Here is a 55456-nt window from a genome sequence, read left to right on the forward strand (position 1 = left end):
GAAGGCCAGCGGCGGCCTGGCCGAGCGCGCGGACCGTCTGGTCTCGGTGCTCGTGATCGCGTTCTTCTCCGACGTGTTCAACCTGCCGATCCTGCTCAAGATCGTCCTGTGGGCGCTCGCGATCGCCAGCACGATCACGGTGTTCCAGCGGACGATGTCGGTCCGCAAGCAGGTCCTGTCGGACCCGGCCGGCGCAGGGCTCGACACCCCGCCGACACCACCACCGGCCGAGCCCGACGCGCAGAGCTGACAGAACTGACGGAGAGGGAGCAGACCGATGGGCGGCCTCCGCCAACAGGCTGTCGATCTGGCCTTCGCACTCGCCTGGGCTCTGGTCCGACGCCTGCCCGAATCGACCGTGACGTGGCTGTTCCGGAAGGTCGCGGACCGCGTCGTCCGGAAGAACGGCCGGGGCGTACGGCGGTTGCGCGGCAACCTGGCCGTGGTTCGCCCGGACGCCGGCGAGGCTGAGCTCGATGCGCTGACCAAGGCCGGGATGCGCTCGTACCTGCGCTACTGGCAGGAGGCGTTCCGGCTGCCGGTGTGGACCGACGAGGAGATCGTCGGGCGGGTCCGGACCGTCAACGAGAAGCTACTGCGGGACGCGTACGCCGCCGGCAACGGGGTGATCTGCGCCCTGCCACACCTGGCGAACTACGACCATGCGGGCGCCTGGGCCGGCCGGACCGGGATGCCGGTCTCGACTGTGGCCGAGCGGTTGCAGCCGGAGTCGCTGTTCGACCGGTTCATCGCGTATCGCAAGAAGTTGGGTATGGAGGTCCTCCCGTTGACGGGCGGCGACCAGGACGTGACCGGCGTACTCGCGGAACGCCTGCGCGCGGGCGGATTCGTCTGCCTGGTCGCGGAACGGGATCTGTCCGAGCGCGGTGTCCCGGTGACGTTCTTCGGCCGTCCGTCCCGGATGCCGGCCGGTCCAGCGGCGCTGAGCCTGCGGACCGGGTCGCCGCTCATCCCGGCGACCCTGCACTACGACGGGACCGACCTGGTCATCACCTTCCACGACACGATCGAGCCCGACGGAGGCACGGCCGCGATGACCCAACGCTGCGCGGACGCCTTCGCCCAGGGGATCGCCGCTCACCCGCAGGACTGGCACATGTTGCAGAGGATTTTCCTCGACGAGTGAGAATCGTTGCGTGAGGATCGGTGTGGTGTGCCCGTACTCGCTGGGCACCCCCGGCGGGGTGCAGAACCACGTCCGGGACCTGGCTGACGCGCTGCTGCAGGTAGGGCACGAGGTGTCCGTGCTGGCGCCGGTGGACGACCCGGCGGACGATTCAGGCGCGATTCCGCCGTACGTCGTCTCGTCCGGCCGGGCGGTCGGGGTCCCGTACAACGGGTCGGTCGCGCGGGTCACCTTCGGGCCGCGGACCGCTGCCCGAGTGAAGAGCTGGCTGGCCGACGGTGACTTCGATGTCGTGCATGTCCACGAGCCGACCACCCCGAGTGCGTCGATCATCGCGCTGTGGTCGGCCGGTGGTCCGTTTGTCGCGACGTTCCACACGTGGCAGGTCCGGTCCCGAGCGATGAGTGCCGCATCCAGTCTGCTGCGGCCGGCCCTGGAGAAGATCGACGCGCGGATCGCGGTGTCCGAGAACGCTCGGTCGATGATGGTTCAGCATGTTGGCGGCGAGGCTGTGGTCATCCCGAACGGCCTGTACACGGACCGTTTCAAGGGCAGTCCGCGGGCCGACTGGCAAGGCGCCGACGGGACGATCAGCATCCTCGGCCGGATGGACGAGCCACGGAAGGGACTCGGCATCCTGATGCGTGCCGTCCCGACACTCGTGGCTGAGCGTCCCGGCATCAAGGTTCTCGTGGCCGGTGCCGGACAGGCCGATGAGGCTCGGCGCCTGCTGCCGGCCGACTGTCGCGACAACGTCCTGTTCCTGGGCGCTGTGGACGACGAGGCCCGCGCTGACATGTTGGCGGGCTCAGATCTCTACATCGCGCCGCACCTGGGCGGCGAGAGCTTCGGAATCGTCCTGCTCGAGGCCATGGCCGCCGGGACTCCCGTTCTGGCGAGTGATCTGCCCGCCTTCCGTCAGGTCCTGAACGGCGGCACCCTGGCCGAGCTCTTCGAGCCAGGCAACGTGCAAGAGCTCAGCACGCGCGCACTGCGGCTTCTCGACGCCCCGAAAGAGCGTGACGACCTCCGCGCTGCCGGACTGGCCGCCGTACCCCGCTACGACTGGTCAGTCCTGCTGCCTGAGCTACTGGCCGTCTACGAGCTAGTTGCCCGGCGCTAGCTTCGCGGCGGTCGCACCGATCTCGTCCAGGTCGCCTGGGGTCGGGTGCCAGGGGAGCTGCAGGGGGTCGTCCTTGTAGCGCGGGATGACGTGCAGGTGGGTGTGGAAGACGGACTGCCAGGCGTCGGCGCCGATGCAGCTGAGGAGGTTGGCGCCGTCGGCGTCGAGACGGTCGATCACCCGGCCCACCAGCGACTGGGCGAGCAGGGTCGCGGCGATGAGGTCTTCGGCGGAGGCCTCCCGCAGGTCGGTGGAGTGGGTGCGCGGGATGACCAGCAGGTGGCCTTGCGTTGCGGGGTTGATGTCCATGAACGCGATCGCCTGGTCGTTCGCCTCGACCTGGGTCGACGGAATAGTCCCGGCCACGATGCCGCAGAAGATGCAGTTCTCGCTCATCGCGCCAGGCTATCGGCAGTACGCCCGAAGCCATCGGCAGTACGCCCGAGGCCATCGGCAGTACACTGCGCGGGCCGGACCTGACCACCCGAGGAGCCCTATGCCGGACGAACTCTTGCGCCCGACAATCGGCGCCGGTGTGGACCTGTCCGTGCGTCCCTGGCGGCTGATGTCACAGGCGTACGTCGCCTTCTTCGGCGGCGTGATCGCCGGCACGGCCATCGCCTGGCTCAACGCCCGCCGCCTCGGCGTGGACGTCGCCAAGCGCCGCCTGATCCTGGTGATCGGCGTGGTCGGATTCGTGGTCGCCGCGGCAGCGTTCCTCGTGCTCGAGCGTCGTCTCGGCGCCGACGATCCGTACTCCGCCGTCCCGAACGTCGCCGCCACCGTCATCGCCGTGGTCTGCTCGATCCTCCAGCAGCGGCTGCAGCGTCCGATGGACCGCGCCTTCCAGTTGCGCGGGTCCGATTACCGTCCGCTCTGGGGACCAGGGATCGCGGCGACCCTCGGCGGCCTGGCCATCCAGGCGGCGCTCATCTACCTCGCGGATGGGGCATTGTGAGCGAACCGACCGAAGCTCGGCTTCAGCTGGCCGGCCATTGGCTGCAGATCGGCCACCCCGAGCGCACGCTCGACGAGCTCCACGGACTCACGGGCGACGCCGCGCTCGACTACCGTGCGTACCTGTTCCGTGGTGCCGCTCTGCACGCGCTCGACCGGAACGCCGAGGCGATCGACGTACTGCGTGCCGGTCTGGAGCATCACGGCCCGTTCCTTCCGCTGCTGCATGTGCTCGGGTCCTCGCTGCGCTCCGAAGGGCGTTTGCCCGAAGCCGAGGCTGCCTTTCTGCAGGGCCTCAGCCTGGACCCGAACGATCCCGACCTCCTGATCGGCTACGCGCACGTCTGCCTCGCGGCCGGGCAGGCCGAGAAGGCGAGTGCGCTGGTCGAGCGCGCGGCGTCGCAGGCACCCGAGAGCGCGGTCGTGTCCGCGGCCCGGGCGCAGGTCGCGTTCGCCCTTGGCAACGACCGCGACATGCATCGGCACAGCACCGAGGCGTTGTCGCACGACCCCGAGGACCCGCGCACTCGGGCCTTGCACGGTACGTCGTCCATGCTCACCGGCGATCCGCGAGCGAGCTATCGATCGTTCGCCTCGGCCGCGGCGTCCCAGCCCGGCGACGCCGACCTGCGCGATGCAGCCCGAGCCGCCAGGTTGATCAACCACCCGCTGCTGCTACCGCTGCGACCCTTCGCGCGCCTCAACCCGCTGGTCGTCTGGATCGGCGCCGTCGCGGTCATTTACGGCCTGCGCGCCCTCGGGCTGGGCACGTTGTCGTTCGCGTTCGCGATGATCTGGCTGGCGTTCTGCGTGTACTCCTGGGTGGTTCCACCTCTCGTCCGCCGCTGGCTCAACCGGAAATGGGGAGCATGATGAACGACCGGATCGCCGCGCTGCGGAAGGCGGTTGAGGCCAGCCCGGACGACATTCTGCTCCGGCTGCTGCTGGCCGAGACGCTGGTGACCGACGGCGACACGGAGGAGGCGCTCGACCAGTACGTCGTACTCCTTGATCAGCAGGGGCTTCCGGACGACCAGTTCGTGCCGGTCGGTGAGCTGGCTGCCAAGAACGGTCGGCTCGCACTCCTGCGGAACCTGCTCGAGGCCGCGCGTCAGCAGGGTGTGGTCGAGGGGACCGGACGGCTGCAGCAGCTGGTCGACGAGATGATCGCCAAGCGCAGCGGCGTCAAGATCAAGGTCGGTCCCGAGGCAGAGACGCCGTACGAGCTGGATGCGCCGAAGGAGGCGACCACCTTCGATCAGGTCGGTGGGATGGAGGAGATCAAGCGGGTCATCCACCGCATGGTCATTCTGCCGCTCAGCCGGCCGGAGCTGTACGAGAAGTACGGGCGCAAGTCCGGCGGCGGCGTGATGCTCTACGGGCCGCCTGGATGTGGCAAGACGCTGCTGGCGCGGGCGACGGCAGGGGAGTGCGGGCTGCCGTTCGTGAACGTCCGGATCGAGGACGTGATGGACCCGTATCTCGGTGTCTCCGAGCGCAACCTGCACGAGGCCTTCGAGCGGGCCAGGTCGAATGCGCCGTGTGTCCTGTTCCTCGACGAGCTCGACGCGCTCGCGTTCGCCCGGCACAAGCACGGCGGATCCGAGGCGCGCCGGCTGGTCGACGTACTGCTGCAGGAGCTCGACGCGATCGGCTCCGAGAACGACGGCCTGCTCGTCCTCGCCGCGACCAACGCGCCCTGGGACGTCGACGAAGCCATGCTGCGACCGGGCCGCTTCGACCGGGTGATCTTCGTGCCGCCGCCGGACGAGCCCGCGCGCGCCGACATCCTCTCGGTGATGGTGAAGGACGTGCCCGCCGACAGTCTCGACCTCAAGGCGCTCGCGAACCAGACGCCGATGTTCAGCGGCGCCGACCTGCGCGCGCTGATCGAGCGCGGCGTCGACCGAGTGATCGACGAGGCGCTGTCCACCGGAGGCGAGCCGCCGCTGGCCATGCCTCACCTCGACGAGGCACTCGCCACGGTCAAGCCGTCGACACTGGACTGGCTGCACCGAGTGCGCTCGTACATCGAGTTCGCGAACCAGAGCGAGCGGTACGACGATGTCGCCGCGTACCTCAAGTCACGCGACGTCCGGCGCCGCCTCAGCCGCGACACCAAGGGCTGACCCTAGGACCTCACTTTCGCGGCCGCGGAATCCGGCATCGCCTCGTAGCGGGAGAACTGCCGGCTGAACGACGCAGCGCCGTGCGAAAGCGACCGCAGGTCGATCGGGTAGCGGGTGATCTCCACCTGCGGCACCTCGGCCTTGACCAGCGTCCGGTCGTCGCCGACCTTGTCCGTGCCAAGCAGGCGGCCACGGCGACCGGACAGGTCGCTCATCACGGCACCGACCAGCTCGTCCGGCACGAGCACCGAGACGAGATCGACCGGCTCGAGCAGGTTGACGTGGCACGCGGCCGCGGCCTCGCGCAGCGCCAGCCCACCGGCCATCTGGAACGCCATGTCCGACGAGTCGACGCTGTGCGCCTTGCCATCGAGCAAGGTGACCCGAATGTTCACGACGGGATAGCCGGCACCGACGCCCTTCTCCATCTGAGCCCGCACGCCCTTCTCGACGCTCGGGATGAACTGCCGCGGCACTGCACCGCCGACCACCTTGTCGACGAACTCGAACTCCGACCCTTCCGGCAACGGCTCGACCTCGATATCGCAGACCGCGTACTGCCCGTGCCCGCCGGACTGCTTCACGTGCCGTCCGTGCCCCTTCGCCTTGCTGCCGAATGTCTCCCGCAGCGGCACCCGCAGTTCCACGGTGTCGACGGTCACGCCGTACCGGCTGGCCAGGGCGTCGAGTACGACGTCCGCGTGGGCCTCGCCCATGCACCACAACACGATCTGATGCGTCTCCGGGTTCTGCTCGATCCGCAACGTCGGATCCTCCGCCGCCAGCCGCTGCAGCCCGATCCCGAGTTTGTCCTCGTCGGTCTTGGCATGAGCCTGTACGGCGATCGGCAGCAGCGGCTCCGGCATGTTCCACGGCTTCAGCAGCAGCGGATCGTCCTTGCCGGACAGCGTGTCGCCCGTTTCGGCGCGGGTCAGCCGCCCGATCGCGCACAGGTCGCCCGCGATCACGCTCGTGGCCGGCCGTTGCACCTTGCCGAGCGGGAACGACAGCGTGCCGATCCGCTCGTCCTCGTCGTGGTCGGCGTGCGAGTTCTGGTCGCCGAAGAAGGACGTGAAATGGCCCGACACGTGAACCGTCGTGTCGGGCCTGATGATGCCGGAGAACACTCGCACCAGGCTGACCCTGCCGACGTACGGATCCGAGGTCGTCTTCACCACCTCGGCCAGCAACGGGCCCTCCGGGTCGCAGGTCAGCCCCTTGCGCGGGACGCCGTGCGGGTTGAAAACCTCGGGCAGCGGGTGCTCGGGCGGCGACGGGAACCCGCTGGTCGCGACCTCGAGCAGCTCGAACGTGCCGATCCCCGACCCACTGCAGACCGGGATCACCGGGAAGAACGATCCCCGGGCGACCGCGCGTTCGAGGTCGTCGATCAGCACCTTCTGGTCGATCTCTTCGCCGCCGAGGTAGCGATCCATCAGCGATTCGTCCTCGGACTCCTCGATGATCCCCTCGATCACCGTGCCCCGGAGTTCCTCGATCTCATCCTCGTACGACGAATCCGGCGCCGACGCGGACCGTTTGCCGCCGGAGTAGCCGTAGTAGGTCTGGGAGAGCAACCCGATCAGCCCGTCACCGGCGGGCAGATAGAGCGGGAGGACCTTGTCGCCGAACGACGCCTGCGCGGCGGCGAGCGCGTTCTGGTAGTTGGCGCGGGCGTGGTCGAGCTTCGTGATCACCACCGCCCGCGGCATGCCGACCTGGGCGCATTCCTTCCAGACCGACCTGGTCGGCTCGTCGACGCCCTCGCTGGCCGAGATCACGAAGAGAGCGCAATCCGCGGCGCGCAGACCCGCCCGCAGTTCGCCGACGAAATCGGCGTACCCAGGGGTGTCGATGAGGTTCAGCTTGACGCCCTCGTGCGGCAGCGAGGCGAGCGAGAGGCCCACCGAGCGTTGCTGCCGGATCTCGGCGTCGTCGTAGTCACACACAGTGGTTCCGTCCAGGACGGTGCCGGGTCTGTTCAGGACGCCGGAGGCCACCAGCAGGGCCTCGACGAGGGTGGTCTTGCCGGCTCCGGACGGGCCGACCAGCACCACGTTGCGGATGGCGTCCGGGCTGTCCGCAACGGGCGCGGCTCCGGTGCCTTGGGAAGCGTTCGTCTTGTCTGCCATGACGTTCCTCCTGGTCCACCCACGATTCACCTAACGGCCCCTCGGCACAAGGGTGATCCGGGCACAAGGGTGATCGGGTCGCGGATTCGTCCAGGCTTGCACCTGCCCGTTCGGGCCGCCTCCCACGGGCGGACCCCACCGGTCGGTAGGGTCGCGACCATGCGTAGGGCACTCGGGGTAGTCATCAGCACGGTGGTCGCGGTCCTGGTCGTGTCGGGATTCGGGGCCGGGTTCGCGACGCCGGCGTCGGCCGCGACCGGCGACGAGGTGAAGAACTTCACGATCGATTACACGGTGGCGTCCAACGGGGTGCTGCAGGTGAAGGAAACGATCGACTACACCTTCGGCGACACCGGCCGGCACGGTATCTACCGCGACCTGATCGTCCGCGAGCCCTACCGCGACGACAACGCCAAGGACCAGAAGTACGAGGTCTCGAACATCAAGGTGACCGCCGGCAAGGGCGTTTCCGATCACTTCACCACCGAGACGACGAAGACCAACGGAGATCGCGACCAGGTCCTGCGGATCAAGATCGGCTCCGAGAACGACACCATCTCCGGGTACGACGCGACGTACGTCATCACGTACGACGTTCGCGGGGCACTCCGGCACTTCGCTGACCACAGTGAGCTGTACTGGGATGCGACCGGCTCGGCGTGGGACGCCGTACTCAACAAGGTCGCGGTCAACGTCACGGTCCCACAGGGTGTGCAGCAGGTCGAATGCTTCTCCGGACCGAACGGATCGACCGAGACCTGTCCGCTGAAGACGGTGAGCGCGGGGAAAGGTCTCTTCGGCGCCGAGAACCTTCCGCGCGGGAGTCAGTTGACGATCGTTGCCGGGATCAAGGCCGGTGTGGTGACCAACGACGCGCCGATCGTGGTCGATCCGCCGAGCTGGATGGAGCGGAACGGGCTGTCCTGGCCGTTGCTGATCGGCTCGGGCGGGCTGAGCTTGATCGCGATCCTGGCCGCCTCGCTGTACGCGCGGCTCGGGAACAAGGACCAGCGGTTCGCCGGGATGCCGCCGGGCACCTTCCCGCCGGCCGGTGTCCAGGCGCAGATCGTGAAGGACGACCTGGCCGAGGGCCAGCTCCCGGTCGCGTTCTCGCCGCCGAAGATCCCGGTGGCCGAGGGCGGTTTGCTGATCGACGCGAAGGCGACGACGACCGAGACCGCCGCGACGCTGATCGACCTGGCCGTGCGCGGCGGCCTGAAGATCGAGAACGACGGCAAGGCCCAGAAGGCGGTCCTGGTGAACCCCGCGGTCGCGACCGCTCCCCACGAGCAGGAGCTGATGTCAGGCCTGTTCCCGTCACTGCAGCCGGGCAACGAGCTGCTGCTGGTGCGTGGCGCGGTCGGCGACCAGACCATGCGCCGGGCGCACGACGGGATGATCGCCGTACTGCGGCAGCAGGTGAAGCAACGTGATTGGTACGTGCGGATGCCGCGCGCGGCCGGTGGGACAGCGGGGTTCAAGCGCAGCTGGAGCGTCGGGTGCTTCGCCTTCATCGCGCTCTGGGTGGTCGCGGCTTCGACCGGGTTGGCAGGCGGTGCGAGCAGTGGTTTCGGCCGGGTGGTGGTGATCGCGATTCCGGTGCTCGCGGTGATCGTTGCCCTTGGCATCTGGACCCGGATCCGGGGTCGCGGCCAGCGGAATCCGGCCGGCCGGGCCGTGACCGATCAGCTGGTCGGCTTCCGGCAGTACCTGGCGACGGCCGAGGCGGATCAGCTGCAGTTCGAGGAGGGGGAGGACATCTTCAGCAAGTACCTCCCGTGGGCGATCGCGTTCGACCTGGCCGATCGGTGGCAGAAGGTCTGCGAGCGGCTCGTCGCCGCCGGCCGCCTGACCCCCGACCCGTACTGGTACGTCGGCCCGTCGTACTACAGCTCCGGCTGGACGGCCGGTGCCGTCGGCGCGACGGTCGCCCAGACCTTCGCGCCCCCGCCCGTGCCCGCCAGCTCCGGCGGTGGCGGCGGTAGCTCGTCCGGGTTCAGCGGCGGTGGCTTCTCCGGCGGCGGTGGCGGCGGCGGAGGCGGCGGCAGCTGGTAGCCCGCCGCCCCGACAGCCCAGCTCCTCGCGTCCGCGGTTGCGGTTGCGCTGCACCATTTCGGGGGCCGGCCCCCGAAATGGTGGCTTGCGCACCGGAATACGACGGGACCTCCCACCACTTGAGGGGTCGGCCCCTCAAATGGTTCCTGTCGGAGGGGCTAGACCTTGCCGCCTGCGGCGACGGGAGCTGTGGGGTCGGCGCCGCCGTCTCCTACTGCCTCCCGGGCCAGGTAGTCCTCGAGGTGGAAGAGGTTGTCGCCGGCGCGGTTGGCCACGTTGACGAGGGTTTTCATCGCGGCGACCTCCTCGACCTGCTCCTTGAGGAACCACTGCATGAATTGCTCGCCGATGTAGTCGCTCTCGTCGCGAGCGGTGCGGGCCAGCGTCTCGATCTGCTTGGTGACGCTGATCTCCTGCGCCAGCGCGAGCTCGAGCGGCTCCAGCGCGGACTTGAAGTCGGACTCGACCTCGCCGACCGACGGGATGTGCGGCCGGATGTCCTTGTCCAGCAGGTACTGCACCATCATCATCGCGTGGTTGCGCTCTTCCAGCGACTGCTTGTAGAAGTGTGACGCGAGCCGCGGCAGGTCCTGGTCGTCGTACCAGACAGCGACCGCCACATACTGCTGAGAGGCAGTGAATTCATTACGGATCTGCTCTTGCAGAAGTTTCTCGTACGTGCTCATTCAGCCAATCTAACGGCCGGAACAGAATCGCACACCCATGGCGAGGCTGACCTAACCCTCTCGATTTTGTCCCAGTTCGACGACCTCGGTTCCGCCACCGGGCAGGCCGATCCGGACCTTTGCCCCACGCCCCGGAACCTCGTCCACCAGGACATCGATGCCCTCGGCAAGCGCTTCCGGCCGGAGCGCGTCCCGCGTCAGCAGTACGGCGCTCACGAGGACCACCGGCTCGCCGTTGTGCGGTGCGGTCAGGTACGGCGTCGCCGAATGAACCCCGAACGCATTGGTCCCGAGCCCCCGGTGCACCCCGGCCGCGTCGTACCCGTGCAAGCCCACCACCGCGGACAACAATCCCTCCGAATTCCGCGCCGACGCGGCCACCGCCGTAGCGCTTGCCGCAGGCAACGACGCCCCCGCGACCGCGAACCCACCACTCCGCACGATCGACCCCGCCGGACCGTCAACGAGAGCACACCGAATCTCCCACCCACCATGGACAATCGACGTCGTCTCGATCCGCCAAGGCCCATCCGTCCCCAACCACGCCTGGTGCCACGAGGACGCCGTACGCCCACTCACCCCGAGCCGCCGGATCCGCCCGCGCGAACTGGACTGCCCGTCCGGACCGACCAGGGAGATCAGGTTGTCGATCCGCGGCGCCTGATCCGACAACTCGGGCCCAGCGTGATTCGCATAAGCCAGCCGGTTGTAATGCGGATCGCCCTCCGGCTCCACACCCTCGGGCTCGGCCAAAGGCGCGTGATCGGCGCCATGGTTGACCAGTTGCACGATCTGGTCGTGCCGGCTCGCGTGGACGATCCACCCCGGCGCGGGCATCGCCCGTACCTGATCTGCATCGTCCAACGGCACGGACTCCTCCGGCGACGTCCACACCGGGTGCTCGGGCGGCAACACCAGCCCGATGAACCCCTTCGACGCCCAGTACGGCGAACCGGGGCCGGAGTACTGCTGTGTGGTCGGCAGGAACGTGTCGTACCACCCCAGTGTCAGCAGACCACGCTCATCCGGCACCCCGTGCTGTACGAAGTGTCTAGCGATCCCCGAGCACAACCGCCGCGTCTGACCGGGCGACAGGGGAGTGGCGTCGAGCACCTCTCCCATCCAGTACGGCGTAGCCGCAGCCATCCGGTAGGTCAGCGAACGCCCCTGGTAGACCGGCGCGCCGTCATTCCCGACCAGATGCACCGCATCCTCGAGGAACAGCCGCAGCCGCTCCCGATAGACCTTCAACCGATCCTCGTACGCCGCACCCGGCGTCGCAGCCGCCATCCGAGCCCACAGGCCGGGGTAGAGGTGCATGGCCCAGCCGATGTAGTTGTCGAAGTTCTGCCCGTCGCCATCGGAGTACCAGCCGTCGCCGACGTACCAGTCCTCGATCCGGTCCAGCCCGCCGTCGATGTCGTCCTGGGAGTAGGGCGCCCCGACCGACGCGAGGAACTGCTCACTCACGACCTGGAAGAGCCGCCAGTTGTTGTCATGCGTCGTCGACCCGATGAACCCGCCCAGCCACTCCGCCACATGCTCCTGCGCGCGACTGTCGAGCCGCTCCCAGATCCACTCGCGCGTCTCGTGCAGCGCCACCGCGATCGCCGCCGCCTCGACCATCTGCTGTGAGCGCGGAGTCAACCGCAGCCAGGACTCCGGGTGGTCGGGATTCGCGCCGTTCGCGACGCCCCGCGCGTACCGCTCGATCAGCTGCTCACAACCCTTCCCTTGCACACCGGCGATCCGGAACGCGGCCAGCATGAACGAGCGGGCAAACCCTTCCAGCGCGTCCGACGCCGTACCCGATCGGCTCGGCCGGCCGGGCAGGGCGATCAGCGAGGCGCCGGGGGAGAAGTAAGGCACCAGCGAATCCAGGAGGTGGTCCGCCAAGGCCTCCCAGTGCGCCCGGCTCCACCCGGTCTGACGGGACAGCACACGGTCGGTGTCCGGCAGGACGAGGCGGGTCATGCGAGCTTCCCAAGTTCGTTGGGGCTGATGGCGTGTTGCAGGGGCTGGCCGGCGGCCAGGCGCTCGAGTTCACCGACGGCCAGCTCGCCGAGGCGGGCGATCTCGTTGCCGACCGCACCGGCGACGTGCGGGGTGACGAAGACGTTCGGCAGGTCGAGCAGCGGCGAGTCCGGCGGCAGCGGCTCCGGATCGGTCACATCGAGTACGGCGTCGATCCGGCCGGAGAGGCACTCACGCAGCAGCGCCTCGGAGTCGATGATCTTTCCGCGGGCCGTGTTGATCAGAACGGTCCCGTCCCGCAGCCGGCCGAGCAGCCGGGCGTCGACCAGGCCGACCGTCTCCGGGATCAGCGGTGCGTGCACGCTGAGGACGTCGCTCCGGCTGAAGAGTGCGTCGTTGTCGACGAGCTCCGCGCCGAGCTCGGCCGCCTCGGCCGCGGCCAGGTACGGGTCGCTGATCAGCACGTGCAGATCGAACGCGCGCAGCCGCTCGGCCACCATCTTGGCGATCCGCGAGGCTCCCAGCAGACCGACCGTCGTACCGTAACTGCCCGGCATCGAGTGCGGATCCGCCTTCCGGCGTTCGATCCGGTACTGCGCAGCCAGCCGGAACGCCCGCTTCCCGGCCAGCACGATCGCGGCGACCGTGTACTCGGCGACCGGCAGGGCGTTCGCGGTGGCGGCCGACGACACCTGGATCCCGCGCTCGAACGCGACCGGGTCGACGATCCCCTTGACCGACCCCGCCGCGTGCAGGATCGCCTGCAGTTTGGGTGCCGCGTCGAGGACCTCGGGCCCGATCCGCGGGCAACCCCAGCCGGTCAGCAGTACGTCGACCTCCGGCAGCGCGGCCCGGATCGCCGGGTCGGCCAGGAAGCCGTCAGGCACCCCGGCAGCACCCGGGCCGACCGGCAGGACGGTGGCGACCGCCTCCAGGCGCTGCCGGACGCGCGGGACCAGGACTCGGTCGCGGCTGTCGGCGTTCATGGCCAGCATGACGGTCAGGGCGGAATCTGGTTCGCTGCTCACCCGGCCAACCTAGCAAGCGCTTTCCGAGCTGTCGCCTCGATGGCCGAATCTTGGAAGATCCTGAAACTTCGGCGTAGCCGGAATGTGAGCCCGGATGTCCGGCGTTATCACTGCACAGGGCAGGATAGAGGTGCTGACACTGCCCTGTTGGCCATGAAGAAGAATGGTGAAGAGGAGAACGACGATGCTACGACCGGACGACCTCTACGAGATCGTCGACGAGTCGGTGGCGACCGGCCCGGCGGCGACGCCGAAGGTGCTGGTGCACTCGCTGGACGGGTTCATGGACGCCGGACAGGCCGGTCGGGTCACTGCCGACCACCTGCTCGAGGTGCTGGACAGCCGGCTGCTGGCTCGGTTCGACGTCGATCTCCTGCACGACTACCGCGCCCGTCGGCCCGAGGTGACGTTCGCCGAGGACCGCTTCGTCGACTACACGCCGCCGCAGCTCAACCTGCACCTGCTGACCGACGACGCGGGTGTCGAGTTCCTGCTGCTCGAGGGTGCCGAGCCGGACAACCACTGGAACCGGTTCGCCGCCGCGGTGCGGCAGCTGATCGAGCTCTACAACGTGACGCTCACGGTCGGCGTCCACGGCATCCCGATGGGCGTGCCGCACACCCGCCCGCTCGGCCTGACCGCTCACGCGACGCGGCCCGAGCTGGTCACCCGTTCGAACATCTGGGACGGCGAGATGCGGCTGCCCTCGAGCGCGGGCACGATGCTGCAGGTGCGCTTGGGTGAGGCCGGCAAGGATGCGATGGGCTTCGCGGTCCACGTGCCGCACTACCTGGCGGAGAACCGCTTCCCGGGTGCCGCGCTGGCGCTCGTGCACGCGATTTCCGCCGCGACCGGACTGCTGCTCCCTAGCAAGGCCCTGCTCGACGAGGCTGCCCTCACGGGCCGGCTGGTCGACGAGCAGGTCGAGGCCTCGGAAGACGCTTCCGCGGTGGTCAACGCGCTGGAGACCCAGTACGACGCTGCGGCCGGCTCGGTCAGCCGCAAGAGCCTGCTGGCCGACTCCACGCCGTCGGCCGACGAGCTGGGCGCCGAGGTCGAGCAGTTCCTCGCCGAGCTCAACCGCGAGGACGACAAGTAAGAATCGCTGAGTCGGGCCGGGGCTGATGCCCCGGCCTTTCTCATGCCGGCCTTTCTCATGCCGGCCTTTCTCATGATGGCCGGCGACCTGTCAGGATGAGGCATGCCTGAGTCGTTGGAGGATCTGGTCGAGCTGCTCGACCTGGAGATGATCGACGTCGATCTGTATCGCGGTCGCCAGCCGCAGACGTCGATGCAACGGGTGTTCGGTGGCCAGGTGCTCGGCCAGGCGTTGGCCGCCGCGAGCCTGACCGTCGATCCGGAGCGCGTGGTGCATTCGCTGCACGGATACTTCCTGCGCGCCGGCGACACCGCCGTACCGATCGTGTATCGCGCGGAGCCGACCCGGGACGGCGGCACGTTCAGCAGCAGGCGGGTGGTCGCCTCGCAGAACGGTAAGCCGATCTTCTACATGTCGGCGTCGTTCCAGCGGCCGGAGCCCGGTCTGGATCACCAGGATCCGATGCCGGACGACGTCGTACCGCCGGATGAGGCGCCACGGCTGGCGACCGTTCTCGAGCTGCAGTCGGGACGTCCGGCCGCAGACTGGGACCGGGAGTGGGCGGCCCTCGACGTACGCCTCGCCGGGGTCACCGGCCGTCAGTTCTGGATCAGGGCCGCGGGCAAGCTTCCTGACGATCCCGCCTTACATGCTTGCGTTCTGGCGTATGCGAGCGACCTGACGTTGCTAGGGGCAAGCTTGTTGCCGCACGGCATCATCATCGGTGATCGCCGCATCCAGCCGGCCTCGCTCGACCATGCGTTGTGGTTCCACCGGCCGTTCCGTGCCGACGAGTGGTTGCTCTACGACCAGGCGTCGCCGTCGGCCTCGGGCGCGCGCGGTTTCGCCACCGGACGCCTGTACGCCGAGACCGGCAGCCTCATCGCCTCCGTCGCACAGGAGGGCCTGATCCGTCCGGTCGGTCTGGACCTGGAGCAGGGGTGACCTGCTACGGTTGGTCCGTGTCCAAGCGCGCAGTAGCGACGACGACGCCGAGGTTCGTCCCGGCGCGCTGACACCTGACTGTCGACCAAGCCCCGGGGCGAGTGCCCCGGGGCTTTGTCGTGCTCCGTGGTTGCTCGCCCCAACCACTGGAGGAATCATGTACGACCACCGCAAGCTCGGCCGTGAACTCGGCCTCTTCGACTCCGACCCGCTGATCGGTGCCGGCCTGCCGTACTGGCTGCCCGCCGGCGCCGCCGTACGCCACGCCATGGAGAGCTACATCGCCGAAGTGGAACGACGAGCCGGCTACCAGCGGGTGTACTCGCCCGTCCTCGCCAAGCGCGAGCTGTACGAGATCTCCGGTCACTGGGCCAAGTACAGCGACGACATGTATCCACCGATGGACCTGGGCGGTGAGGAACTCGTGCTCCGGCCCAGCATCTGTCCACACCACGCGCTCATGTATCGCTCTCGCTCGCACAGCTATCGCGAGCTCCCGCTCCGGTTCTCCGAGCTCGGCGGGCAGTACCGGGCCGAGCTGTCCGGCGCGATCGGTGGCCTGAGCCGGGTCCGCGCGATGCAGCTGAACGACGCGCACATCTTCTGCCGCCTCGATCAGGTCGAGGCCGAGGCGGAGAGTGCCCTGGCGTTGATCAACCAGGCGTACGCCGACATGGGCATCAGCGCATCACGTTACGTCCTCGCCTTGCCGGCCGAGGATGCGTCGTTCGGCGATCCCTCCAGCAAGTACGTCGGGGACGCGGCGAGCTGGGAGCAGGCGGCCGGCCTGCTGCGTGCGGTGCTGAAGAACGCGGGCGTCGAGTATGTCGAATCCCCTGGCGATGCGGCGTTCTACGGGCCGAAGATCGATATCGAGCTGGAGGATTCGGCCGGTCGCCGGTTCAGTCTGTCGACCATCCAGGTCGACTTCCATCAGCCGGAGGCGTTCGGGCTGGAGTACATCGGTGCCGATGGCAACAAGCATCGTCCGGTGATGGTGCATCGCGCGATCGTCGGCAGTATCGAACGCGCGGTCGCTCTGCTGATCGAAGTGCACGGCGGTGCGTTCCCGGCGTGGCTCGCGCCGGTGCAACTCGTCGTACTGCCGATCTCCGACGACGAGGAGCGGGTCGCGATCGACGTGGCTCGGCGGGCAGCGGATCGCGGTCTTCGGGTCGAGGTCGCCCATGCCGACGAGGGGAGTCTCGGTGCCCGCATCCGGGAGAACCGGCTTGCGCCGTACCAGGCTGTCATCGGTGCCCGGGAGGCGGCTGCCGGGTCGCTGGCGATCCGTGATCGCGACGGGCAGCAGCATGACGCCGCGCCGATCGGAGAGGTGCTCGACCGGATTGCGGAGCTCAGTCGGCCTGGAGCTGCCCGATCAGGTGCGTGAGGTCGTGGTTGTCGTCGTACAGGGCGAAGTCCGTCGTCTTACCTTTTTGCTCGTAACCGAACTGCACGCGGGACGGCAGCAGCAGCGGTTTGCGGAAGTCGACGCGGACGGTGAAGGCGTCCGGGAGCTTCCCGGCGCGCTGGATGGAGGCGAGCGCGGCGGCCTTCGCCCACATGCCGTGCGCGATCTGGCGCGGGAACCCGAACGCCTGGGCGGTCAGTTTGAACAGGTGGATCGGGTTCCGGTCGCCGGACGCGGCGGCGTACCGGCGGCCGAGGTTGGCCCGCAGGTCCCACCAGGCGTCGGACTCCAGCTCCGGATCCGGAAGGAGGTCGACGTGTGCGGTCGACGTCCCGGCGGAGCGGCTGAGCAGCGTGGTCAAATCGGTCCACACCACCTTGCCGTCGACCTTGACCTCGCTGACCACGTCGAAGACGGTGCCTTTGGGGTGCGGGCGTTCCGGCGTACTGTGCACGCGGATCGCCGGCTCGGCGTGGATCGGGATCGGCGCCTTCTGGGTGATCGTGTTGGACAGGTGCACGATGCCCATCGGCTTGTACGGGAACGACGGGTCGGACATCAGGTCCAGGTGCAACGGAAACGCCAGAACATGCGGGTACGTCGAGGGCAGCGCCGGGCCGGCCTGGAATCCGGTGACGTCGCGGTACGCCTGCAGGTGGTCCTGGTCGATCGCGGACCGGGGAAGCTCGAGCGTGAGCCCGTCCTGGTCCGGCTCGTAATCGGCTCGCCGCAGTGTCGCGCGCACGGTCTTGGCGTAGAGCGAGCCGAGGCCGGGTGAGTCGTCGTACCGGCGCGTGGGCATGTCAGGCGCCCAGCATGCTCTGGCCGCAGACCCTCACGACATTGCCGGTGACGCCGGCCGAGGCCGGATCTGCGAACCACGCGATCGTCTCCGCGACATCGATCGGGAGACCACCCTGCTGCAGCGAGTTGATCCGGCGGCCGACCTCGCGAATCGTGAACGGGACTTTCGCGGTCATTTCGGTCTCGATGAATCCGGGCGCGACCGCGTTGATCCGGATGTTGCGGCCGGTCAGCGTCGGCGCGAGCGCCTGGACCAGGCCGATCACGCCCGCCTTCGAGGTCGCGTAGTTGGTCTGGCCGTTGTTCCCCGCGATTCCGGCGATGCTGGCGACGCCGACGATCGAGCCGCCGTCCCGCAACGCGCCGGACTCCAGGAGGTACTTCGTGATGCGCTCGGGGGCGCGGAGGTTGACGTCGAGCACGGCGTCCCACGTGTCCGTCCGCATGTTCGCCAGGCGCTTGTCGCGGGTGATGCCGGCGTTGTGGACGATGATGTCGAGCCCGCCGTGCTGCTCCTGCGCATGGGCCGCGATCCGCTGCGCCGCGTCGACCGAGGTCACGTCGAGCAGCAGCTCCGTGCCACCGAGCCGGGTGATGACCTGGTGCAGCGGCTCGGCGTTCTGGGGTACGTCGACGCCGATCACGGTCGCGCCGTCCCGGGCCAGCGTGCCGGCGATCGCCGCGCCGATCCCGCGGGCCGCGCCCGTGACCAGGGCAACCCGGCCGGCGAGTGGGCGAGTGGGGTCGTTGCTGACCAGGGGGCCGGTCCCGATCCGGGTCACCTGGCCGTCGACGTACGCGGATTTCGGGGAGAGGAAGAAGCGGAGCGTCGAGTCGAGCTGCTCGTGGGCGTCGGGGGCGACGTACACGAGGTTGACCGTGGCGCCGCGCTTGACCTCCTTGGCGAGTGAGCGGGTGAAGCCCTCGATCGCGCGCTGGGCGATCTGCTCCTCGGCCGACTGGGCGAGCTCCGGCGTACGGCCGACGACGATGACGCGGCCGGCCGGCGCGAGCTGGCGGATGACGGGGGAGAAAAAGCGCTGGAGGCTGGTCAGCTCGGCCGTCGAGGTCGCGCCGGTCGCGTCGAAGACGAGCGCCTTCGGCCGGATCTCACTCGATGCGACGCCCTCGGCCGCCGTGGTGAACGAGGCGCCGATGTCGCGCAGCAGGGCCTGGATCGCCTTCCCGGCGTCGGTGTCGCCGATCGCGCCGAACACCACTGGCCCGTCGATCACCGGTGACCCCTCGACCCAGCGCTGCAACGGCGCCGGGTCGGGCAGACCCAGGTTCTTCACCAGGGTCTGGCCGAGCGGTGTCCGGGTGAAGGTCTGGTAGCGGTCCGTCATTCTCAGCTCCTACTTCTCGAGGATCGCGACGACGCCCTGGCCGCCCGCGGCACAGATCGAGATCAGGCCACGACCGCCGCCGTTCTCGTCCAGTTGCTTGGCCAGCGCGGCGACGATCCGCCCGCCGGTCGCCGCGAACGGGTGGCCCGCAGCGAGCGAGCTGCCGTTCACGTTCAGCTTGTCGCGGTCGATCTCACCGAGCGGAGCGTCCAGGCCGAGCCGTTCCTTGCAGAAGATCGGATCCTCCCACGCCTTCAGTGTCGCGAGCACTTGGGATGCGAATGCCTCGTGGATCTCGTAGTAGTCGAAGTCCTGGAGGGTGAGCCCGGCGCGGGCCAGCATGCGGGGAACGGCGTACGCGGGCGCCATCAGGAGGCCCTCGGCGCCCTTCACGTAGTCGACCGCGGCCGTCTGCGAGTGGGTCAGGTACGCGAGCGGCCGGAGACCGTGCTCGGTAGCCCACTCGTCGGTGGAGAGCAGCACGGTCGAGGCGCCGTCGGTGAGCGGGGTCGAGTTGCCGGCCGTCATCGTCGCGGTCTCGCCGTGGCCGAACACCGGCTTGAGCTTGGCGAGCTTCTCGATGCTCGTGTCCGGCCGCAGGTTCTGGTCCTTCTCGAGGCCGAGGTACGGCGTGATCAGGTCCTGCTGGAAGCCTCGGTCGTAGCTCTTCGCGAGGTTCACGTGGGAGCGGTACGCGAGCTCGTCCTGCGCCTCCCGCGTGATGCCCCACTCGAGCGCAGTCAGGGCCGCGTGATCGCCCATCGACTTCCCCGTGCGAGGCTCGGCGTTCCGGGGGATCTCCGGTACGACGTCCTTCGGGCGAACCCTGCTCAGCACCTTGAGGCGGTCCGGGAAAGTCTTGGCCCGGTTGAGGTCGAGCAGGATGTTGCGCAGCTGGTCGTTGACCGCGATCGGTGCGTCACTCGCGGTGTCGACACCACCGGCGATCCCGACGTCGATCTGGCCGAGGGCGATCTTGTTCCCGACCAGGATCGCCGCCTCGAGGCCGGTGCCGCAGGCCTGCTGGATGTCGTACGCCGGGGTGGTGGGGGAGAGTTTGGAACCGAGGACCACCTCGCGGACCATGTTCCAGTCGCGGGCGTGCTTGAGGACGGCGCCGGCGACCACCTCGCCGACCTCCTGGCCGCCCAGCCCGGTCCGGTCGACCAGGCCGTTGAGCGCCGCCGTGAGCATGTCGGAGTTGGAGGCGTGCCGGTAGGTCTTGTCCTGCCGGGCGAACGGAATCCTGTTCCCGGCGACAACGGCCACCTTGCGGGGTTCGGTCACGATGTCTCTCCTGGTCCGGTTCTCGACTCTTTGGACGTTCGTGCGGTGGCGGAAGTTCGGGGTTTTGCTTTGGCTGCAGTGGGTTTCGTTAGGGCTTTTCTGCCGACCGCGGTGGCGAGGGTGGCGGTGATCGCGGTCTCGCGGACCGTGCGCACGTCGGCATGATGCACCACCGGATGCCCCGGCTGCCCGGTCGACACGATCAAGCCGACCCTTGCCATGTGCAACGATCCGAGGGTCTGTGTGTACAGGTGATTCGCCAGGTAGTCGACGTCCACGGTGTCGAACACGCCCGACCGCTGACCCGCTTGGAGGATGTCCGCAATCCGGTGCAGCGCCGCGGCCATCGCCGTACCGAGTTTAGTCATGACCGGCTCGGTGATCTCGCCGAACAACTCGTCGCCTGTTCTTCTCAAGAGGCTCATTGCGCAGTCGGCGAAGGCCGGATAGGTGAGGCAGAAGTCGACGAAGACTTCACTGAGTGCTTTGAGCCGGTTGAGCGGTGCCTTGCGCGGGTTGTCGACCTGTGCGAGCTTGTCGTCCAGCTCGCCCAAGTAGTCGACGAGCGTGAGCGCGAAGAGCTCTTCCTTACCGGCGAAGTGCCGATAGATCAGTGCCTTATTTATTCCGACGCGCTTGGCGATATCGTCGATCTGGGCGTCGATCGTGCCGCGCTCGTCGAACAGCTCACGCGTCGCGCGGATGATGTCCCGTTCGCGGTCGCGACGACGCTCCGCCGTGGTCCGGCGGCGTCCGATCGCGAGTAGCGCGGAGCTCATGGACCGATCTTAGCCATAGCAGTGCGCTCGGGTGCAAACGGCGGTTACACTCATCGGTAACATATGCTTTGTGCTGTCCCGTGCAGCTCTCGGAGGATGTTGATGACGATGACCGATCCCAAGTCCACGGTCTCCGCCGACGTGATGTCGCTGGCCGGAGAGCTCGGCGCCGAGCGCTCCAAGCCGGGCTGGAGCCAGTTCTCACTGGCTCTCAACGACGACCAGCGCGAGATCCAGTCCTGGGCCCACACCTTCGCCGCCGACGTCATCCGCCCCGCGGCCGCCGAGTGGGACGAGCGCGAGGAGACCCCCTGGCCGGTCATCCAGGAGGCCGCGAAGATCGGCCTCTACGGCCTCGACGCGAACGTCAACCTCTTCGTCGACCCCTCCGGCCTGCTGATGCCGCTCGTCCACGAGGAGCTCTTCTGGGGCGACGCCGGCATCGGCATGTCGCTCAAGGGCACCGGCCTGGCGTCGTCCGCGATCTTCTCGAACGGTACGCCGGAGCAGTGGAGCCAATGGATGGGCCGCTGCTACGGGACTGTGGACGACGTACGCGTGGCCGCCTTCTGCTCGTCGGAGCCTGGCGCGGGATCGGATGTGTCCGCGATCCGCACGCGCGCCGTCTATGACGCCGCGACCGACGAATGGGTCATCAACGGCCAGAAAGCCTGGGCCACGAACGGCGGCATCGCCGACATCCACGTGGTCATCGCCACGGTCGACCCGGCCCTGGGTACCAAGGGTCAGGCGGCGTTCGTCGTACCGCGAACCGAAGTGCACGGTCTCGAGCAGGGCACGAAGCTTCGCAAGCACGGTCTGCGCGCCTCCCACACCGCCGACGTCTTCTTCGACAACGTCCGCATCCCCGCCGCCAACGTCCTTGGCGGCAAGGAGAAACTCGACGAACGCCTGGCCCGAGCCCGCGAAGCCGCCGGATCATCCCAGGGCCGCAACGCTTCCATGGCCACCTTCGAAATGACCCGCCACATCGTCGGCGCCCAAGCCATCGGCATCGCGCGGGCCGCTTACGAAGTAGCCCTGGAGTACGCCAAGACCCGGGAACAATTCGGCCGCCCGATCATCGACAACCAAGGCATAGCCTTCAAACTCGCCGACATGGCGTTGGAAATCGACGCCGCCCGACTGCTGGTCTGGAGAGCCGCCAACATGTCGGCCGCGCTGATGCGCGGCGAGACACCTGACTACCGCCACGGCGAAGGCTCCATGGCCAAACTGAAGGCCGGCGAGGTCGCGGTGAAGGTAACGGAAGAAGCCATCCAGATCCTGGGCGGGAACGGCTACACCCGCGAATACCCAGTAGAACGCATGCACCGAGACGCCAAAATCTACACAATCTTCGAAGGCACCTCAGAAATCCAGCGCCTGGTAATCGCCCGAGCCATCTCCGGCATGCGCATCAGGTAAAGAGACCCCCGCACGCTCCCACCCGCCCCCGGCTACCGCCGGGGCATCCTTGCCGGCTAAGGCCGGCGACGTGCGCGCTGCCGCGCGCGTATCGACTGCCAGGTGGTCACGGGCTAGCCAGCTCGCTTGGGGCCGGCCCGCTCCCGCGGGGCTGGCCAGCTCCGACCGTCGTGGAGGTAGGCGACTGTGTGGGACTCGGAGGCCTTGAGGGCAGCCTCAAGACGGAGCCAGACATACGGACGGAGTTAGTCGCGCGCCTTGTCGGGGGTGACGAAGGTGTACCGGCGTACCTCGCCGAGATCGGGGACGAGCTGCTCGACCTGCTCGGCAGAGACTTGGCCGGCATCGAAGATGAACATCAGGGAGTCGTCCCAGGGGCCGTGCGGAGACACCCAATCCACGCACGCGAGCGTGAGGCCAGACGGCTCGAGCCGAAGGCTGAGCTCTTCGTTCAACTCGCGCAGAAGCCCATCGAGCGGTGGTTCGTTAGCCTCGATCATCCCGCCCGGCAGATCCCAGTCCGGCTTGAAGTCAGGATCAACGAGCGATCCGCCCCTCGGCATCCCGCAGGATCGCATCGGCACCAACTCGTTTACGCGCCTGCTTGGCATTCCCCTCGGCCAGCTGCTCCCGCCACGCCTGTGGATCGCCCTTGTACAGCGGTTCCTCGTCCGTCATGACTGCCTTGCGCGCTCGTCGACCGTGCCCGAACTGATCCATTCCTGAAGCCAGACCCGCTGCCGCAACGTGTCGGAAAGCATCTGCCCAAATGTCAGTGCCCTCGTGTGGGGCGCCGCCGTGGTGGTGGTCATCCTCAGATCCAGGCCAGTAAGCGGTTGATCGACATGGTTCATCCCTTGTCAGGCGAGAGGACATGAGAGGGGTGCGCCGAAGCGGTCTTCACGATGTACATCCGGGAGCTGTGAAGTGGCAGAATTGTGGGATCGTGGCACCTCAGCCGCTTGTCAGGAGCATCGTGACAACCGAGCGACCCGTGCGTCCCCTGTTGTCGGTGAAGCAGGTTGTCCCACCCGTGCGAGCCGGCGCGCTGGCACGCGAGCAGTTGATCGGCAAGCTGCAGGAAACGGATGCGCGGCTGGCGCTCATCGTGGCTCCAGTGGGATGGGGTAAGACCAGCCTGGTCAGCGCGTGGGCCGCTCGAGCCAAGGAAGAGCGGCTGGTCGCGTGGGTCTCGCTCGACGAGACAGACGACGAGCCGAACCGCTTCTGGCGCTACGTCCTTTCGGCGCTGCGCGCCTCGGGCAGCGAGCTCGGCGAAGCTGCCCTCGACGCCCTGGACGCGGTGGACCTTGCGCCGGTCGACCTGGCTCTTCCGTTGCTTCTCAACGAGCTGGCCGACTCGACCCACCGACATGTCCTCGTTCTCGACGACTACCACTCCCTGACCGACTCGCGCATCCACGAGTCGGTGGAATACCTGATCAATTATCTGCCTCCAACCTTCCAGCTGGTGCTGGCCTCGCGGCGTGACCCACCACTTCCGCTTGCCCGGATGCGTGCGCGCGGACAGTTGGAGGAGATCCGAGCGGAACAGCTGAGCTTCACGAGTCTTGAGACCGCGCAGCTGGTTTCGGCGGTCGCGGGGGTCGACCTCTCGACGGAGGCGGCCTCGGAGTTGTGGGCCCGCACCGAGGGTTGGGCCGCAGGTCTGCAGTTGGCAGCGCTGGCGTTGCGAGGCACCCCAGATCCTGAACTCGCGGCCCACACCGTGCGCGGCGACGATAGGAGTCTCCTGGACTTCTTCAGCTCCGAGGTGTTGCCCGCGCTGGCACCCGAACAGCGCGACCTCCTGCGCCGCGCGGCCCCGTTGGAGGCCTTGTCCGGCCCGCTCTGCGATGCGGCTCTGGATACCAACGGTTCGGCGGACGTGCTCGCCGACCTTGAACGAGCCGGTCTCTTCGTGTCCAGCCTCGATGAGCGACACGAGTGGTACCGCTGCCATCGGCTCCTGCGCGACGTGCTCCTTGGCGCGAGTACATGTGACGCCGACTCGTCGGAGGTGCTGGCTCGAGCGGGCGAGTGGTTCGCTGTACAAGGTCGAATAGATGACGCCGCCCGGCACCTGATCCGTGCGGGGCATGGAGGTGCTGCCGCTGACCTGCTGCTGGCGCACGCCCAGTTACGGTTCTTCGATCGCGGTCTCGCGCCGACCTACCTGCGGCTGGGCGATGACCTGCCACCCGAGGTCGTGAGCACCGAGCTGGCGATCTCCCTGGCAACCGCAGCTTTCATGGCCGGTGCCCGAGACGAGGTCGACCCCTGGCTCGATACGGCGGAGAGCCGCATCCGTGCAGACACCGTGGTCAGCGGGTGGAGCGATCCGCGCGCCGCAACGCTGGCCCGCCGAGCATCATGGGGCTTTCCCGACTCTGCGTCCGCTCGCTCCGTTGAGCAAGCATCGCGAGCGGTGGAGCTTGAGTCGCCTGACGGAGACGGACTGGTCAAGGCTCGGATGGTTTTGGGCAGTGCGATGATCCGCGACGGCCGTTTCAAGGAGGGAGTCACGATCCTGCTCGAGTCCTGGCGAGACCCTGAGCGCGTTGGCTGGCCCGCGTGGGTCCAGCTTCAGATGGCCGGGTTACTCGGAGTCAGCCTTCTCGACCTCGGGAGATCCCCGGAATTCGATGTCGTGAGGGACCAAGCCCGCCCTTTGGCCGACGAGGCGGAACGCGACTGGGGGCAGGCCGGGCCGTTGATCGGCACTCTCTTCCGGGTGTGTGAAGGCAGGCGCGCCTACCTGGGCGGTGATGTCGCGATGTCGAAGGCGATTCTGGACGAGATGGCCGCACGGGTAGGCCTGCATGCTCGCCCGACGCTGGGGGTGCTGCACCTGATCTACCTCGCGGACACCGAGCTCGCTGCCGGTGACCGAGACGGTGCGCGGGCTGCTCTGGTCCGCGCCCGCGAGTTGGTCGAGGAGGAGCAGGTGAGCCAGTTCGTCATCGACCGTCTGAGCGCGGCGGAAGCGCGAATGGGGAGGCGCGCGGTGCGGGCCGCCTCCCGCGAAGGCGCTTTGGTGCAGGAGCTGACCGACCGGGAGCACTCGATCTTGCGGGCGATGCAGGGGTCTGCCACTCAGCGTGAGATAGGGGCCGAGTTGTACTTATCCATCAACACGGTGAAGGCCTACACCAAAATCCTCTACCGCAAGCTGGGCGTGGCCACCCGTCAGGACGCCGTGGACGCCGCACGACAGCTCGGGCTGATCTGAGCGCGAGCAGGGCTAGGCACCCTTGGTGCGCGCCACCTCGTGCCGTTCGACTGTTGGCGGGCCAGGCAGATTGTCGGTGACTCCTGTGCGCAGCGGGCTGCGCTGCAAACCCGTCACCCACGTGGCGAGGCGGCGTTGCACGTAGGGCGATCGGCCCACCGAGTGTGCCGCGAGCCAACGGGCTGCGCGCGGCAGCGGGTGACGGATCAGTGCCATCCGAGTCATCCGGTCCGTGAAGCGCAGCACCTCCAGGGCCGCAGCACGCCGGTTGGCGTCGTACGTATCGAGCACCGTGTCGTCCGCTTCACCGGTGAGGACGGCGGCCAGTCGAGTGGCCAGGTCGAACGCGTCGGCGATGCCGGTGTTCATGCCTTGGCCGGCTGCAGGGCTGTGCACGTGGGCGGCGTCGCCGCCCAAGAAGACTCCTCCGGACCGGAAGGTCTCGGCGACGCGGTGGTGAACACGGAAACGGGACGACCACAGCGGATCCGAGGTTGTGGAAGCGGGCACACCGCGGGAGCGGAACAGTTCATCGACGTAGGCGCGGCTGGGTTGCTCGGGCACCTCTACACCTTCAGGGACGGTTGCGATGATCCGGTGGGTGCCCCCAGGTAAGCGTCCGAGCACGGTGACCCCAGCTGGTGACAGATGGATCGTTGCCTGGTCATCCTGATTCTCGGCGCGCGTGCTGGTGAACTCAAGAGCCACATCGGCAAGGATGAACTGCTCGGGATAGGACGACCCGTTGAAGGCGATCTCCATTGCCTCTCGGACGAGGCTGTGCGAGCCGTCTGCGCCGATCACGTACCGTGCACGCACCTCGAGGGCGCGGACCGGAGTGCCGTCATCGGACAATTCGCTGCCTCGGAGCACGTACCCGTCACCGGTCGGGGCCACTGACTCAATCACCACCGGGCGCCTCACCGACCCTCCGAGGTCCTGGAGTCGACGTAGGAGCAGGCCTTCTGTGGTGCTCTGCGGCAGACCCAGTGCGAACGGGCGCGCCGTCTCGAGTAGAGAGAAGTCGACGCTCAGGAGCGGGCGGCCACGGTCCAGCATGACCAACCGCCGCATCTGGACTCCGGCCGCGACTGCTTGGTCCACCACCCCTAGTTGCTCGAACAGCTCCAACGTGGCCGCGTGCACCAAGGCCGCCTTCGACGTGAGGGTCGGTGTCGCGGACCGGTCGAGGACGAGATGGTCGATCCCGAGCTGGGCCAGCCGGAGACCCGCGGTGAGCCCGGTAGGCCCGGCTCCAATGATGGCGACGTCGGTGCGGTACTTCATTGGATCCTGCATGACAATTCCTCCGTAGATGACTTGGGGAGTGGAACTCAGTGGATTGATGCGACCATCACGGCCATGACGCAGACCGCGACAAGGAGACCTGCGACGTACAGAACGCAGACCAGGAGTCCGGGCTCTTCTCTCAGGGTGGTGGGGAGGTGGATCAGACGCGATCCGCCGGCGACGCCGCCTCGGCGCGCGGGTGCCGATGGGCTCTCAGCGTGGGGTTTGCCGGGGCGCCCGACGTCCAATGTTCGGCCAGCGCCCCGCTGTCGGAGCTGCGGAAAACGGCTCTCATCGAGACGCATGACCTACATGCCCTCCTCTTGTTGTTCGGCCGCCGCTGCTTGTCTGGGCGCTTCTTGTTGTATGGGCGCTGCTAGGGCCGTGTGCCATGTCGGTGGGCCCGTCCCGCCGGGTCATCGGTAGCGCGATCAGCCAAGCCAGGACGGCGAGCAGTATCGGAACCACTGCAGTCCGCCCGAAGATCGCGAGCGGCACCGTGCCGAAGGCGACAAGGCCGGCGAACGTGTGCCGAGCGACGGCTCGCCGGCACGCCGCCGCGATCAGCGCTACGCCACCGGTGCCGCCGACCACCATCAACGCGCCGGGACCACTGGCGACCATCAGCAGCTCGCACGCTCCCAGCGCGCAGAGCAGCACCCGGTCCCAGCCGGCCGCCAACGCGTGCCTCGTGGCTCGCCACCGCTCGACCGCCAGCAGGCCGGCGGCGGTCAGGAGGACGGCCGGAACGTACCCGAGGCGGCCGACCGTTGTGAGACCGAGCAGCCCCGGCACGATCATCCCGAGCGAGCACGCAGCCCGGGACAACACAGACAGGCGCGGGTCCCGCTGACGCAGCGCCGCAAGGCCGGCCAACGCGGAGAGGGCCACGGTGAGCAGACCAAGGGCACCGTTCGCGAGCTTGTCCCCGGTCCACTCCGGGATGCCGTAGCCGGCGACCGCCTGGACCAGCCCGGCGAGGATGCCTAAGCCGGCTCCGGTCAGACCCAGTCTGGTGGCGAGCCGACGGCGCCTCATCGTGTCACCGACCGAGCGGATCGCCGCGGCGTCGGCCGGGCTTTGCGAACGGGACAGCCGCCCCGAAAAGTCAGGATCGGCTGCTCTCCGCTCGGGAACAGCTCGGTGAACCTCGGCGCGAACGTCGGCGGCGCTCCGGTGGTCGCCTCCCTGTCGATCCGCTCGGTGATCTGGTTCATGTGCTGCAGGCCGAGTCGCCACCGGAGCCGGCTCATGATCTCGGGTCGTCGTCATGACCAGGACACTCGCCGCCTCCTGGGTATCCCCGCACCACCCCGACCGCAAGATCACCCGGGGTGGGGGCGCCAGCGCACCCAGGGTGAAGATTCGAACCGGGTGGTGTGCGAATACCCATGACGGGACGATCTTGATCGCGTGAACAACCAACTCCCAGAACCCGAACCGAGCCGGCTCGAGGTCACCCTGTTCGGCCCGGTTGCGGCGGCTGTGCTCGTGCTGCTCGATGAGCGCTACAACCAGGTGAGCACCTCAACCGCGCGCGAAGCCGACACCGTCGTAACCATCGGCGACGTCGACCAGGCCGGTGAGCGGGCCGTGCTCACCCTGCTGTGGGACACCGGCCATCGGATCCGGTCGGTGCACCGGAGTGCGCCATGACGATCGAGGCACCAGACGGTTCTGGGACCGTGGCGAGCCGAGAGTTCACGACGCCGCGTCAATGCCCGGCTGACCTTTCGCTCACCCTCGCCGCGATCAGCATCGCCGTTCCGCTGCTGGCGCTCGTCACGCGGCCGAAGCCCTGAACACCCGGCAGCGGCCAGCTCGGGTGTCGCCTTTGCCGCAGTACGGCGGGGGCAGAGGTCGGGGACGTACTTGTCCATAGTGGCGCGGCTGACGCCGAGGGTCGGCCATCTTCCTTGTAGCTGGCCAACTCCGCCTGTCGACTTCGAGAGTCGGATGCTTGGCCAATGTCTGGTCATTCCTGCCAGACGAACACGGCTCGGTGTCGCCAGATCAGTGCTCGGGGTGGCGTATGCCGCCGTGACTCAGTTCTCCCGCATTTGGTGGAGGAGTAGTAGGGCGGCGACGGTGTTGGCGGACTTGATTTCGCCGCGACGTACCAGGTCTGGGACGACCTTGAGGGGGATCCACTCGCGGCGATCTGATTCGAAGTCGTCTTCCGGGTGACTGACGTACTCTGCGCCGTCTGCCCAGTAGATGTGGTGCAACGCGTTGGACAGTCCGTTGGCTGGTTCGACTGTGAGGAGGAGTTCGAGGGGTCCAGCGCGCCAGCCAGTCTCTTCCAGCATCTCTCGGGCCGCGGCTTCCTCGATGGTTTCGCCGTCGTCGACGACTCCTGCGGGAAGCTCCCAGCCCCAGGTCTCGGTGATGAACCGGTGGCGCCAGAGAAGCAGTGTTCCTCTCGTTGATTGCCGCGGTCAATGCCACTGGCCGCTGGCGAATCAGAAAATGATCGAGGTGTCGTCCATCGGGCAGTTCGACATCGGCGAGGTTTACGCGGAACCAACGGTTCTCATAAACGGTCTCTTCGCCGAGGTTCTTCCACTCCATCGAACGCCTTTCAGTCGAGATCTAGCAACTTAATATGCGGCCTGTGACTTTACCACGCGAAGAGATTGAGAACACAATCGAGTGGTAAAGGTCAATTCGGAGCTCGCGGACGTGTGGATGCAGGCAGGGAGACTCCTGCATTCGACGCGATGCATCATTTCGATGCTAATGGTTGACGCACGCTCTATTTCCCTGGACTTCAATTCGAGTGTCGCCGCAGATGCGAGCCGATTGACCCTATCCAGCGGGCGGTCCTCGGACTGCAACGCCTTGTGGGCCTAGGCGAAGGCAGGTCGGAGATCGCCAGGCTGATCAAGGCTTCGCCGAGCTTTGGCTTGAGGAGTCCCGGGTGGACGTACCCGGTCTCAGCCGGCTCCTCGCCGGTGCGGATCCGCCCTGCGGCCGCTTCGCCCGAGTGGTTAGTAAGCGCGCCGCCGTTCGGAGCTACCGGCGGCGTGTTGCTCTTGTCGTCGGCGGATTGCTTGGCGGACTCGGGCTGCGGCTAGGCGGGGCGGTTGGTGCGTGGTGTCGATGGTGATCGTTTGATAGCCGACGCGGATGAGGCGCTCTTGGGCTTCTTGGTAAAAGTGCGTCTCGGTTGTGCTGCTGTTGTCTTGGCGCTGTAGGCGGTTGTGCGGACCTTTAGCGGCGAGGCGCGTTGCGATCACGTCTGGGTCAGCGGTCAGGATGATTGCGAGGTGTGGGTGATCGGCGAGTGCGTTGAGGTTCCAGAGGAAGTCGATGGCTTGGCCGTCGAGGCGTTGCATCACGAGGGATGAGGGAACGTAGCGATCGCAGAGGACGAGGTGTCCGACCTCGAGATGAGGCCGGATTTCGGCCTCGAGATGGTGGTACCGGTCCGCGGCGAACAGGCACGCGAGCGCCGGGCCGGTAACCGTGTCGGTGAGGTCGTAGGCGAGCTTGCCGATCGGGCCGCGTGATGGTTCGGCGGTGAGGTGTACGGCGGTGTTGTCGGCTCGGAGGAGTTGGGCGAGGTGCGTGATGGTTGTGGTCTTGCCCACGCCGGACGGGCCGTCGATGGTGACGAAGAGTCCGGCGCGGGCCTCAGAAGAGGGTCGCGGCCGGGTAATCGGTGGCGGTGTTGGTAGTGGTCTTGGTGGCCACGATGTCGAGCAGTTCATCGAAGGTGAGCGGATCGCGGCCGGGCGGCGCTGCCAGACGGGCGAAAAGACGGGCGCAGACGATCGCGTCGTACGTGGCTCGGTGTGGAACCAAGTCGCTATGCAGGCCGTCCGCCAGCCCGAACGCCTCGACCAGGGCGCCGAGTTTGTAGGAGTCGCGTCCCAGCAACAGCTGCCGAGCTAGCTTGAGGGTGTCTAGCACGTGGATGGGCTGGAATCCGGGCAACTCTCGGTTCACGACGCCGAGATCGACGCCGGCGTTGTGAGCGACGAAGACCATGCCGTCCAGCGCGGCGCGCAGTTCGCCGTCGATTTCGTGGACAGTCGGAGCGTCGGCGACTTGGTCATCTGTGATCTTGTGAAAGCGCCGCGCCATGGCGGTGATTGGCCGAGGTGGCCGAACGAGCCAGCTTCTTGCTCGGCCGATCCCGCCGTTCGTGATGGCGACGATCGAGATCTCGACGAGGTCTGGTGGTTGCTGACCGTTGCCCTCAACGTCGACGACGGCGTAGTCGAGGGCAGTCCACGGCCTCGCTGTTTCAGCCATTGGTCGTTGCCTCCCATCCGATGTCCGCGCGGCCGTGCCGGTTGAGGTGGTGCGGGTGCCCAGCGTCGTGAACCTGGAACGCGAACGCGTGCTGCAGAAAGTACCGGGGCTGCTCTGAAGGCAGCCCGTCGACCTGAACTGCGCGGCTAGTGACGTCGAGCACCTTCAATTCTGCCGCCTCTGGCAGGTCGGCCGCCGCATCTAGGAATGCGCGCGTCGTTGGCATCTGGTGGGCGCCGGCACACAGCTTCGACTGCGCCATAGGACAGATGTCGCACAGCTCGCGGATCCCGTAATGACCGTTGTAGTCCGGCAACCCGTGGGCGTAGGACACGCCACAGGACGTCTTGCGGAACAGTGGCGGCGCGTCGTCTGGCCGGCCCGCGAAGGCTTCGACGATGCGACGATCGAGAGCCTCGGGCACGATCTTGCGTCGCGCGGTTCCCTCGTAGGGTTGAGGGATCCCGTTGGCCTTGTAGTACTCGGCAATCTGGTCGCGATAGAACAGCCCCGTGAACACGGTCGCGTCCGCGGATGCCGACAGTCTCACAGCCAGTTGAAGGTGGTCATCCGTGTCGTTGAGGCCGGGGACGAGCGGTCGCCAGTACAGGATGGTGCGACAGCGGCGCGGCTCGTCGGCCGAGCCATAGGCCGTTGCGCGGCGTAGCGAGGCCGCGGCGACCGAGCTCGGGTACGGCTCGACGCGGCGGTCCTCGATACCTGAATAGGTGAACAGGAGCGTCAGCTTGAGGTTCTTCAACGCGTTCAACCTGGCGCAGTCGGTCTCGCGGACAACCGCCCGAGTGATCACCAGCGCATGGTTGGTGAGGCCTCGGGCATCGATGTCTTCCAGTACGGCGAAGAGGTGATCGCGCACGCCTGCGAGGAATGGATCGGTCGATCTGTTGAAGATCTGGAGTGGTGTCTTGTGCGGCTTGAAGTATCGGTGGTTGACCAGTTGCTCGACCGCTTCAGCATCGGTCATGAGGGCAGCCGGTGTGTTGGCGTCCCACAGACCGTGGGTGTGACGAATGCAGTAGGCGCACCCGAGTGGACAGCCCTGGACATGGTTGAGTGACAGCCCAGACTTGCGATACTCGACAACTTCTTGAGCGCGCTCAGGTAGCACGGCAACCGTCTCGGCAGACAGCAGCGGAACAAACGTGACCATTCGGTCCTCCGTGAGTGAGGCGGGTTGGAACGACGGACCGGCGCAGATGCAGGGATCGATACGCCGGCCCGCCGGTTATGGGTCCGCTCAGCGTCTTGGCATTGCCAGCCTGAGACGTTCGATCGAAGGCAGACTGGAGAGAGTCAGTCGTCTGATCGTTGAGTTGCCGCCAGCCAGCCGTACAGGAGGATCGCCGCCGCGTACATCGTGGCCATCCAGTCGTTCATGTGTGTGAGCTCCTGTCGATCTTTGCCGTCACCGAGTCAGTACGCCGCTTGACCTCGGCCGGTTGTAGGCGAACGATTGCGGTACGTGATCGAGTCTGGTCGCGGCCCGTGTGGAGGTCGAGGGCTCTAATGCGGACAAACCACTTGTCCGCATGCCTGCGAAGGCTCGGCATTGGGACGATGGGGCTCATTTCCGAGAGCATGACGATGCATGGTCGACGACAAGCGAGTTGATTCGCTGACGGGAGGTGGGAAATGGCGCAAGCTCTGCGTTCGTTGTCGCCGCAATTGTCCGCTCGACATGCTTTCGGGGCAGCTGTCCGGGATCTGCGGACTCGACGCGGACTGTCACAGGCCGACCTCGGGGCGCTGGTGTTCGTCAGCAAGGATCAGATCGGCGAAATCGAAAAGGCCCTCCGCTGGCCAACGCCGGACCTCATCTCGGAGTTGGACGAGACGCTTGGCGCAGCTGGCCTCCTGGAGGCCTTCGCGCCGAGTTTGCAGTCGCAGCGGACCTCTCGCCGGGAGCCCGTGCTGGCTGTCGAGACCACCTTTGAGCGCGCTGCCCTCGATTGGTTGACGGCGGCCGGTAGGGACGTCCGCATTCTTGGCGACGAGCCGGACTGCCAAGTCGACGAGGAGACCGTGGCGTCGGCACAGCAACAGCTGGCGACGTTCCGGAAACTGGACCACCAACATGGCGCCGGGAGAATGCACTCCGTCGTTGCCGGCTATGTCACGACAGAACTCGACGGGCTTCTCCGGGGCATACCCACTGACGACGCCACAGCATCGACCTTGTACTTGACCGCTGCTGGATTCTGGGAGCTGGTCGGATACCAATCAATCGATCTCGGGCTCGACGAATATGCGCGCGATTGCTATTTGCGTGCCTTGGAACTGGCGTCTGCGGCAGGCGACCGCGTCTACGGCGGCTACCTACTTTCAGTGAGCGGCGCCCATCTGGCCCTGCATGGTGGTGACGTCGACACGGCGACGCGGATGGCTCGGGTGGGTCTGCACGGCACGGCGGCCCTGGCCAGTGCCGGCGTCACGTCGGCATTCGAGGCGGTACTTGCACGCGCCGCTGCGCGTTGTGGCGATGAGAAGGCCGCGACGAATGCCTTGTTGCGGGCCGAGGCTCACCTGAGCTCAAGCCGACCGGAGGAGGAGCCGGCATGGATCGCCTACTTCAGCCCTGCGTATTTGGCTGACGAGATGGCGCATTGCTTCCACGACCTCGGCCATCAGGGTTTGGCTCAAGAGCAGGCCGATGAGGCGCTGACCCAAGTAGCTCCAGGGCACATCCGAAGACTCGCCATCGACACGGCACTGATGGCCTCCTCACTAGCCAGGGCAGGCGAGCCCGAGGAGGCATGTGCCGTGGGTCGGCGGGCAGTAGACCTCGCTGCTCAAACCTCGTCCGCCCGAAGCCGGCAACGTGTCGGCGAGCTGTGTCAGGAGCTTGTTCGGTACGCCGAACTGAGATCTGTCGTGGAGTTTGGGGAGTACGAACGGACCGCGCTACCTGGATGAGTCAAGCATCCGGCGGAAGAAGTTGAGCTCGGCCTCGAGTACGACGGTCGCCAATTCAGGACTTGCGAAGGTGTGACTGGACGTCTCGAGAAGCAACATCTCGTGGTTGGCGTTGCGAGACCGCAGACCCGCCGCGAGGTGCGCAGTGTCGTGGGCTGAACTGATCGGGTCGTGTCGGCCGTGGGTGAGGAGCACCGGCCGGAGGATTCTGGCGGCTATGACGGCTCCGGCACCACCGCTCAATGCTCCAGCGTGAGCTCGCTGAAATCGCGGCACGCTGTTGGCCCAGCCGTGTGGATCAACGATCGGAGATCGAGCCGCAGCGGCGCGGAACGGACCTGGCTGGCTCACTGCTTGGAGTGCGGTGTAGCCACCTGCGCTGGCCCCACAGATGAAGACCTGCCCATCCACCGCCGTGCCGAGATTGAGAAGCTCGTCTGCGACGGTCCCGCAGTCCGCTACGTCATCCAGTCCCCATCGGCCGTAGAGGCTGCGGCGGAACTCTCGACCGTGGCCGGTGCTGCCGCGGTAGTTGACGTCGGCAACTGCAAACCCGTTGCGGGTCAGGAAATCGACCTGCGGATCACGTCGAAAGGTGACCTCGTCAGTCGGACCGGGGTGTGCTCGAACGATGACCGGCGCGCTCCACGTGCCGACGGCGTCGATCGGTGGATGCAGGAGGTAGGACAGGTCGCCGATCGAGCGCTCCTCTGGCACGGGCAACGGTTCGTCAGAGACATCCGCACCGGCGACGGTTGAGCAAGCGCCTTCCCGATCGACAACCACGACTGCCGGCGAGGTCGTAGGGGTTCCAGCGATGATTGCGATCTTGTCGTCCAAAGGAGCGAGGTACGGCTTGATGGAGGTATACGGCAGATCAAGCGTCTGTGATCCGCCTGCTTTGTCAACGACCATGAGGCGATCACGAAGGCCTGCGCGGACGCGGATCGCAATCGCTCCGTCGTTCATGAGTGCGTAACTGCGGTAGCCAAGCTCCCATGGTGCGGCCGCGCAGTCTGCGTCAATTGGGGCGACCGCATGTGTGTTGCGCCCGTCCCATCTGTACAAGTTCAACCAACCTGTCCGGTCCGACATGAAATACAGGTCGTTGTCGGGTCCCCATTGAGGCTCGACAACTGACTCGTCCGGACCCCCGGACACTAGTTCTGCAAAGGCTGAGACTTCGTCTGTCGGTGCGTATCGTGTAAGCCAAAGCTGGGTGCTGTCCCATGGCATTTGATCCGTGGTCCAACTGAGCCAGGCCAGCTTGTCGCCGGACGGCTGGGGAGCGGCCAGGAAACCGGTGGATCGCTTCAGGGTCCGTACGAGGCCTGTCGTCGTACTCAAGGCCCGGAGTTGGTCACCGTCGGGTCCTTCGCTGATGTGTAGAAGATCGTTGCCGAACGAGATGAGATCGCCATATGAGTCAGCGGATCTGTCCGTGAGTGGAGCTGCGGATGCTGGACCGACCTTCCAGATGCGACCGTCGTGCCCAGAGACCGCCCAGATCCCACCCGCGTTCACGGCGAACGTGCCACCGCCGTACGCGTGAATCTTGCTACCGATGCCGAAGTCGCTGGGCGCGGCGGCCGCTACGCCAGTGATGGGACTCCAGCTCTTCAGCACATCTCCGGCGTCGCTGGATTCCAGCCAGAACAGCCTGCCGGCGTGCGAGGTCAAACCGTCGTACGTCGCCGAATGCGCCACCCAGCGATCGTAACTGGCACCCGATTCGTCGGCGCTGTCAGTCTCGTCACGTCTGAGGATTCGCGGACAATCTCGCTGTCCGCATCGAGGCTCTCCCGGTGCTGACAGGTGGTCTCCAAACTCAAGGTTGTCGGCACCGATCGCCCTCAACGGCGATCGTTCAGCGGCACGAGGTCGGACGATGTGGGGGGACGGCAACAGTGATCGAGAACCATCAGATGCTGTGGAAGGTCCAGCTCTGGCTGGGCGATCACATGGTCGAGGAGCACGTCGCTCCATCCGAGCTGGCCGAGCAGTACGCCAATGTCATCCGGCTACGCATCCGCGGCCTCCCCGGCAGGCGGCTACGGTGCGAGCCCGTTGGTGATGAGCCAACCTCGAGCTGATAGGCGGCCTGGTAGATGCTCTCGTGACACGGCCGCATCGTCGGCTGTTCGGGATGGCGCAGCCGAAGGTGCCGGCTGATCTGCTGCGGGCTCCACCGCTGCGCCAGCAGATCAGCCGCCAGTTCGCGGAGCTCGAGGTTGGTGTCGAGGCGCCGGCGATGTCGACGTGCCCTGCGAGCGGTCGCCTGGCGGTGCGCGTCGAACGGACGATAACTCCCGCCTGCGTCGGCGTTGCGGCGCAGCTCACGCGAGATCGAGCCGTCCGCGTCTTGCGCTTCCTTTTGAAGGTGGCCGAGCCGCAGAGCAAGCCGACCGTCGTCTGGTACGACGAGCGGGCCTCGCGAGACCGAGACGCGGGGGCGCGACTGGCTTTCATGAAACTCGCGGGTCCTTGCACGATCGTCTCGGTGCGGGCGGTCACTGCGATTTCCGTGCTTCACTCGTGGCATGGCTATGGAGGAGCTTCGTGACCTGCTGGAACGGCATGCGCGGCCCGATCTGACCACTGCCATCGACGGCGTACGGGTCTGCAAGCTTGGCCACACCGCTCCGGCGGAGTCCTCGATGTCCGGCACAGTGCTGGCAGTCATCGCCCGGGGCGGCAAGCGCCTGGCGCTGGGGGACCAGGTGTACGAGTACGGCGCTGGTCAGTACCTCGTCTCCTCGGTCGACCTCCCCGTGACCGGCCACGTCATTGATACCGGCCCGGGTCCCTCCGTGCTCGGCTTCGGAATGACGCTCGAACCTGCCACCGTCGCGGAGTTGCTGCTGCAAGCCGGGCCGGCGGATCTGCCGCGGTCTCCGGGCGCCGCACGCCCGGGGATCGCGGTCAGTGACGCCCCGGATCAGTTGCTCGACGCAATCGTCCGGCTGCTGCGCCTCCTCGATCGGCCACGGGACCGCAAGGCCCTGGTTCCACTGGTCAAGCGCGAGATCCTCTGGTGGCTGATGACCGGGGACCAAGGTGAGATCGTCCGTCAGCTCGGCCTGGCCGACAGCAGCCTGAGCCACATCAGACGCGCCGTACGGTGGATCCGGGAGAACTACACCCAGCCGTTCCGGGTCGAGGAACTGGCCCGGCTCTCGGGGATGAGCGTCTCTGCCTTCCACCGGAACTTTCAGGCGGTCACGGCGATGACCCCGATCCAGTTCCAGAAGCAGACCCGGCTGCAGGCGGCAAGATTGCTGCTGGTGAACAGCCCGCACGACATCACCGGCGTCGGCCATCGGGTCGGCTACGACAGCCCGTCGCAGTTCAGCCGCGAGTACCGGCGTCAGTTCGGTGTCCCGCCCAGCCTGGACGCGGAGCGCATGCAGGGCGGCGCCGACCACCTCGCTACCGCGCTGCCGTGAAGCTGCTCAGGCGAAGAGGAATGTGCAACCACGCAAGAGGATCTTGCTGGTCCGGCATCCGCGGCGTCGCTTCGATGGAAGTATGACTTCCTACGACGCCATCAGACACGCCCTCGACATCGGACCGGACTCCGCAACGGCCGAGTACACGATTGACATCACGACAGTCGGCGCGCGCACCGGTAGTCCGCGCCGGATCGAAGTCTGGTTCCACCGCGTCGACGGTCGCTGGTATCTGACCGGCACGCCCGGGCCGCGCAACTGGTACGCGAACCTGCGGGCCAATCCGAGGTTCACCGTGCACCTCAAGCACGGAGTCACCGCCGATCTCGCCGCTACCGCGGCGCCGGTCGACGAGCCGACCCGGCGGCAGGTGATCACCGCAGTCCTCGATCTGCAGAACCGGCCCGACATCGCGGCCCGGGCCGGTCGGCAGAGCCTCGACGACTGGCTCGCACGCAGCCCGCTGGTCGAGATCCTCTTCGACGACGAGCAGTTGCGGGCAGCACCAATCCACCAGGAGACCATCATGGAAGACAACGTGATCGACAAGATCTATATCGACGGTGAGTTCGTCACCCCGCACGGAACCGAACTCTTCAACCTCTTCAATCCCGCCACCGGGAAGGTGATCGGGCAGGTCCAGCTCGCCGACGAGGTCGACACCGAGCTGGCCATCGCAGCGGCCAAGCGCGCGCTGCCGGCCTGGTCCGCGACCTCCAGACAAGAGCGGATCGATGCGCTCCGCCGGCTTCAGGCCGCGGTCGCCGCGCGACATGACGACATTCTCGAAGCCATCACCGTCGAGTACGGCGGTCCGGTACGCAATTCGTTCATGGTCGATTCGACCGTCACCCCGTTCGCCGACATGATCACGACGCTGGAGAGCTTCGAGTTCACCCGGCAGATCGGCAACGCGACCGTGGAACTGGCGCCGATCGGAGTCGCCGGCCTGATCACGCCGTGGAACTCCGATCCGTTCTTCATCGCCGACAAGCTCGCGACCGCTCTGGCAGCCGGCTGCACGGTAGTCATCAAGCCGAGCGAGATGAGCGCGACCCAGACCCAAGCCATGACCCGAGCACTCCACGAAGCCGGACTGCCCAAGGGCGTCTTCAACATCGTGACGGGGCGCGGCGAGGTCGTCGGCACCACCATCACCCACCACCGCGATGTCGCCAGAATCTCCTTCACCGGCTCGACCGCGACCGGCAAGGTCATCTTCCGCGAGGCAGCCGACACGTTGAAGAGTCTGACGCTCGAGCTCGGCGGCAAGTCGCCGTCAATCATCCTCGACGATGCCGACCTCGACGAAGCCGTCACCGGTGCACTCACGTCCGGGTTCGTCAACAGCGGCCAGGCGTGCGTCGCCGGCACCCGGATCCTTGTGCCGGAGAGCAAGCTGGACGAGGTGCTCACCATCGCTCGGATGAAGATGGTTGACTTCCCGGTCGGCGATCCGCGCGACCCGGCGACTGCTATAGGCCCGATGGTGAGCGAACAGCAGTGGGAGCGGGTCCAGAGCTACATCCGACTCGGTCTCGAGGAAGGCGCCCGGATCGTCGCGGGCGGGCCCGGACGCCCCGAGGGACTGGCGGACGGGTACTACGTGCGACCGACGGTGTTCGCGGACGTCACCAACGACATGCGGATCGCGCGCGAGGAGATCTTCGGGCCGGTGCTGTCGATCCTGACCTATCGCGACGATGATCATGCCGTCGAGATTGCCAACGACTCGGAGTACGGCCTGCACGCCTATGTCTTCTGCTCCGATCTCGCGCGAGCGCGCCGCATCGCGTCGCGACTCGAGGTCGGCCGAGTGGCGATCAACGGCGGTTTTGAGCCGCTGTCGCCGTTCGGAGGGTTCAAGCAGTCCGGCATTGGGCGCGAGTACGGCGCCTTCGGCCTCGAGGCCTTCCTCGAGCCACGGTCCGTGATGGTCTAGTGATGAGGCACTGTAGAGGGAGCCTCCGTAGCTGTTGTCAGTCATCGCGACGGTTGCCGTAGGCAACTTCTGGATCCTGCTGGTCGCAGAGCTGTGGCCGGCGTGCCGCTGGTGCGGACGGCTGCCGGTGGCGCGCGGTCAGATTGCTGTGGTGCCGCCGTCGGCTACTAGTTCTGTGCCATTGATGTAGCTGGAGTCGGCTGAGGCTAGGAAGAGGGCGGCTGTGGCGATTTCTTCGGGGCGGCCCATTTTTCGGCGGGGGATTACGGATTCGAAGTGGGCTTTTGTTTGCTTGTCCATGACCTCTTCGAGGATTGGCGTGGCGACCTGGCCGGGGGTTAGGACGTTCACGCGGATTTTTCTGTCCCTCAGTTCGGACACCCATACGCGTGCGTAGGCGGGTAGTACGGCCTTGCTTGCTGCGTAGACGGTCCAGTCGGGGTAGCCGCGGAGGGAGGCGTTTGAGCCGGTCATGATGATCGAGCCGCCGTCGTTGAACAGCGGTAGCGCCTTCTGGACGGTGAACAGGGTGCCGCGGGCGTTCAGCGAGAAGGCGGTGTCGAACTGCTTCTCGGTGATCTCGCCGAGTCTGCCTTGCTCGCCCGTCCCGGCGCTGGCCCACAGTACGTCGATCGAGCCCTTTTCCTGTTTGACCGTCTCGAACAAACGGTCCAGATCGTCGAGGTCGGCCGAGTCGCCCTGTACGCCGGTTACGTTCCGGCCGATCAGCGCGACGGCCTCGTCCAGCGCGTCCTTTCGCCGGCCCGAAATGAAGACGTGAGCTCCTTCATCAACGAACAACTTCGCGCCGGCCAGCGCCATTCCGCTGGTCGCGCCTGTGATCACTGCGACCTTGCCATCGAGCTTTCCCACGAGGTCTCCGTTCAGATGCTGTCGGGTGAATCTTTAGAGCGCCTTGGCGCTCAGGGCGATGTCGAAGCCGGCGCCGTTTCTTGCCAGGCCGACCAGGAGGAGGCCGGCCCACTCAAGTGCGTGGGTCATCTCGAGTCCTCCTGCGTCGAGAGCCCGGATGTCCAAGCTCTCCAGAAACGCCGCGACCCGGGTCCTCGCCTCGGCGCTGTCGCCGGCGAAGAACACGTCCACGGGCTTGTCTTCGGCAAGGACGGCGCTGAAGAGCAAGTTGAACGCCTTCACGACGTGTGTGCCGTCAGGGGCGGCGGCTGCGATCTGCTGGGACACCGAGTTGCCCGGGGAAGTCGCGAGTCCGCTTCCGTCGGCGTTGAACGGGTTGGTGATGTCGACGAGGGTCTTGCCGGCCAGCGCATCGCCGTACTGTGTGACCACTTCAACCGCGCCGGCGTACAGGACCGCAAGGATGACGATGTCACCTGCCGGCCTTGCGCCGTACGTGCCGACGGTGGCTCCGTTGCCGATCTGGTCGGCGAGCGCCTGAGCCTTGGCGGGGTTGCGGCTGATGAGCTCGATGGTGTGGCCGTGCTTCGCCGCCCGGGTACCGATGGCGGTGGCCATGTTGCCCGAACCGATGATGCTGATGGTGGTCATAGGGTGCCTGCTTTCTGGGGCTGGACAGAACGCCACGCCAACCCGTTGTCAGGGTGGGTGTCGTCGAATAGCGCGATGGACGGGCTCAATTCGCGATGAGCCTGCTATCAAATCCAGATTCCGAATTCTTGAATCGAATTCGCTCGCGCCCTATGAACGATGCCATTGGTTTGGGTGGGTGTCCAAGACCCTTTTCAGTCGTGGCGATACCCTGGAGGCATCGCCGGACCGGGAGGTTCCATGGATCTGGACCTGCGCAAGGTGCGCTACTTCGTTGCCGTTGCCGAGAGGCTGCACTTCGGCCGTGCCGCCGATGAGCTGCACATCGCGCAGCCGGTGCTGAGTCGGCAGATCCGCGCGCTGGAACACGATCTCGGCACCGCCCTGTTCACCAGGGACAGCCACGGCGTAGTGCTGACCGACGCGGGCCGACAACTGTTGGACGACGCCGGTCCGCTGCTCGCGTCCGTGCACGCGGTCCGGCGCCGGGTGTCGGTGGCGGCCCGCGGCAGCCGGCGGCTGGTGGTCGGCTTCCGGACGGGAATCCCGGTTATCCCGGCTGCGCGGGCGTTCGAGGCTCGGCATCCGGACGTGGTCGTCGACGTGCAGCGAATGGAATGGGACGACCAGGCGCTGATGCTGCTCGACGGTCGGGTCGACGTCGGCTATGTGCGGCTGCCCATCGACGAGACCGGCCTGCGCCTGACTCCGCTCTTCACTGAGCCGCTCATGGTAGTGCTGCCCGCCGGTCACCGGCTGGCGGGCAAGGAGGAGGTCACCGAGGCTGACCTGGCCGGTGAGCCGCTGGTCTGGCATGCCGATGCGAGCACGCAGCCGACCACCCGCCCGCACCCTGACTCCGGGCTCCGGGCGCGCGGTGTGGAGGAGAAGCTCGAGCACGTCGCGGCCGGCCGCGGCATCTCGTTCGTGGGACGTTCGGAGACCGTGTTCTACTCGCGACCGGACATCAGCTACGTGCCGATCCCGGATCTGCCGCCCGAACAGGTGTACCTCGCTGTGGCGGCATCGCGCACCTCACCGCTTGTTGACGACTTCCTCGCTGCCGCCGAGGCGACGGCCGGCATCACGGCTGAATGCGGGAACTATGACTCGTGGCAGCCAGCAAGCGCCGCCGTTCCAAAGGAGGCTTGAGCAGCGCCGGCCTCTGCGCGCCGTCGACCTCGATTAGTGCCGCGCGGGCTGCGCTGTTGCGTGCCCGCGGCGGCCAGCGGGCTTGCGCCGCAAGACGGCGTCTTGCGGTGCTTCCAGTACGGGGCCACAAATTGCTGACAGGCGCCGTTGGCGAGCCGTATCGGCTGTAAGACCTGGGCCGTCCAGCAGGATGGGGGTACCTAAGATGGTCCGGTCGAGGACGGAGAGTGATCGTGGTGACGCCCGAGCCCATGCCCGAGGTGCCGCAGAGGGTCCGGCGGAGTCGGCGGCTTCGTGTGTTCGTTGCGCTCGGCGCTTTGGTTGCGGTCGTTGCTGCCGTGGTTGTCGTCGTACGGGTGGTCGATGGAGACGGGTCGGCTGGTGACAAGCCGCCTGCGGATTACAGCGAGAACGGGATGACTGTGCCGGGGACGATCGGGGCGGATCGGTTGCTGAAGCCTTGGGTTGGTGAAGCCGGCCAGGGGAAGTTCGCGTTTGCGTGGACGCCGGGGACCGACTCGATCAGTGTGAGTGCGCATTGTTCTGGTGTGAGCGGCGCTACTCGCTTGCGGGTCAAGATCGGGGACTGGCCGGTTGCGGAGGGTGCGTGTGCTGGCGGGTGGGAGGTCAATCGGGTTCGGCAGGGCGCGGATTCGCCGATTTGGCTGGATCAACCGGTTGGCAAAGAGGCTCAGGTCAGCGGTGAGTTGATTGATGCTCAGTCGCGGCCGGTTGTTGTTCCGGGGGCTCGGATTGCGATGGGGATCTATTCCAGCTCAGCGCCCGAGACGGATTCGGAGCTCGGCGTGCCTAGCCGCGTCGTTCCGGCGGATGACGGCGCCTATGTGAAGGATGGGGTTACCTACCGGGCGAAGGTTGGTGGTGCGACGCTGCTTGGCGCGGCCGTTGGTAGTACGGAAGTGCGGGTTCGATTCACGTCGCCTGGGACTGGTGTAGTTCTGCGGTTGTTTTGTACGGCGAATCGTGGGGCGGTCGATGGTGGGTACAGATTGTCCGTCAAGACGGATGACACGACGTCGGCGTTCGACGAGCGGTGTGATGCTTCGTCGACGGACGCCGCTACCGGCACGATGATTGGCGTGGGGCCTCCGGCCTCGGCCGGTGTGCAGGCTGAAGTGGTCGTTCGGATCGTGCCGGACAAGCCTGGCACCGCGGTCCCGGCGAACACGCGCCTCGGGCTGGGGGTTTATGCGGAGGGCGCCCAGCGGAAGGCCGGCGATGCGTCGCTCGACGAGAAGATTGAGGTTCTCGGGTACGACTATCGGTTGGCCGACGTCAAGACTGCGGCTCCGGAAACCGGGACGGTGTCGATCGCTACGCCTGCGGATCAACGGTTTGTGCTCGTCTACGGGAGCACGCCGCTGCTTGACGTCGAGGAGGAGGTTGATGCGACCTTGAGTGTGCGGAAGACCGAGCGTGAGGTGAGCGGCTCTACGGGGCCTGGCGGCGCTCTCGGCCTGCGGACCTGGCCGTATCCGGCTGGTCCTGGCGATCGGGCCACTCTGACCCTGACCAAGGGCAAACCCCTGACAGGTTCCGTCGACGACGACGTCTTGGTTCTGGCTGTGTACGTCCCCGCTTAGCCGGCCGCGGCGGAGCTGCTTGGCCGGCGTCAGGTATCAGTTGAAGGCGGGAGGGCCGCCTTGTAGGGAGCGGTGGGTGGCTTCGGGGTCGGTGTAGAAGTTGGGGACTTGGTGTTCGGTGGTGTAGTAGCGGTGGAAGACGGGGGTCTGGGAGCCGGACATGGGTGGGACTATCCAGGTCCAGTCGGCGGGGCAGCGGCGGCCGGCTCGTTCTTCTCGTTCCAGGTGGATGAGGAATCTGCGGGACTCGGTGTGGTGGTCGGTGATTCTGACGCCGTTCGTGTGGAACGAGTGCAGGACGGCGCGGTTGATCTCGACGAGGGCGCGGTCTCGCCACAGGGTTGCCTCGTCGGAGGTGTCCAGGCCCATCCGCTCGGCAACTTCGGGAACGAGGTCGTAGCGGTCGGTGTCGCCGAAGTTGCGGGCGCCGATCTCGGTGCCCATGTACCAGCCGTTGAAGGGCGCCGCCGGGTACGAGACGCCGCCGATGACGAGCCGGTTGTTGCTGATCACCGGGACTGCGTGCCACCGCATGCCCAGGTCGGCGAACCAGGTGAGCTCGGGGTGCTTGAGGGAGACCTCGTGCACTGATTGTTCGGGGAGCTGGAACATTCGTGGGCCCTCGTCGGCGGTCTCTACGACCAGGGGGAGTACGTCGAACGCGCCGGGGAGCTCGGGTGGGCGCCATCCGCGCTGGATGAGTTGGCTGGTGAAAGTTCGGTAGCGGGGATCTCCTAGGACACGGCCGTCGGGCTGCTCGTGGCCGGCGTACCGGATCAGTTGTTCGTTCCAGATCCTGGGGGCAGCGCGGCTCGGAGCCTCCGGGGCGAAGACGCTGATCATTGGGCGGATCTTGCCGCCGTTGTGCGCTGTGCGGAGGTGATCGAAGCAGTGCGCGGCGACGCCGCCGGCGTCTGAGACGGTCCGCAGGTCGCGCACTTGCAGGCTGCGCCAGTACAGCCGGCCGATGCATCGGGAGTTGTTGCGCCACGCGACGCGGGCGCCGAAGGCGAGCTCATCGGCGGTATGCCAGTAGGTGCCGGTCAGGTCGATCTCGCGCATGACTGCGGCGAGCCGCGGGCCCATGCCGCCGGCCTCGGGGTTCTCGGCGTGGAAGAGCTCAAGGAACTCCTCGGCTGCGGCCCGGACCTGCTCGGTGTCGACGCCGGTAGGACGGCGTCGAGGGTCGGCCTGTTGTTCGGGATCAGGACGTCGTTCGGGCTCGGGACGTCGTACCGAATGGTCGGGTCGCGTCGGGTGGTCGGGGCTGGTGGGGTGATCGGGCCGGGATCGGATCCGGCCGGGACCTGGTGACGCCCGTCGGCCGGTCCGCGGGGCCTTGCGCCACGGACCGCCGATCGAGAGCAGCTGTTCGCCGGCGTGGATCGCCGCGAGTCGACGGCCGCAGATCCGAACCGCCAGGAAGAGGATCGTCAGGCTCAGGAGGACGGCAAGAGTCTGCACTGTTGGCTCCTAGCCCGCGGTTCCCGGACCGGTCCCGTTCCGGAAACGGGGCGGCAGGACTCTGGAGTCGTCGAACAAGTGATCGGTCGGCTCGCTCGGCTGCGACGTACTCCCGAGCTGGTCGACCTCGGTGGCGAACGAGTTCACGATCTCCTGCATCTGTGCCTGGGCAGTCTGAGCGTACGAGCGAACATGCTGCCCGGCTGTGTCCATGGCCTCGGCGACGATCTGGCGCTCGTGTTCGCGGGCCTGACCGATGCGCTCGCGGGCGTCCCGGCTGACGTCCTGCACCATTTCCTCGACCACGAGCTGTGCTTGGCTGAACATCTGGACGACCTGTTCGTTCACGCGGTCGCCGGCCTGCTCGTACTGGTCCAGCTCCGCCTGCACGCGCTGCAGCTCGGCCCTTCCGCGCTGCAGTTCGGCCTGGAGACGTTCGTTCCTCGCCCGGTTCTCGACCAGCGCTGTCTCCGTGGTCTGCAGGTGGTCAGCGAGCAGATCGAGGTACCCGTACACCCTGGCGGCGTCGAGGCCCCCCATTCGTCGCCGGAACGTCTTGTCCCGGATCGATTGGGGTGTTGGAAGTGGCGAGCCGTGGCGGTGGTGGTGTGTCACTTGTCGTCTCCTGACCTGCCAGCCCCGGCGCGACGGTGTGCTCGCCGGCGGCTGCGTAGTAGAAGTGCTCGTACTTGATGTGCTCGGGCGGCATGCCGGCGACGGCCAGTTGCTCCAAGGTGTGCGCGACCATCTGCGGTCCGCCGCACACCATCGCCGTACGCCCCTCGATCTGCTGCCGGGCTGCGACCGTTCCGACTTTGCCGCGCGTTCCGGGATAGGACGGGTCGTCGGATACGACCTCGGTGTACTCAAACCATGACCGGGTCCGGGCCAGTTCTCGCAGCCGCGGGCGGTCGTAGAGGTGCCAGGGCATCCGTACGCCGTGGAGCAGGTGAACCTGTGGTCCGTTGCCCGACCGGTGCCACTCCTGATCGATCTGTTCGAGTACGGCGAGGAGCGGCGCGAGCCCGGTTCCGCCCGCGACCAGCAGCAATTCCCGCGAGTCGCGTTGCCGCCTGGTCAGCCGCTCGCCGACCGGTGCCCCCAGCTTCACGGTGTCACCGGCTTTCAGGGAGCGCACCACGGTCGGGCTCACTTGGCCGCCGTCGATCTGCTGTACGTGCAGATCGATCGAGCCGTCCGAGCGTGGGGCGTTGGCAGGGCTGAAGTAGCGCCACTGCCTTGGGCGTTGCGGGATCTCCATCGAGACCGACTGACCGGGCAGGAACTCGAACGGGCGCCTGGGCTTGATCGTCAGCAGGGTGAGGTCCATGGTTCGCCGTTCGGCCGAGATCACATCCGCGTCCCACCAGTCCGGGCTGGATTCTGACGATGTCTCCGCGGCCTCGACCATGATCCGCGCGACAACCTGGTACGCCGCGGTCCAGTGCGAGGCGAGTTCCTCGTCCCACTCGGATCCGAGGAAGTGCATCAGCGTTGCGCAGAGCGAGGCGCCGACGGCGTTGTAGTGCTCCGCGACCACGGCGTACTTGCGGTGGTCGCGGCCGAGATGTTGCAGGAAGGCCTCTTCCTTGTCGAGTTGGTCGGCGTGACTGACGATCCGGCCGAGGGCGCTCACGAACTTGTCCCGCTGGTGCGACATGGAGAGCGGGAACATCGACCGTACCTCTGGATGAGACACGAAGATGTGCGAGTAGAAGTACAGCGCGACCTGGTCTCCGTGCTTCGTCACCTGGTCCCAGCTGCGTTGCAGGGCGTATGCATCCATCGGGATTCGTTATCTGTCTCGGAAGGGCAGCTCCTCGACAGCAACGGACGGCTCGGCAGCGGGCATGTGTCCTCGATCGTCGGCAGCAAGATCCGACGGGTACTGCGTTGACAAGGGTTCCCTCCCAATCCAGTCCCCGAGTCCAATCCTCCGACCCACCCGACCTACCCCCGCCCCGACCGGTTGAAACGGCGGACCGGACTGAATCGTCTCGAAATCTAGAATGTGGCTGAAACCCTTTATTTATTAGCTGAAACGCTTGCTCACACCGCCTTCAACTACCCCCGCGCGCCACGCGACCGCTAACTCGTCGCTCCGCTCCTGAACGCGCCCGCTCTGCGTGCCCCGGCCCGCCCCGAGCCTCCTCGCTGGTAGGCGACCTGATAGTCGGCTAAGAAGGCGGTGGTGGAGGCATTCTTGGGTGGTGCGGCACGTTCATACTGGTGAGAAGGCCGGTGTGGCCGTTGTGGAGGAGTTGATCATGAGCCTGATCGGAGCCCTGGTTGGGTACGTCCTGACGGCGTTCATCTTGGTGTTGCTTGCGCGGATGGTGCTGGACTGGTCGGGTGTGTTGGCCAGTGGACCTCAGTGGGCGAGCCGGGCTCGTGGGGTGACCCACGCCTTGACGGAGCCGGTGATCGGGCGGGTACGGCGGGTGCTGCGGCCGGTGCGCGCGGGTGGGGTGGCAATCGACCTCGCGTTCACAGCGGTGTTCGTCGCAGCCCTGATCCTGCGCGCGATCGCCTTCAGCTTGTAGCGGCGTCCGTCGCCACGCGACATCGCAGGTGGCGGGTTGGAAAACCCTTATCGTCGCAGGCTCCCGGCGAATAGGCTCGCGCTCATGACCGACGGCGACTGGAGGGATGGCGGGTTCAGGCAGCGTCGGCCGTCGGTGGAGACTCTCGACTGGGTTGCGGCGTCGATGGGTCGGGGCAGCCGCGTCGTTGGCTATCGCCGATTGACCGGTGGCGTCTGCTCTGCTGTGAATCGGGTGACTGTCGAGCGACGTGGAGTTCGGACGTTCGTCGTACTGCGGCAGTACCCGGCCGGGCTCGGTCTGCGGGAGCCGTTGGAGCAGGAGATCGCCAACCTTGGTGTGGTGGCGGGAAGCGGGCTCCCGGTTCCGAGCATCCTGGCGAGTGATGTTGCTGGTGCTGCGACCGGGGGCTTGCCGTCGTTGCTGATGACACGGTTGCCGGGGCAGGTGCACCTCACTCCGGCGGAACCTCGGTCGTGGCTGACGAGGATCGCGGAGATTGCTGTCTTGCTGCATTCCCTCGATCTCCCCGCGAAGACGTTCAGACCTTGGACGGATTCTTGGATTGCTCCTCGGGACGGGTTTCAGGTGCCGGCCGGCGCACAGAATCCGGCTGTGTGGAAGGCGGCGTTCGCTGTGATGGCGGCGCCTCCGCCGAAGGACACTGCCGTCTTTCTGCACGGCGATTTCCTGCCCGTCAACCTGCTGTGGTCGCGCGGGAGGATTACCGGACTGACCGACTGGAACAGCATCTTTCGGGGAGCGCGCGCGATTGACGTCGGGCAGTGTCGGCGATACTTGGCGGCGCTCTACTCGCCGGAGTGGTCGGAGCAGCTTCGGTCGCTCTACGAGTCGATCGCCGGGGTGACTCTCGATCCGTGGTGGGACCTGTATGCCCTGCTGCACTATGACGACAGCGGGTCGAAGTGGATCCGTGGTCAGGTCGCCGGCCGCCGTCCCGTCGATGTGCCCGGCATGACCTCCCGCGTCGAGGCCACCGTCGAGACAGCGCTCCGACGCCTCGAATAACTGCAGGTACCCCGCCAGTCGCTCGGTAGGGTAAGCGGATGGTTCGGGTGGAGGTGGCAGGCGTCGGTGACCTCGACGACTTGGTTCGGCTTGAGACGCGGCTGTTCGCCGAGGACGCCGGGACTCATGACGCGCTGGTTGACACTGGCTGGCCGGGTCGCCATGCGCGGGAGGACTTTGTGCGGCTTATGAGCAACGAGACTGCGCTCGTACTCATTGCGAGGTACGGCGAGCGCGTCGGTGGGCATTTGGTCGGGTATCTCACGGCTGCGTCGCCGACGCGGTTCGGGCGGCGGACTGCTGAGATACGCAGCCTTTATGTTGACGAGGAGGTTCGCTCCGGTGGCTTGGGGCGGGAGTTGGTCTCCGGTTTCACGAGTTGGGCTCGATCGCGGGGCGCCGTGGCCGTTTCTGTTACTGCGTATGCGGCTAACCGGTCTGCGCGCGGGTTTTATGACCAACTTGGCTTTGTCGAGCAGAGCGTCGTACTTCGGGCCGAGCTTGAACAGGAAGGCTGATCGGGCGTCAGCTGGGGTGGAGGGTTCGGGTCAGGGTGGGGATCATGACTGCTGCGGCGAGGAGGTGTAGGGCTAGCAGGGATGTGGTGGTGGCGGGGGTTGCGTTGGCCAGTAGGGGTGGGATGAGCGAGATCGCGGTGAGCGACCCGGTCGTCCAGAGGAAGCGGTGGGCGGGGTTGCTGCTCCAGCGGAGGAGAGCGATGGCGATCGCTACGCCGACCAGCGCGAAGATGCCGGTCAGGACGGCGATGCCGGGGAGGGGGATGGTCTCGCCGCCGTTGGGGATTTGGAAGTTGACGCCGGCTGCACCGAAGAGCGCAGCTGCGACGGTAGTGGTTGTCATCGCTGCAAGGGTGGCGAGGAGACCGGTGATGGCGAGAGTGCGCAGGCGTGGAGGGCGCGCCACGGCGCGGATGTCGTTCATGCTGTTCTCGCGGGTAGGCGGTCCGGCAGTCCGAGGTGCGGGAACTGGTTGTTGTGGAACGTGATGATCTCGGTGATCGCTCCGCCGGTGATGCGTAGCGTGTCGACTGTGAGTGGTAGGTAGGCGTTCGACCCGGCCTGCCAGAGGTAGAAGGCGATGGCGGGTTGGTGGTTGACCGAGGTGGGGACGGCGCGGAGGTCGCCGAGATCCTCGAAGCCTTCGGTCAGCCAGTCGTTGACGATCGCGTCGCGGCCGACGTACAGGCCTGGCGTGGGGGGCATTGAGCAGCGGACGTCGTTTCGGAGCAGGGTGGCGATCGCGCTCACGTCCTTGGCGATGCTGGCGTCGGTGAAGCGGCGTACCAGTTCGCGGGTACTGGCGTCTTCCTCGCCGCCGGTCCAGTCCTGGCGCTCGGCGGGCAGGTGCTCACGCATGCCGGCGCGGGCGCGCTGCAGTGCGCTGTTCACGGAGTTGACCGAGTCGCCGAGGAGCTCTGCCACGTCCTTGGCGGGCCAGCCGAGCACGTCTCGCAGGATCAGCACGGCCCGCGGGCGCGGCGCGAGGTGCTGGACCGCGACCACGTAGGCGAGCTCGATCGTCTCCCGCGCGAGTACGACGGTCTCCGGCTCGTCGGCGTCGCCCGCGGGCAACTCGTTGAGCAGGTGGTCCGGATAAGGCTGCAGCCACAGCACCTCGCCGCCGGTGGCCGGCTCCGGGCGGCAGGCGGCGAGCAGGTCGAGGCAGGCATTGGTGGCGATGCGGTACAACCAGGCCCGGAACGTCGAACGCCCCTGGAACGTCTCCCGGCGCCGCCACGCGCGGAGGAACGTCTCCTGCACGGTGTCCTCAGCGTCCTCGAACGACCCGAGCATCCGATAGCAGTGCACGTGCAGCTCCCGCCGGTGCCGCTCGGCCAGCCCGGAGAACCCCGGCTCGTCAACGTCAGCCAGCCCGCTCATACCCAGCTCCTCCAGCGATGTGTCCACATCATTCCTTCCTCACGTCGTGTCCCGTCCTACATATGACGGGTGCAGACACAAGAACTCATCACTAGAGTCGGCGTACGCTCACGTTGACCATGAGGAGTGTCATGACTTCGGACCCAGGATCTGAGCATCTCACCAGTCACCACCGGGCCACGCTGCGCAAGATCTTCCAGCACCCCGTGAGCAACAACATCGAGTGGCACGACGTGCTGTCGCTGCTCGAGGCGGTCGGCGCGGTCGAGGACCGCCACGACAAGGTCGAGGTCACGGTCGGTTCCGAGCGCGGGTTCTTCGACGTCCCGGCGGACAAGGACCTGGACGTCGACACCGTGGTCGGCGTACGGCGCCTGCTCGAAGCGGCAGGTTTTTCCCCAAACGACTAAGAAGGCCGGGACTGTCCGGGTTTAGAGTGAGGGCCTCGCGTGGACGTGGGGGCAGCCGATGGAGAGACCCGGTAGGCGACGTTCCTTCAGCGGCCCGCATCGCTCGGTGGAGATGCGGGACCGGGTGGTGGAGCGCCAGCTGGTCGCGGACTTCCTGGGGGCAGTCCGGGCCGGCGACGGTTGCGCTCTTGTCGTGCGCGGCGAGCCCGGCGTCGGCAAATCCTCGCTCCTGGAGTATCTGGTCGACAGCGCGTCCGGCTGCCGGTTGGCGCGCGCCGCGGGCGTCGAGTCCGAGATGGAGCTCGCGTACGCCGGTCTCCACCAGCTGCTCTCATCCATGGTGCACCGCTTGGATGGGCTGCCCGGTCCACAGCGCGACGCCTTGCGGACCGCGTTCGGCCTGAGCGACGGCCCGGCCCCAGACCGGTTTCTGGTCGGCCTGGCGACGCTGAGTCTGCTGGCTGACGTCGCCGAGGACCATCCGTTGGTCTGCGTGGTCGATGACGAGCAATGGCTGGATCGCGCCTCGGCGCAGGTGCTCGGGTTCGTCGCTCGACGACTGATGGCCGAGCCGGTCGGCCTAATCTTCGCGACCCGTGCGGCGATCGACGATCTGGCCGGACTGCCCGAGATCGTGCTGGTGGGGCTGGAGGATGCTGCGGCCCGCGAGCTGCTCGCCGCCTCGCTGTCCGGTCCGCTCGATGCACAGGTGGCCAACCGTCTCATCGCCGATGCCGCCGGCAATCCGCTGGCTCTGCTCGAGTTGCCGCGCGGGCTGACGCCGGCGGAGTTGGCAGGCGGGTTTGCGCTGCCTGACGCGATGCCGCTGCCGAGCCGGATCGAGGCGAGCTTCGGGCGAAGGTTGGAGGTGCTGCCCGAGGAGACCCGGCGGCTGATGCTCGTCGCCGCGGCCGAACCGGTCGGGGACCCGGTCCTCGTCTGGCGAGCCGTGGAGCGCTTGGGGCTCTCCGCTGAGGCCGCGACCCCGGCAGCCGAGGCCGGTCTGCTGGAGGTCGGCGCGCGCGTCTGGTTCCGGCACCCGCTGGTGCGATCGGCGGCGTACCGCTCGACGTCGGTGCGGAGTCGCCGGGAAGCGCATCGGGCGTTGGCCGAGGTCACCGATCCGGTGGCCGACCCCGACCGTCGCGCCTGGCACCTGGCGCACGCGGCGAGCGGCCCGGACGAGAGCGTCGCCGGCGAGCTCGAGCGATCGGCCGAGCGGGCGCGTGCTCGCGGCGGCATGGCCGCGGCCGCCGCGTTCCTCGATCGTGCTGTCACGCTGACGAGAGATCCGGTCCAGCGCGCGGAGCGGGCACTGGCCGCGGCCCAGGCGAACTTCCAGGCGGGTGCGTTCGAGGCCGCGCTCCGGCTGCTGGCCGCCGCCGAGGCCGGCCGGCTCGACGACTTCCAACAGGCTCGAGTCGAGTTGCTCCGCGGTCACATCGCCTTCGCCTCGGGACGGTTCACCGACGCTCCGGGATTGCTGCTGACGGCGGCCCGACGGCTGGAGAAGCACGACCTCCAGCTCGCCCGCGAGACCTACCTCAACGCCTGGGCCGCCGCGGTTGGAGCGGGACAACTCGCAGCGGGTGGCATCCTGCCGTCCATCGCCCGCGCGGTCCGAGCCCTACCGCCCGAGACCAGTGATCCACGACCGCTGGTCCTCCTGCTCGACGGGCTCGCGACCCTCATCGCCGATGGCCGGGCTGCGTCGACACCCGCCTTGCTCCACGCTGCGCGGATGTACGCGACTGGCGAGCGTTCCGTCGAGGAGATGCTCCGCTGGGGCTGGCTGGCCGCCGCGGTCAGCATCGCGGTCTGGTACGACGACGGCCGTCTGGCGATCGCCGAGCAGACGGTCCGGGTGGTCCGTGAAGCCGGCGCGCTGGCTCAGCTTCCGGTCATGCTGACGGTCCTCGGGACAGCCGCGTTGCTGAACGGCGACTACTCCCGCGCAGCCGCGGCCATCGCCGAGGGCGACACGATCGCGACGGCCACCGGGAGCAGAGTTGCTCCCCACGTCGCGCTGCGGTTGCTGGCGCTGCAGGGCAAGGAGGCCGAGGCATCCGCGATGATCGCCGCCACCATCGAGCAGGCCGGCGAGGAATCCATCACCGCATCCAACGCGTACTGGGCAGCCGCCCTGCTGCACATCGGCTCCGGGCGCTACGCCGAGGCGGCCGACGCGGCGCAGCAGGCGACGTCCAATGCGGTCGAGCCATGGATCTCTACCTGGGCGCTGCCTGACCTGATCGAGGCAGCGGTCCGGGCGGGCGACGTCAACCTCGCGTACGACGCTCTCGAGCGGCTCATCGAGACCACCCAACCGAGCGGCACGGACTGGGCACTCGGCATCGAGGCGCGGTCCCGGGCACTGTTGAGCGACGGTGCGGTCGCCGACAAGCTCTACCAGGAGGCAATCGAACGCCTGAGTCGCACTCAGCTGCGGCCGGAGCTGGCTCGCTCCCACTTGGTGTACGGCGAATGGCTCCGGCGCGAAGGTCGTCGTACCGACGCTCGGGAGCAACTGCGGTCCGCGTATGAACTCTTCGAGGCGATCGGGATGGCGGCCTTTGCCGAACGAGCCCGGCGAGAGCTGGCGGCGGCCGGCGAACGTCTCGGCCGGCGCGACGAGCCCGTCTCCGGTGAGCTCACTGCGCAGGAATTCCTGATCGCCCAGCTCGCCCGGGACGGACTCTCCAATCCGGAGATCGGGGCGCGGCTGTTCCTCAGCGCGCGGACAGTCAAGTACCACCTGGCCAAGGTGTTCACGAAGCTCGGTATCAGTTCCCGCGCACAACTGGACGGAGTCTTGCCTGGCCCAGGCCAGTAGAGGTCGGTCCGGATGACTGTCCACTGGCCGATGCGGTCCGCCAGGACATGCGGCCAGTGTGGTCGTAGATCCCAGGGAGGCGTGCCATGAACCAGTCACATCCTTGGGAGACCGCGCTCGAGGGAGCCACGACCTGGCTCAACTCGGCGCCGCTGACGGCCGCGGTTCTGCACGGTCGCGTCGTACTGGTCGATTTCTGGACCTACACCTGTGTCAACTGGCTGCGAACGCTGCCGTACCGCCAGGCGTGGATCGAGAAGTACGGCGGGTACGGCCTCGTCCTGATCGGTGTCCACACACCCGAGTTCGACTTCGAGCACGATCTCGCGAACGTACGGCGTGCCGTCGCCGAACTCGAGGTGGACTATCCGGTGGCCATCGACAACGAGTACGCCATCTGGACGTCGTTCGAGAACCACTACTGGCCCGCGCTGTACTTCGTCGACGTGCACGGCACTGTCCGGCACCATCATTTCGGCGAGGGCGAGTACCAGCAGTCGGAGGCGATGATCCAGCGACTGCTGTCCGAGGCCGGGGCGATCGGTTTCCGGCCGGATCCCGTCGAGGTGGACGCGATCGGCGTCGAGGCGCCGGCCGAGTGGGACGACCTGTGGTCGCCCGAGAACTACCTCGGCTCCGAGCGATCGGAGAACTTCGCCTCACCCAACGGCGCCGTACTCGGAACCGACCACGACTACGTGACCCCGTCGGAGCTGGCCCTGAACCATTGGGCACTGGCGGGGGACTGGAGCATCGACCGAGGGGCAGTGCAGCTGAACCGTGCCGACGGAGCCATCAGCTATCGCTTTCATGCGCGCGACGTGAACCTCGTGCTTGCCTCGTCGACCGGCCGCGTTCCTTTCCAAGTCCGGATCGACGGCGGACCGCCGCTCGCCGCGCAGGGAGCCGATGTAGATGCTGACGGCAACGGTCTGCTCGACCGGCCGAGGCTCTACCAACTCATCCGGCAGACCGGCCCGATCGCCGACCGGACGGTCGAGATCGTTTTTCACCAGGCCGGCGTACAGGCCTACGCCTTCACGTTCGGCTGAGGCGAGAGGACCAAGGAAATGTCAGCGACATGGCAGGCAGTGCTGGAGGGTTTGGTCGTCCTCCTCGCGATCTTCCTGGGGGTCCGGACCGGCGGTATCGGGCTCGGCCTGTGGGGAGCGGCCGGCGCCGGCGTGCTGATCTTCGGGTTCGGCGCCGACCCCGGATCGCCGCCAGTCGACGCGTTCTTCATCATCATCGCGGTCATCACGGCCTCGGCGGTGATGCAGGCCGCCGGCGGGATCGACTGGCTGGTGTCGATCGCGTCGAGGATCATCCGGCGGAGCCCGCAGCGGATCACGTTCGTCGCTCCACTGGTGGCCTTCGTCTTCACGCTCGGTGCCGGTACGTCGAACATCTTCTTCGCCCTCATCCCGGTGATCTACGAGACCGCCCACCGCAACGGGGTTCGTCCAGAGCGTCCGCTCGCGGCGTCGACAGTGACCTCGGCGCTCGGGATCACGGCCAGTCCCGTGTCGGCGGCGATGGCGGCGTACCTGACCCTG

The 55456-nt window shown here is 67.1% G+C and carries 55 protein-coding genes (2 of these 55 cut by a window edge); 29 read left to right on the forward strand and 26 right to left on the reverse strand.

What is annotated here, in order from left to right:
* The 3 genes in view from pgsA to ACWF4Z_RS01630 are tightly spaced (at most 27 nt apart) and all read left to right on the forward strand, a layout consistent with a single transcriptional unit that may run on beyond the window.
* Positions 1-250 carry the 3' end of a phosphatidylinositol phosphate synthase gene (gene pgsA / locus ACWF4Z_RS01620; protein WP_452240959.1) on the forward strand. It extends 425 nt beyond the left edge of the window, so the window shows 250 of its 675 coding nt (coding positions 426-675); the start codon falls outside the window, past its left edge; the stop codon is at positions 248-250.
* Positions 251-277: 27 nt separating this feature from the next.
* Positions 278-1147 carry a phosphatidylinositol mannoside acyltransferase gene (locus tag ACWF4Z_RS01625; RefSeq protein WP_452240960.1) on the forward strand — a complete coding sequence of 290 codons (870 nt, stop codon included), beginning with the start codon at positions 278-280 and terminating at the stop codon, positions 1145-1147.
* A 10-nt stretch (positions 1148-1157) separates the two neighbouring features.
* Positions 1158-2270 carry a glycosyltransferase family 4 protein gene (locus ACWF4Z_RS01630; protein ID WP_452240961.1) on the forward strand — a complete coding sequence of 371 codons (1113 nt, stop codon included), beginning with the start codon at positions 1158-1160 and terminating at the stop codon, positions 2268-2270.
* On the opposite strand, the gene ACWF4Z_RS01635 is transcribed toward ACWF4Z_RS01630, so the two are convergent.
* Entirely contained in the window at positions 2253-2666 is a 414-nt protein-coding gene (locus tag ACWF4Z_RS01635) for an HIT family protein (RefSeq protein WP_452240962.1), read from the reverse strand. The two genes, ACWF4Z_RS01630 and ACWF4Z_RS01635, sit on opposite strands and share 18 nt — an antisense overlap.
* 100 nt (positions 2667-2766) lie before the next feature.
* Between ACWF4Z_RS01635 and ACWF4Z_RS01640 the strand changes: the two genes are divergently transcribed.
* Genes ACWF4Z_RS01640 through ACWF4Z_RS01650 form a run of 3 tightly spaced genes read left to right on the forward strand, consistent with a single transcriptional unit; the run spans position 2767 to position 5356 of the window.
* Entirely contained in the window at positions 2767-3228 is a 462-nt protein-coding gene (locus ACWF4Z_RS01640) for a hypothetical protein (protein ID WP_452240963.1), read from the forward strand.
* Positions 3225-4100, forward strand: a complete 876-nt coding sequence (locus ACWF4Z_RS01645; protein WP_452240964.1) for a tetratricopeptide repeat protein — start codon at positions 3225-3227, stop codon at positions 4098-4100. Before ACWF4Z_RS01640 ends, ACWF4Z_RS01645 begins: the two co-directional genes overlap by 4 nt.
* Positions 4097-5356: a tetratricopeptide repeat protein gene (locus ACWF4Z_RS01650; RefSeq protein ID WP_452240965.1), complete on the forward strand. Its 1260-nt coding sequence runs from the start codon at positions 4097-4099 to the stop codon at positions 5354-5356. Before ACWF4Z_RS01645 ends, ACWF4Z_RS01650 begins: the two co-directional genes overlap by 4 nt.
* A 2-nt stretch (positions 5357-5358) precedes the next feature.
* Here ACWF4Z_RS01650 and ACWF4Z_RS01655 read toward each other — a convergent pair whose 3' ends face one another.
* On the reverse strand, positions 5359-7488 hold the full coding sequence (locus ACWF4Z_RS01655; RefSeq protein ID WP_452240966.1) for an elongation factor G-like protein EF-G2: 2130 nt from the start codon (positions 7486-7488) through the stop codon (positions 5359-5361).
* Positions 7489-7647: 159 nt separating this feature from the next.
* Here ACWF4Z_RS01655 and ACWF4Z_RS01660 point away from each other — a divergent pair, with 159 nt between their 5' ends.
* Positions 7648-9543, forward strand: a complete 1896-nt coding sequence (locus ACWF4Z_RS01660) for a DUF2207 domain-containing protein (RefSeq protein WP_452240967.1) — start codon at positions 7648-7650, stop codon at positions 9541-9543.
* 158 nt (positions 9544-9701) lie between these two features.
* Here ACWF4Z_RS01660 and ACWF4Z_RS01665 read toward each other — a convergent pair whose 3' ends face one another.
* Genes ACWF4Z_RS01665 through ACWF4Z_RS01675 form a run of 3 tightly spaced genes read right to left on the reverse strand, consistent with a single transcriptional unit; the run spans position 9702 to position 13231 of the window.
* Positions 9702-10229 carry a ferritin gene (locus ACWF4Z_RS01665; protein ID WP_452240968.1) on the reverse strand — a complete coding sequence of 176 codons (528 nt, stop codon included), beginning with the start codon at positions 10227-10229 and terminating at the stop codon, positions 9702-9704.
* Between the two features lie 51 nt (positions 10230-10280).
* Entirely contained in the window at positions 10281-12203 is a 1923-nt protein-coding gene (locus tag ACWF4Z_RS01670; protein ID WP_452240969.1) for a DUF2264 domain-containing protein, read from the reverse strand.
* Positions 12200-13231, reverse strand: a complete 1032-nt coding sequence (locus tag ACWF4Z_RS01675) for a hydroxyacid dehydrogenase (RefSeq protein WP_452240970.1) — start codon at positions 13229-13231, stop codon at positions 12200-12202. The genes ACWF4Z_RS01670 and ACWF4Z_RS01675 overlap by 4 nt, the downstream gene beginning before the upstream one ends.
* A gap of 184 nt (positions 13232-13415) precedes the next feature.
* Here ACWF4Z_RS01675 and ACWF4Z_RS01680 point away from each other — a divergent pair, with 184 nt between their 5' ends.
* From ACWF4Z_RS01680 to thrS, 3 genes are all read left to right on the forward strand, one after another.
* On the forward strand, positions 13416-14330 hold the full coding sequence (locus ACWF4Z_RS01680; protein WP_452240971.1) for a proteasome assembly chaperone family protein: 915 nt from the start codon (positions 13416-13418) through the stop codon (positions 14328-14330).
* A 102-nt stretch (positions 14331-14432) separates the two neighbouring features.
* Entirely contained in the window at positions 14433-15275 is an 843-nt protein-coding gene (locus ACWF4Z_RS01685) for an acyl-CoA thioesterase (RefSeq protein ID WP_452240972.1), read from the forward strand.
* 157 nt (positions 15276-15432) lie between these two features.
* Positions 15433-16668, forward strand: a complete 1236-nt coding sequence (gene thrS, locus ACWF4Z_RS01690; RefSeq protein WP_452240973.1) for a threonine--tRNA ligase — start codon at positions 15433-15435, stop codon at positions 16666-16668.
* On the opposite strand, the gene ACWF4Z_RS01695 is transcribed toward thrS, so the two are convergent.
* From ACWF4Z_RS01695 to ACWF4Z_RS01710, 4 genes are read right to left on the reverse strand one after another with little or no spacing between them, the layout of a single operon-like run.
* Positions 16634-17491, reverse strand: a complete 858-nt coding sequence (locus ACWF4Z_RS01695; RefSeq protein WP_452240974.1) for a MaoC/PaaZ C-terminal domain-containing protein — start codon at positions 17489-17491, stop codon at positions 16634-16636. The genes thrS and ACWF4Z_RS01695 overlap by 35 nt on opposite strands.
* Before the next feature lies 1 nt (position 17492).
* Positions 17493-18839 (reverse strand): 3-oxoacyl-ACP reductase, encoded by a 1347-nt coding sequence (locus tag ACWF4Z_RS01700; protein ID WP_452240975.1) that lies wholly within the window; start codon positions 18837-18839, stop codon positions 17493-17495.
* Between the two features lie 9 nt (positions 18840-18848).
* On the reverse strand, positions 18849-20126 hold the full coding sequence (locus ACWF4Z_RS01705; protein ID WP_452240976.1) for an acetyl-CoA C-acetyltransferase: 1278 nt from the start codon (positions 20124-20126) through the stop codon (positions 18849-18851).
* The gene (locus tag ACWF4Z_RS01710) at positions 20123-20905 is read right to left on the reverse strand and encodes a TetR/AcrR family transcriptional regulator (protein ID WP_452240977.1); all 783 of its coding nucleotides are present in this window, start codon (positions 20903-20905) and stop codon (positions 20123-20125) included. Before ACWF4Z_RS01710 ends, ACWF4Z_RS01705 begins: the two co-directional genes overlap by 4 nt.
* Before the next feature lie 102 nt (positions 20906-21007).
* Between ACWF4Z_RS01710 and ACWF4Z_RS01715 the strand changes: the two genes are divergently transcribed.
* Positions 21008-22333: an acyl-CoA dehydrogenase family protein gene (locus ACWF4Z_RS01715; RefSeq protein WP_452240978.1), complete on the forward strand. Its 1326-nt coding sequence runs from the start codon at positions 21008-21010 to the stop codon at positions 22331-22333.
* Between the two features lie 245 nt (positions 22334-22578).
* On the opposite strand, the gene ACWF4Z_RS01720 is transcribed toward ACWF4Z_RS01715, so the two are convergent.
* Both ACWF4Z_RS01720 and ACWF4Z_RS01725 read right to left on the reverse strand, forming a co-directional pair.
* Positions 22579-22896, reverse strand: coding sequence for an NUDIX domain-containing protein (locus tag ACWF4Z_RS01720; RefSeq protein WP_452240979.1), 318 nt, complete (start codon positions 22894-22896; stop codon positions 22579-22581).
* Positions 22871-23011 (reverse strand): hypothetical protein, encoded by a 141-nt coding sequence (locus ACWF4Z_RS01725; protein WP_452240980.1) that lies wholly within the window; start codon positions 23009-23011, stop codon positions 22871-22873. Before ACWF4Z_RS01725 ends, ACWF4Z_RS01720 begins: the two co-directional genes overlap by 26 nt.
* Positions 23012-23345: 334 nt before the next feature.
* On the opposite strand from ACWF4Z_RS01725, the gene ACWF4Z_RS01730 reads away from it, so the two are divergent.
* Complete coding sequence (locus ACWF4Z_RS01730; RefSeq protein ID WP_452240981.1) at positions 23346-25565, forward strand: LuxR C-terminal-related transcriptional regulator; 2220 nt, start codon at positions 23346-23348, stop codon at positions 25563-25565.
* Positions 25566-25577: 12 nt separating this feature from the next.
* Here the strand turns inward: ACWF4Z_RS01730 and ACWF4Z_RS01735 are convergent, their stop codons facing one another.
* The 3 genes from ACWF4Z_RS01735 to ACWF4Z_RS01745 form a co-directional block, all read right to left on the reverse strand.
* Positions 25578-26864 (reverse strand): FAD-dependent oxidoreductase, encoded by a 1287-nt coding sequence (locus tag ACWF4Z_RS01735; RefSeq protein ID WP_452240982.1) that lies wholly within the window; start codon positions 26862-26864, stop codon positions 25578-25580.
* Between the two features lie 282 nt (positions 26865-27146).
* Positions 27147-27893 (reverse strand): hypothetical protein, encoded by a 747-nt coding sequence (locus ACWF4Z_RS01740; protein ID WP_452240983.1) that lies wholly within the window; start codon positions 27891-27893, stop codon positions 27147-27149.
* A complete protein-coding gene (locus ACWF4Z_RS01745) occupies positions 27890-28108 on the reverse strand; it encodes a hypothetical protein (protein WP_452240984.1) in 219 nt (72 codons plus the stop codon). Before ACWF4Z_RS01745 ends, ACWF4Z_RS01740 begins: the two co-directional genes overlap by 4 nt.
* A 160-nt stretch (positions 28109-28268) precedes the next feature.
* Here ACWF4Z_RS01745 and ACWF4Z_RS01750 point away from each other — a divergent pair, with 160 nt between their 5' ends.
* Together ACWF4Z_RS01750 and ACWF4Z_RS01755 are read left to right on the forward strand one after the other, a co-directional pair.
* Positions 28269-28511 (forward strand): hypothetical protein, encoded by a 243-nt coding sequence (locus tag ACWF4Z_RS01750; protein WP_452240985.1) that lies wholly within the window; start codon positions 28269-28271, stop codon positions 28509-28511.
* Complete coding sequence (locus ACWF4Z_RS01755; protein WP_452240986.1) at positions 28508-28657, forward strand: hypothetical protein; 150 nt, start codon at positions 28508-28510, stop codon at positions 28655-28657. Before ACWF4Z_RS01750 ends, ACWF4Z_RS01755 begins: the two co-directional genes overlap by 4 nt.
* Positions 28658-28900: 243 nt before the next feature.
* On the opposite strand, the gene ACWF4Z_RS01760 is transcribed toward ACWF4Z_RS01755, so the two are convergent.
* From ACWF4Z_RS01760 to ACWF4Z_RS01775, 4 genes are all read right to left on the reverse strand, one after another.
* Complete coding sequence (locus ACWF4Z_RS01760; protein ID WP_452241304.1) at positions 28901-29269, reverse strand: NUDIX hydrolase; 369 nt, start codon at positions 29267-29269, stop codon at positions 28901-28903.
* Positions 29270-29845: 576 nt separating this feature from the next.
* Positions 29846-30568: a dTMP kinase gene (tmk, locus tag ACWF4Z_RS01765; RefSeq protein WP_452240987.1), complete on the reverse strand. Its 723-nt coding sequence runs from the start codon at positions 30566-30568 to the stop codon at positions 29846-29848.
* Positions 30492-31115: a 3'-5' exonuclease gene (locus ACWF4Z_RS01770; RefSeq protein ID WP_452240988.1), complete on the reverse strand. Its 624-nt coding sequence runs from the start codon at positions 31113-31115 to the stop codon at positions 30492-30494. The genes tmk and ACWF4Z_RS01770 overlap by 77 nt, the downstream gene beginning before the upstream one ends.
* Positions 31108-32100, reverse strand: coding sequence for a hypothetical protein (locus ACWF4Z_RS01775; RefSeq protein ID WP_452240989.1), 993 nt, complete (start codon positions 32098-32100; stop codon positions 31108-31110). Before ACWF4Z_RS01775 ends, ACWF4Z_RS01770 begins: the two co-directional genes overlap by 8 nt.
* Before the next feature lie 668 nt (positions 32101-32768).
* Here ACWF4Z_RS01775 and ACWF4Z_RS01780 point away from each other — a divergent pair.
* The gene (locus tag ACWF4Z_RS01780) at positions 32769-34049 is read left to right on the forward strand and encodes a helix-turn-helix domain-containing protein (RefSeq protein ID WP_452240990.1); all 1281 of its coding nucleotides are present in this window, start codon (positions 32769-32771) and stop codon (positions 34047-34049) included.
* Here the strand turns inward: ACWF4Z_RS01780 and ACWF4Z_RS01785 are convergent.
* A complete protein-coding gene (locus ACWF4Z_RS01785; protein WP_452240991.1) occupies positions 34038-34766 on the reverse strand; it encodes an alpha/beta hydrolase family protein in 729 nt (242 codons plus the stop codon). The genes ACWF4Z_RS01780 and ACWF4Z_RS01785 overlap by 12 nt on opposite strands.
* Positions 34767-35613: 847 nt before the next feature.
* Here ACWF4Z_RS01785 and ACWF4Z_RS01790 point away from each other — a divergent pair.
* The 5 genes from ACWF4Z_RS01790 (at position 35614) to ACWF4Z_RS01810 (ending at position 39440) form a co-directional block, all read left to right on the forward strand.
* A complete protein-coding gene (locus ACWF4Z_RS01790; RefSeq protein WP_452240992.1) occupies positions 35614-35769 on the forward strand; it encodes a hypothetical protein in 156 nt (51 codons plus the stop codon).
* A gap of 187 nt (positions 35770-35956) precedes the next feature.
* A complete protein-coding gene (locus ACWF4Z_RS01795) occupies positions 35957-36142 on the forward strand; it encodes a hypothetical protein (RefSeq protein ID WP_452240993.1) in 186 nt (61 codons plus the stop codon).
* Positions 36143-36165: 23 nt separating this feature from the next.
* Positions 36166-36612 (forward strand): hypothetical protein, encoded by a 447-nt coding sequence (locus tag ACWF4Z_RS01800; protein WP_452240994.1) that lies wholly within the window; start codon positions 36166-36168, stop codon positions 36610-36612.
* Entirely contained in the window at positions 36590-37495 is a 906-nt protein-coding gene (locus tag ACWF4Z_RS01805; RefSeq protein WP_452240995.1) for an AraC family transcriptional regulator N-terminal domain-containing protein, read from the forward strand. Before ACWF4Z_RS01800 ends, ACWF4Z_RS01805 begins: the two co-directional genes overlap by 23 nt.
* 82 nt (positions 37496-37577) lie before the next feature.
* Positions 37578-39440: an aldehyde dehydrogenase family protein gene (locus tag ACWF4Z_RS01810; RefSeq protein ID WP_452240996.1), complete on the forward strand. Its 1863-nt coding sequence runs from the start codon at positions 37578-37580 to the stop codon at positions 39438-39440.
* 138 nt (positions 39441-39578) lie between these two features.
* On the opposite strand, the gene ACWF4Z_RS01815 is transcribed toward ACWF4Z_RS01810, so the two are convergent.
* A complete protein-coding gene (locus ACWF4Z_RS01815; RefSeq protein ID WP_452240997.1) occupies positions 39579-40313 on the reverse strand; it encodes an SDR family NAD(P)-dependent oxidoreductase in 735 nt (244 codons plus the stop codon).
* A gap of 33 nt (positions 40314-40346) precedes the next feature.
* Positions 40347-40964 (reverse strand): NADPH-dependent F420 reductase, encoded by a 618-nt coding sequence (locus ACWF4Z_RS01820; RefSeq protein WP_452240998.1) that lies wholly within the window; start codon positions 40962-40964, stop codon positions 40347-40349.
* Positions 40965-41204: 240 nt separating this feature from the next.
* On the opposite strand from ACWF4Z_RS01820, the gene ACWF4Z_RS01825 reads away from it, so the two are divergent.
* Positions 41205-42116: a LysR family transcriptional regulator gene (locus tag ACWF4Z_RS01825; protein WP_452240999.1), complete on the forward strand. Its 912-nt coding sequence runs from the start codon at positions 41205-41207 to the stop codon at positions 42114-42116.
* Positions 42117-42352: 236 nt separating this feature from the next.
* Entirely contained in the window at positions 42353-43720 is a 1368-nt protein-coding gene (locus ACWF4Z_RS01830; protein ID WP_452241000.1) for a hypothetical protein, read from the forward strand.
* Positions 43721-43756: 36 nt separating this feature from the next.
* On the opposite strand, the gene ACWF4Z_RS01835 is transcribed toward ACWF4Z_RS01830, so the two are convergent.
* From ACWF4Z_RS01835 to ACWF4Z_RS01845, 3 genes are read right to left on the reverse strand one after another with little or no spacing between them, the layout of a single operon-like run.
* Entirely contained in the window at positions 43757-45184 is a 1428-nt protein-coding gene (locus tag ACWF4Z_RS01835; protein ID WP_452241001.1) for a nitric oxide synthase oxygenase, read from the reverse strand.
* A gap of 9 nt (positions 45185-45193) precedes the next feature.
* Positions 45194-45724, reverse strand: a complete 531-nt coding sequence (locus ACWF4Z_RS01840) for a DivIVA domain-containing protein (protein WP_452241002.1) — start codon at positions 45722-45724, stop codon at positions 45194-45196.
* On the reverse strand, positions 45672-46970 hold the full coding sequence (locus tag ACWF4Z_RS01845) for a globin domain-containing protein (RefSeq protein ID WP_452241003.1): 1299 nt from the start codon (positions 46968-46970) through the stop codon (positions 45672-45674). The genes ACWF4Z_RS01840 and ACWF4Z_RS01845 overlap by 53 nt, the downstream gene beginning before the upstream one ends.
* Positions 46971-47451: 481 nt before the next feature.
* Here ACWF4Z_RS01845 and ACWF4Z_RS01850 point away from each other — a divergent pair, with 481 nt between their 5' ends.
* The 3 genes from ACWF4Z_RS01850 to ACWF4Z_RS01860 all read left to right on the forward strand — a co-directional run bounded on the left by ACWF4Z_RS01850 (position 47452) and on the right by ACWF4Z_RS01860 (position 49274).
* Positions 47452-47727, forward strand: a complete 276-nt coding sequence (locus ACWF4Z_RS01850; RefSeq protein ID WP_452241004.1) for a YggT family protein — start codon at positions 47452-47454, stop codon at positions 47725-47727.
* 84 nt (positions 47728-47811) lie between these two features.
* Entirely contained in the window at positions 47812-48756 is a 945-nt protein-coding gene (locus tag ACWF4Z_RS01855) for a phosphotransferase family protein (RefSeq protein WP_452241005.1), read from the forward strand.
* Positions 48757-48794: 38 nt separating this feature from the next.
* Positions 48795-49274, forward strand: a complete 480-nt coding sequence (locus tag ACWF4Z_RS01860) for a GNAT family N-acetyltransferase (RefSeq protein ID WP_452241006.1) — start codon at positions 48795-48797, stop codon at positions 49272-49274.
* A gap of 7 nt (positions 49275-49281) precedes the next feature.
* Here the strand turns inward: ACWF4Z_RS01860 and ACWF4Z_RS01865 are convergent, their stop codons facing one another.
* Both ACWF4Z_RS01865 and ACWF4Z_RS01870 read right to left on the reverse strand, forming a co-directional pair.
* On the reverse strand, positions 49282-49698 hold the full coding sequence (locus ACWF4Z_RS01865) for a DUF6069 family protein (RefSeq protein WP_452241007.1): 417 nt from the start codon (positions 49696-49698) through the stop codon (positions 49282-49284).
* On the reverse strand, positions 49695-50657 hold the full coding sequence (locus ACWF4Z_RS01870; RefSeq protein ID WP_452241008.1) for an RNA polymerase subunit sigma-70: 963 nt from the start codon (positions 50655-50657) through the stop codon (positions 49695-49697). The genes ACWF4Z_RS01865 and ACWF4Z_RS01870 overlap by 4 nt, the downstream gene beginning before the upstream one ends.
* 131 nt (positions 50658-50788) lie before the next feature.
* On the opposite strand from ACWF4Z_RS01870, the gene ACWF4Z_RS01875 reads away from it, so the two are divergent.
* The 4 genes from ACWF4Z_RS01875 to ACWF4Z_RS01890 all read left to right on the forward strand — a co-directional run.
* Positions 50789-51067, forward strand: coding sequence for a hypothetical protein (locus ACWF4Z_RS01875; protein ID WP_452241009.1), 279 nt, complete (start codon positions 50789-50791; stop codon positions 51065-51067).
* Positions 51068-51125: 58 nt separating this feature from the next.
* Positions 51126-53900, forward strand: a complete 2775-nt coding sequence (locus tag ACWF4Z_RS01880) for a helix-turn-helix transcriptional regulator (protein WP_452241010.1) — start codon at positions 51126-51128, stop codon at positions 53898-53900.
* Positions 53901-53986: 86 nt separating this feature from the next.
* Entirely contained in the window at positions 53987-54952 is a 966-nt protein-coding gene (locus ACWF4Z_RS01885; RefSeq protein WP_452241011.1) for a hypothetical protein, read from the forward strand.
* Positions 54953-54970: 18 nt separating this feature from the next.
* On the forward strand, positions 54971-55456 hold the 5' portion of the coding sequence (locus ACWF4Z_RS01890; RefSeq protein WP_452241012.1) for an anaerobic C4-dicarboxylate transporter family protein. Its footprint extends 846 nt past the window's final position; only the first 486 of its 1332 coding nucleotides appear in the window; its start codon is at positions 54971-54973; the stop codon falls past the right edge of the window.

The organism is Kribbella sp. NPDC055071 (assembly GCF_053608045.1).

Coding starts and splice junctions, on each gene's coding strand:
- ACWF4Z_RS01720 (WP_452240979.1), bottom strand. CDS start 22,896: ATGCCGAGGGGCGGATCGCTCGTTGATCCTGACTTCAAGCCGGACTGG.
- ACWF4Z_RS01775 (WP_452240989.1), bottom strand. CDS start 32,100: ATGACCGATGCTGAAGCGGTCGAGCAACTGGTCAACCACCGATACTTC.
- tmk (WP_452240987.1), bottom strand. CDS start 30,568: ATGAACTGCTCGACATCGTGGCCACCAAGACCACTACCAACACCGCCA.
- ACWF4Z_RS01710 (WP_452240977.1), bottom strand. CDS start 20,905: ATGAGCTCCGCGCTACTCGCGATCGGACGCCGCCGGACCACGGCGGAG.
- ACWF4Z_RS01700 (WP_452240975.1), bottom strand. CDS start 18,839: ATGACGGACCGCTACCAGACCTTCACCCGGACACCGCTCGGCCAGACC.
- ACWF4Z_RS01825 (WP_452240999.1), top strand. CDS start 41,205: ATGGATCTGGACCTGCGCAAGGTGCGCTACTTCGTTGCCGTTGCCGAG.
- ACWF4Z_RS01740 (WP_452240983.1), bottom strand. CDS start 27,893: ATGAGGCGCCGTCGGCTCGCCACCAGACTGGGTCTGACCGGAGCCGGC.
- ACWF4Z_RS01680 (WP_452240971.1), top strand. CDS start 13,416: ATGCTACGACCGGACGACCTCTACGAGATCGTCGACGAGTCGGTGGCG.
- ACWF4Z_RS01665 (WP_452240968.1), bottom strand. CDS start 10,229: ATGAGCACGTACGAGAAACTTCTGCAAGAGCAGATCCGTAATGAATTC.
- ACWF4Z_RS01670 (WP_452240969.1), bottom strand. CDS start 12,203: ATGACCCGCCTCGTCCTGCCGGACACCGACCGTGTGCTGTCCCGTCAG.
- ACWF4Z_RS01770 (WP_452240988.1), bottom strand. CDS start 31,115: ATGGCTGAAACAGCGAGGCCGTGGACTGCCCTCGACTACGCCGTCGTC.
- ACWF4Z_RS01685 (WP_452240972.1), top strand. CDS start 14,433: ATGCCTGAGTCGTTGGAGGATCTGGTCGAGCTGCTCGACCTGGAGATG.
- ACWF4Z_RS01790 (WP_452240992.1), top strand. CDS start 35,614: ATGCCGAAGTCGCTGGGCGCGGCGGCCGCTACGCCAGTGATGGGACTC.
- ACWF4Z_RS01650 (WP_452240965.1), top strand. CDS start 4,097: ATGATGAACGACCGGATCGCCGCGCTGCGGAAGGCGGTTGAGGCCAGC.
- ACWF4Z_RS01865 (WP_452241007.1), bottom strand. CDS start 49,698: ATGAACGACATCCGCGCCGTGGCGCGCCCTCCACGCCTGCGCACTCTC.
- ACWF4Z_RS01805 (WP_452240995.1), top strand. CDS start 36,590: ATGGCTATGGAGGAGCTTCGTGACCTGCTGGAACGGCATGCGCGGCCC.
- thrS (WP_452240973.1), top strand. CDS start 15,433: ATGTACGACCACCGCAAGCTCGGCCGTGAACTCGGCCTCTTCGACTCC.
- ACWF4Z_RS01780 (WP_452240990.1), top strand. CDS start 32,769: ATGGCGCAAGCTCTGCGTTCGTTGTCGCCGCAATTGTCCGCTCGACAT.
- ACWF4Z_RS01820 (WP_452240998.1), bottom strand. CDS start 40,964: ATGACCACCATCAGCATCATCGGTTCGGGCAACATGGCCACCGCCATC.
- ACWF4Z_RS01810 (WP_452240996.1), top strand. CDS start 37,578: ATGACTTCCTACGACGCCATCAGACACGCCCTCGACATCGGACCGGAC.
- ACWF4Z_RS01715 (WP_452240978.1), top strand. CDS start 21,008: ATGACGATGACCGATCCCAAGTCCACGGTCTCCGCCGACGTGATGTCG.
- ACWF4Z_RS01875 (WP_452241009.1), top strand. CDS start 50,789: ATGACTTCGGACCCAGGATCTGAGCATCTCACCAGTCACCACCGGGCC.
- ACWF4Z_RS01885 (WP_452241011.1), top strand. CDS start 53,987: ATGAACCAGTCACATCCTTGGGAGACCGCGCTCGAGGGAGCCACGACC.
- ACWF4Z_RS01755 (WP_452240986.1), top strand. CDS start 28,508: ATGACGATCGAGGCACCAGACGGTTCTGGGACCGTGGCGAGCCGAGAG.
- ACWF4Z_RS01625 (WP_452240960.1), top strand. CDS start 278: ATGGGCGGCCTCCGCCAACAGGCTGTCGATCTGGCCTTCGCACTCGCC.
- ACWF4Z_RS01635 (WP_452240962.1), bottom strand. CDS start 2,666: ATGAGCGAGAACTGCATCTTCTGCGGCATCGTGGCCGGGACTATTCCG.
- ACWF4Z_RS01745 (WP_452240984.1), bottom strand. CDS start 28,108: ATGAGCCGGCTCCGGTGGCGACTCGGCCTGCAGCACATGAACCAGATC.
- ACWF4Z_RS01860 (WP_452241006.1), top strand. CDS start 48,795: ATGGTTCGGGTGGAGGTGGCAGGCGTCGGTGACCTCGACGACTTGGTT.
- ACWF4Z_RS01850 (WP_452241004.1), top strand. CDS start 47,452: ATGAGCCTGATCGGAGCCCTGGTTGGGTACGTCCTGACGGCGTTCATC.
- ACWF4Z_RS01655 (WP_452240966.1), bottom strand. CDS start 7,488: ATGGCAGACAAGACGAACGCTTCCCAAGGCACCGGAGCCGCGCCCGTT.
- ACWF4Z_RS01660 (WP_452240967.1), top strand. CDS start 7,648: ATGCGTAGGGCACTCGGGGTAGTCATCAGCACGGTGGTCGCGGTCCTG.
- ACWF4Z_RS01870 (WP_452241008.1), bottom strand. CDS start 50,657: ATGAGCGGGCTGGCTGACGTTGACGAGCCGGGGTTCTCCGGGCTGGCC.
- ACWF4Z_RS01845 (WP_452241003.1), bottom strand. CDS start 46,970: ATGGATGCATACGCCCTGCAACGCAGCTGGGACCAGGTGACGAAGCAC.
- ACWF4Z_RS01880 (WP_452241010.1), top strand. CDS start 51,126: ATGGAGAGACCCGGTAGGCGACGTTCCTTCAGCGGCCCGCATCGCTCG.
- ACWF4Z_RS01695 (WP_452240974.1), bottom strand. CDS start 17,491: ATGCCCACGCGCCGGTACGACGACTCACCCGGCCTCGGCTCGCTCTAC.
- ACWF4Z_RS01840 (WP_452241002.1), bottom strand. CDS start 45,724: ATGGGGGGCCTCGACGCCGCCAGGGTGTACGGGTACCTCGATCTGCTC.
- ACWF4Z_RS01640 (WP_452240963.1), top strand. CDS start 2,767: ATGCCGGACGAACTCTTGCGCCCGACAATCGGCGCCGGTGTGGACCTG.
- ACWF4Z_RS01855 (WP_452241005.1), top strand. CDS start 47,812: ATGACCGACGGCGACTGGAGGGATGGCGGGTTCAGGCAGCGTCGGCCG.
- ACWF4Z_RS01725 (WP_452240980.1), bottom strand. CDS start 23,011: ATGACGGACGAGGAACCGCTGTACAAGGGCGATCCACAGGCGTGGCGG.
- ACWF4Z_RS01735 (WP_452240982.1), bottom strand. CDS start 26,864: ATGCAGGATCCAATGAAGTACCGCACCGACGTCGCCATCATTGGAGCC.